This window comes from Desulfosarcina variabilis str. Montpellier (assembly GCF_048565275.1).
In the GTDB taxonomy this organism is placed as follows: Bacteria; Desulfobacterota; Desulfobacteria; order Desulfobacterales; family Desulfosarcinaceae; genus Desulfosarcina; species Desulfosarcina variabilis.
In genome coordinates, this window is the sequence record NZ_CP159846.1 from 1,902,490 (window position 1) to 1,950,000 (window position 47,511).

51 protein-coding genes, 1 tRNA gene and 1 other RNA gene (2 of these 53 cut by a window edge) are annotated in these 47,511 nt (G+C 54.1%); 45 read left to right on the top strand and 8 right to left on the bottom strand.

All coding sequences use genetic code 11. The features are described from left to right. The 11 genes from dsrP to Dvar_RS08440 all read left to right on the top strand — a co-directional run. Positions 1-1,062, top strand: partial view of a sulfate reduction electron transfer complex DsrMKJOP subunit DsrP gene (gene dsrP, locus Dvar_RS08390; RefSeq protein WP_419661241.1) — the 3' portion only. Its footprint begins 96 nt before the window's first position; only the last 1,062 of its 1,158 coding nucleotides appear in the window; the start codon falls outside the window, past its left edge; it ends in the stop codon at positions 1,060-1,062. Between the two features lie 88 nt (positions 1,063-1,150). Then, positions 1,151-2,185, top strand: a complete 1,035-nt coding sequence (locus Dvar_RS08395) for a glyceraldehyde 3-phosphate dehydrogenase NAD-binding domain-containing protein (protein WP_419661242.1) — start codon at positions 1,151-1,153, stop codon at positions 2,183-2,185. Between the two features lie 209 nt (positions 2,186-2,394). Continuing rightward, positions 2,395-3,153 carry an acyl-CoA dehydratase activase gene (locus Dvar_RS08400; RefSeq protein ID WP_419664090.1) on the top strand — a complete coding sequence of 253 codons (759 nt, stop codon included), beginning with the start codon at positions 2,395-2,397 and terminating at the stop codon, positions 3,151-3,153. A gap of 15 nt (positions 3,154-3,168) precedes the next feature. Next, complete coding sequence (locus tag Dvar_RS08405; RefSeq protein ID WP_419661243.1) at positions 3,169-4,329, top strand: double-cubane-cluster-containing anaerobic reductase; 1,161 nt, start codon at positions 3,169-3,171, stop codon at positions 4,327-4,329. 46 nt (positions 4,330-4,375) lie between these two features. Continuing rightward, on the top strand, positions 4,376-5,143 hold the full coding sequence (locus Dvar_RS08410) for an ABC transporter ATP-binding protein (RefSeq protein WP_419661244.1): 768 nt from the start codon (positions 4,376-4,378) through the stop codon (positions 5,141-5,143). Further along, a complete protein-coding gene (locus tag Dvar_RS08415) occupies positions 5,144-5,920 on the top strand; it encodes an ABC transporter permease (RefSeq protein WP_419661245.1) in 777 nt (258 codons plus the stop codon). It abuts the gene before it with no gap. A gap of 27 nt (positions 5,921-5,947) precedes the next feature. Next, positions 5,948-6,550: an ABC transporter substrate-binding protein gene (locus Dvar_RS08420; RefSeq protein ID WP_419661246.1), complete on the top strand. Its 603-nt coding sequence runs from the start codon at positions 5,948-5,950 to the stop codon at positions 6,548-6,550. 15 nt (positions 6,551-6,565) lie between these two features. After that, on the top strand, positions 6,566-6,958 hold the full coding sequence (locus tag Dvar_RS08425) for an ABC transporter substrate-binding protein (protein ID WP_419661247.1): 393 nt from the start codon (positions 6,566-6,568) through the stop codon (positions 6,956-6,958). A gap of 58 nt (positions 6,959-7,016) precedes the next feature. Further along, positions 7,017-7,475: a hypothetical protein gene (locus tag Dvar_RS08430; protein ID WP_419661248.1), complete on the top strand. Its 459-nt coding sequence runs from the start codon at positions 7,017-7,019 to the stop codon at positions 7,473-7,475. 337 nt (positions 7,476-7,812) lie between these two features. Continuing rightward, positions 7,813-8,271 (top strand): universal stress protein, encoded by a 459-nt coding sequence (locus tag Dvar_RS08435; protein ID WP_419661249.1) that lies wholly within the window; start codon positions 7,813-7,815, stop codon positions 8,269-8,271. A gap of 12 nt (positions 8,272-8,283) precedes the next feature. Next, positions 8,284-8,859: a GAF domain-containing protein gene (locus Dvar_RS08440; protein WP_419661250.1), complete on the top strand. Its 576-nt coding sequence runs from the start codon at positions 8,284-8,286 to the stop codon at positions 8,857-8,859. 124 nt (positions 8,860-8,983) lie between these two features. Here the strand turns inward: Dvar_RS08440 and Dvar_RS08445 are convergent, their stop codons facing one another. From Dvar_RS08445 to Dvar_RS08455, 3 genes are read right to left on the bottom strand one after another with little or no spacing between them, the layout of a single operon-like run. Further along, positions 8,984-11,254, bottom strand: a complete 2,271-nt coding sequence (locus Dvar_RS08445) for a xanthine dehydrogenase family protein molybdopterin-binding subunit (RefSeq protein WP_419661251.1) — start codon at positions 11,252-11,254, stop codon at positions 8,984-8,986. Positions 11,255-11,314: 60 nt separating this feature from the next. Further along, positions 11,315-12,193, bottom strand: a complete 879-nt coding sequence (locus Dvar_RS08450; protein WP_419661252.1) for an FAD binding domain-containing protein — start codon at positions 12,191-12,193, stop codon at positions 11,315-11,317. Positions 12,194-12,198: 5 nt separating this feature from the next. Then, on the bottom strand, positions 12,199-12,690 hold the full coding sequence (locus Dvar_RS08455) for a (2Fe-2S)-binding protein (RefSeq protein ID WP_419661253.1): 492 nt from the start codon (positions 12,688-12,690) through the stop codon (positions 12,199-12,201). Between the two features lie 488 nt (positions 12,691-13,178). Here Dvar_RS08455 and Dvar_RS08460 point away from each other — a divergent pair, with 488 nt between their 5' ends. Continuing rightward, positions 13,179-14,171, top strand: a complete 993-nt coding sequence (locus Dvar_RS08460; protein ID WP_419661254.1) for a tRNA 4-thiouridine(8) synthase ThiI — start codon at positions 13,179-13,181, stop codon at positions 14,169-14,171. A 134-nt stretch (positions 14,172-14,305) separates the two neighbouring features. Here the strand turns inward: Dvar_RS08460 and rlmN are convergent, their stop codons facing one another. Continuing rightward, a complete protein-coding gene (rlmN, locus tag Dvar_RS08465) occupies positions 14,306-15,379 on the bottom strand; it encodes a 23S rRNA (adenine(2503)-C(2))-methyltransferase RlmN (RefSeq protein WP_419661255.1) in 1,074 nt (357 codons plus the stop codon). 198 nt (positions 15,380-15,577) lie between these two features. On the opposite strand from rlmN, the gene ffh reads away from it, so the two are divergent. From ffh to Dvar_RS08525, 12 genes are all read left to right on the top strand, one after another. After that, entirely contained in the window at positions 15,578-16,909 is a 1,332-nt protein-coding gene (ffh, locus tag Dvar_RS08470; protein WP_419661256.1) for a signal recognition particle protein, read from the top strand. Between the two features lie 12 nt (positions 16,910-16,921). Further along, positions 16,922-17,179 carry a 30S ribosomal protein S16 gene (rpsP, locus tag Dvar_RS08475; RefSeq protein ID WP_419661257.1) on the top strand — a complete coding sequence of 86 codons (258 nt, stop codon included), beginning with the start codon at positions 16,922-16,924 and terminating at the stop codon, positions 17,177-17,179. Between the two features lie 60 nt (positions 17,180-17,239). Then, positions 17,240-17,470, top strand: coding sequence for a KH domain-containing protein (locus Dvar_RS08480; protein ID WP_419661258.1), 231 nt, complete (start codon positions 17,240-17,242; stop codon positions 17,468-17,470). Continuing rightward, positions 17,454-17,996 (top strand): ribosome maturation factor RimM, encoded by a 543-nt coding sequence (gene rimM / locus Dvar_RS08485; protein ID WP_419661259.1) that lies wholly within the window; start codon positions 17,454-17,456, stop codon positions 17,994-17,996. The genes Dvar_RS08480 and rimM overlap by 17 nt, the downstream gene beginning before the upstream one ends. 19 nt (positions 17,997-18,015) lie before the next feature. Then, on the top strand, positions 18,016-18,762 hold the full coding sequence (gene trmD / locus Dvar_RS08490; protein ID WP_419661260.1) for a tRNA (guanosine(37)-N1)-methyltransferase TrmD: 747 nt from the start codon (positions 18,016-18,018) through the stop codon (positions 18,760-18,762). Continuing rightward, positions 18,743-19,318 (top strand): RNA methyltransferase, encoded by a 576-nt coding sequence (locus Dvar_RS08495; protein ID WP_419661261.1) that lies wholly within the window; start codon positions 18,743-18,745, stop codon positions 19,316-19,318. The genes trmD and Dvar_RS08495 overlap by 20 nt, the downstream gene beginning before the upstream one ends. Before the next feature lie 71 nt (positions 19,319-19,389). Continuing rightward, on the top strand, positions 19,390-19,740 hold the full coding sequence (gene rplS, locus Dvar_RS08500; protein WP_419664091.1) for a 50S ribosomal protein L19: 351 nt from the start codon (positions 19,390-19,392) through the stop codon (positions 19,738-19,740). Between the two features lie 15 nt (positions 19,741-19,755). Next, positions 19,756-20,388, top strand: a complete 633-nt coding sequence (locus Dvar_RS08505; protein ID WP_419661262.1) for a ribonuclease HII — start codon at positions 19,756-19,758, stop codon at positions 20,386-20,388. Between the two features lie 39 nt (positions 20,389-20,427). Next, positions 20,428-20,799: a YraN family protein gene (locus Dvar_RS08510; protein WP_419661263.1), complete on the top strand. Its 372-nt coding sequence runs from the start codon at positions 20,428-20,430 to the stop codon at positions 20,797-20,799. After that, the gene (gene rsmI, locus Dvar_RS08515) at positions 20,774-21,673 is read left to right on the top strand and encodes a 16S rRNA (cytidine(1402)-2'-O)-methyltransferase (RefSeq protein ID WP_419661264.1); all 900 of its coding nucleotides are present in this window, start codon (positions 20,774-20,776) and stop codon (positions 21,671-21,673) included. Before Dvar_RS08510 ends, rsmI begins: the two co-directional genes overlap by 26 nt. Beyond that, positions 21,673-22,266, top strand: a complete 594-nt coding sequence (locus tag Dvar_RS08520) for a 4'-phosphopantetheinyl transferase family protein (RefSeq protein ID WP_419661265.1) — start codon at positions 21,673-21,675, stop codon at positions 22,264-22,266. The genes rsmI and Dvar_RS08520 overlap by 1 nt, the downstream gene beginning before the upstream one ends. Next, complete coding sequence (locus Dvar_RS08525) at positions 22,263-22,394, top strand: hypothetical protein (RefSeq protein ID WP_419661266.1); 132 nt, start codon at positions 22,263-22,265, stop codon at positions 22,392-22,394. Before Dvar_RS08520 ends, Dvar_RS08525 begins: the two co-directional genes overlap by 4 nt. Before the next feature lie 95 nt (positions 22,395-22,489). On the opposite strand, the gene Dvar_RS08530 is transcribed toward Dvar_RS08525, so the two are convergent. The 3 genes from Dvar_RS08530 to Dvar_RS08540 all read right to left on the bottom strand — a co-directional run bounded on the left by Dvar_RS08530 (position 22,490) and on the right by Dvar_RS08540 (position 26,601). Then, on the bottom strand, positions 22,490-25,261 hold the full coding sequence (locus Dvar_RS08530; RefSeq protein WP_419661267.1) for an amino acid permease: 2,772 nt from the start codon (positions 25,259-25,261) through the stop codon (positions 22,490-22,492). Then, positions 25,236-25,544: a DUF2062 domain-containing protein gene (locus tag Dvar_RS08535; protein ID WP_419661268.1), complete on the bottom strand. Its 309-nt coding sequence runs from the start codon at positions 25,542-25,544 to the stop codon at positions 25,236-25,238. The genes Dvar_RS08530 and Dvar_RS08535 overlap by 26 nt, the downstream gene beginning before the upstream one ends. Before the next feature lie 91 nt (positions 25,545-25,635). Continuing rightward, positions 25,636-26,601: a calcium/sodium antiporter gene (locus Dvar_RS08540; RefSeq protein ID WP_419661269.1), complete on the bottom strand. Its 966-nt coding sequence runs from the start codon at positions 26,599-26,601 to the stop codon at positions 25,636-25,638. 408 nt (positions 26,602-27,009) lie between these two features. Here Dvar_RS08540 and Dvar_RS08545 point away from each other — a divergent pair, with 408 nt between their 5' ends. After that, positions 27,010-29,685, top strand: a complete 2,676-nt coding sequence (locus tag Dvar_RS08545) for a GNAT family N-acetyltransferase (RefSeq protein ID WP_419661270.1) — start codon at positions 27,010-27,012, stop codon at positions 29,683-29,685. 327 nt (positions 29,686-30,012) lie between these two features. Here the strand turns inward: Dvar_RS08545 and Dvar_RS08550 are convergent. Then, positions 30,013-30,089: transfer RNA gene (locus tag Dvar_RS08550), tRNA-Pro, on the bottom strand. A 60-nt stretch (positions 30,090-30,149) separates the two neighbouring features. On the opposite strand from Dvar_RS08550, the gene Dvar_RS08555 reads away from it, so the two are divergent. From Dvar_RS08555 to tyrS, 20 genes are all read left to right on the top strand, one after another. Next, positions 30,150-31,070 carry a S66 peptidase family protein gene (locus Dvar_RS08555; RefSeq protein ID WP_419661271.1) on the top strand — a complete coding sequence of 307 codons (921 nt, stop codon included), beginning with the start codon at positions 30,150-30,152 and terminating at the stop codon, positions 31,068-31,070. Positions 31,071-31,084: 14 nt separating this feature from the next. Continuing rightward, positions 31,085-32,173, top strand: a complete 1,089-nt coding sequence (locus Dvar_RS08560; RefSeq protein WP_419661272.1) for a serine hydrolase domain-containing protein — start codon at positions 31,085-31,087, stop codon at positions 32,171-32,173. Positions 32,174-32,324: 151 nt separating this feature from the next. Next, on the top strand, positions 32,325-33,365 hold the full coding sequence (locus Dvar_RS08565; RefSeq protein ID WP_419661273.1) for a rod shape-determining protein: 1,041 nt from the start codon (positions 32,325-32,327) through the stop codon (positions 33,363-33,365). Between the two features lie 20 nt (positions 33,366-33,385). After that, positions 33,386-34,207, top strand: a complete 822-nt coding sequence (mreC, locus tag Dvar_RS08570) for a rod shape-determining protein MreC (RefSeq protein WP_419661274.1) — start codon at positions 33,386-33,388, stop codon at positions 34,205-34,207. Positions 34,208-34,359: 152 nt separating this feature from the next. Then, on the top strand, positions 34,360-34,887 hold the full coding sequence (locus Dvar_RS08575; RefSeq protein WP_419661275.1) for a hypothetical protein: 528 nt from the start codon (positions 34,360-34,362) through the stop codon (positions 34,885-34,887). Further along, complete coding sequence (mrdA, locus tag Dvar_RS08580) at positions 34,884-36,761, top strand: penicillin-binding protein 2 (RefSeq protein ID WP_419661276.1); 1,878 nt, start codon at positions 34,884-34,886, stop codon at positions 36,759-36,761. Before Dvar_RS08575 ends, mrdA begins: the two co-directional genes overlap by 4 nt. A gap of 3 nt (positions 36,762-36,764) precedes the next feature. Beyond that, positions 36,765-37,868: a rod shape-determining protein RodA gene (gene rodA / locus Dvar_RS08585; RefSeq protein WP_419661277.1), complete on the top strand. Its 1,104-nt coding sequence runs from the start codon at positions 36,765-36,767 to the stop codon at positions 37,866-37,868. A gap of 71 nt (positions 37,869-37,939) precedes the next feature. Next, positions 37,940-38,353, top strand: coding sequence for a bactofilin family protein (locus Dvar_RS08590; protein ID WP_419661278.1), 414 nt, complete (start codon positions 37,940-37,942; stop codon positions 38,351-38,353). 137 nt (positions 38,354-38,490) lie between these two features. Beyond that, on the top strand, positions 38,491-38,916 hold the full coding sequence (locus tag Dvar_RS08595) for an ATP synthase F0 subunit B (protein WP_419661279.1): 426 nt from the start codon (positions 38,491-38,493) through the stop codon (positions 38,914-38,916). Beyond that, positions 38,916-39,533 (top strand): hypothetical protein, encoded by a 618-nt coding sequence (locus tag Dvar_RS08600; RefSeq protein WP_419661280.1) that lies wholly within the window; start codon positions 38,916-38,918, stop codon positions 39,531-39,533. Before Dvar_RS08595 ends, Dvar_RS08600 begins: the two co-directional genes overlap by 1 nt. Next, a complete protein-coding gene (atpH, locus tag Dvar_RS08605; protein WP_419661281.1) occupies positions 39,533-40,084 on the top strand; it encodes an ATP synthase F1 subunit delta in 552 nt (183 codons plus the stop codon). The genes Dvar_RS08600 and atpH overlap by 1 nt, the downstream gene beginning before the upstream one ends. Further along, complete coding sequence (gene atpA / locus Dvar_RS08610) at positions 40,084-41,601, top strand: F0F1 ATP synthase subunit alpha (RefSeq protein ID WP_419661282.1); 1,518 nt, start codon at positions 40,084-40,086, stop codon at positions 41,599-41,601. Before atpH ends, atpA begins: the two co-directional genes overlap by 1 nt. A 52-nt stretch (positions 41,602-41,653) precedes the next feature. After that, a complete protein-coding gene (gene atpG / locus Dvar_RS08615; protein ID WP_419661283.1) occupies positions 41,654-42,544 on the top strand; it encodes an ATP synthase F1 subunit gamma in 891 nt (296 codons plus the stop codon). A gap of 21 nt (positions 42,545-42,565) precedes the next feature. Further along, entirely contained in the window at positions 42,566-43,981 is a 1,416-nt protein-coding gene (gene atpD / locus Dvar_RS08620; RefSeq protein WP_419661284.1) for a F0F1 ATP synthase subunit beta, read from the top strand. 16 nt (positions 43,982-43,997) lie between these two features. Continuing rightward, entirely contained in the window at positions 43,998-44,411 is a 414-nt protein-coding gene (locus Dvar_RS08625; RefSeq protein WP_419661285.1) for a F0F1 ATP synthase subunit epsilon, read from the top strand. 258 nt (positions 44,412-44,669) lie between these two features. Continuing rightward, the gene (locus tag Dvar_RS08630) at positions 44,670-44,936 is read left to right on the top strand and encodes a hypothetical protein (RefSeq protein ID WP_419661286.1); all 267 of its coding nucleotides are present in this window, start codon (positions 44,670-44,672) and stop codon (positions 44,934-44,936) included. A gap of 12 nt (positions 44,937-44,948) precedes the next feature. Then, a complete protein-coding gene (locus Dvar_RS08635; protein WP_419661287.1) occupies positions 44,949-45,242 on the top strand; it encodes a cell division protein ZapA in 294 nt (97 codons plus the stop codon). A gap of 108 nt (positions 45,243-45,350) precedes the next feature. After that, positions 45,351-45,530: non-coding RNA, 6S RNA (ssrS, locus tag Dvar_RS08640), on the top strand. 150 nt (positions 45,531-45,680) lie between these two features. Beyond that, a complete protein-coding gene (gene rny, locus Dvar_RS08645; protein ID WP_419661288.1) occupies positions 45,681-47,243 on the top strand; it encodes a ribonuclease Y in 1,563 nt (520 codons plus the stop codon). A gap of 66 nt (positions 47,244-47,309) precedes the next feature. Next, positions 47,310-47,511 carry the 5' portion of a tyrosine--tRNA ligase gene (gene tyrS / locus Dvar_RS08650; protein ID WP_419661289.1) on the top strand. It continues 1,088 nt past the right edge of the window, so 202 of the gene's 1,290 nt are visible here — the first part of the coding sequence; it begins with the start codon at positions 47,310-47,312; its stop codon lies off the right edge, out of view.

Genomic DNA, 47,511 nt, shown 5'->3' on the forward strand with positions numbered 1-47,511 from the left:
CAGCTCAAGTTCGGTCTCGGTATCACCGGCATGAGCCGGGATGTCTCCTGGGGATTTTATATCGCCAATTTTACCTATCTGGTTGGTGTGGCCGCCGGAGGCGTGATGGTGGTCTTGCCCTATTACTTGCATGACTATAAGGCTTACGGAAAAATTACCATTTTAGGGGAATTTCTGGCCATCGCCTCCATCGTCATGTGTCTGCTTTTCATCATTATCGACCTTGGGCAGCCCATGCGCGCACTGAACGTGCTCCTTTATCCGACGCCCAACAGTGTGCTGTTTTACGATGCCATCGTGCTCAATGGCTACCTCTTCCTCAACCTGGTCATTGGTTGGAACGTGCTGGAATCCGAGCGTAACGGTGTTCACTACCAGGGGTGGCTGAAACCGCTGATCTACATTTCCATCCCCTGGGCTGTGAGTATTCATACGGTAACGGCCTACCTGTACTGTGGTCTGCCCGGACGTCACTTTTGGCTGACCGCCATCCTGGCCCCCCGGTTTCTGTCCTCCGCCTTTGCCGCGGGTCCGGCCTTGTTGATTCTGCTGTGCCTGTTCATCCGGCGCTACACCAATTTCGACCCAGGCAGGGAACAGATCCAATCGCTGGCCAAAACCGTGGCCTACGCCATCTCCATCAATGTCTTCTTTTTCCTGTGTGAAGTCTTTGTGGCGTTCTACAGCAACATTCCCGGCCATACCACGCATCTTAAATATCTGTTTGCCGGCGTGCACGGCCATGGCGCCCTGGTGCCGTGGATGTGGGCCTCCATGATCCTGATGGCAGCGGGGATTGTGCTGACGGTTACACCGGCCACGCGCAAGAACGAAAGCTCGCTGATGATCGCCTGCATCGTGATTATCCTGGGAACCTGGATCGACAAGGGCCTGGGCATGATCTCGGGTGGGTTCGTGCCCAACCCCATGCACGAGGTCACCGAGTACGCCCCCACCACCCCGGAAATCGGCATCACCATTGGGGTTTACGCCATTGGTGCCCTGGTGCTGACCGTGCTGTATAAAATGGCCGTGGGCGTTAAAGAAGAAGTGCATGGCTAAACGCCAGCGCTAAATAAAAATAAATGAATTCAGATGGCGGGGAGACTTCTTCCCGCCATTTTTTTACCACGATTGGAAATGAGTCGCCGTGTCAACATCGACTGCCTATATTCGCTGCGCGATTAATGGATATGGTCGCATCGGCAGAAGCATCGCCCGCGCGCTTTACGAATATCGCCGCTGGCCGATCAAGATCGTTGCCATCAACGATCTGGCCGCACCGGAAACGATTGCCCATCTGACCCGTTTTGATTCCACCCACGGCCGGTTTCCAATGCCCGTCAAGCGGGAAGACGCCTGCCTGAGCATTGCCGGGGACCGGATTCAGCTGTTGCGGCAGGCACGGCCGTCACGGCTGGTATGGAAAGAACTGTCCGTTGATATCGTGCTTGAATGCACCGGCCGGATGAATAGCCGAAACGAAGTTGGGAGCCACCTGGATGCCGGCGCCGGCAAAGTCCTGATCTCCAACCCGGCCGATGATCAAGTGGACGCCACGGTGGTCTACGGCGTGAATCATCATCTGATCAGCGGAAAAGAAACCGTCGTTTCCAATGCCTCCTGCACCTCCAACTGCATCATCCCGGCGATTGTCACCCTGGACGAGGCCTTTGGCATTGTTTGTGGCAACATTACGACCATTCACTCGGCCATGAACGATCAGCCGGTGATCGACTCCTGCCATCCGGATTTGCGCCTCTGCCGTGCCGCCGGTCCATCCATCGTTCCTGTGACCACCCATTTGGACAAGGGTATTGAACGGATTCTGCCCCACCTGAAAGGCTGCTTTACCACCACGGCCGTGCGGGTGCCCACGCAAAACGTGACCGCCATGGACGTGAATGTGCGCCTGGCCCGGCCGGTGACCGTCGATGCACTCAACCAGGCGCTAACGTCGGCTTCAGCCCAGCGATTCCACGGCGTCCTGGAGTATTGCGATATTCCTTTGGCCTCCATTGACTTTAACCATGACCCGCATTCATGCATTGTCGATGGGACCCAGACCCGGGTCAGCGGCGGCGACCTGGCCAAGGTGCTGCTGTGGTGCGACAATGAATGGGGCTTTGCCAACCGCATGCTGGACACGACCTGTGCGCTGTTTGCCGTTGATAGCCTTGATTAAGCCGTATAAGCCGTTAACGCGATGACTTAAAAAAGCAATCCAAACTCTCCCCGTCATAGAAAGAATCGATTTTTTTTATTCCTATCTTTTATGCTATTCAGGCGGCCGTACGTCTCGGATACAGACTGTTTTTGTGCCGAACACGGGCTGTCCGTTTTGTGATTTCATTTCCCAACCCCAAAATAAAAAAATGACCTATATTTGCCGGAATTGATGTTGGTTCGCGAACCACCAAAGTAGTCCTTATGAGCGATCAGCAAATGATTGCCAGTGGCGTGATTCCAACCGGCGCGAATTCAGCCGGGGCGGCCCAAAAGACGCTTCATTTGGCCTGCGAGCGGGCTGGGTGTCCCCGCAAGAAGATTCAGCGCATCGTCGGAACCGGATATGGACGGGTGTCACTGGACTTCGTTGATAAAACCATCACCGAGCTGACCTGCCATGCCAAGGGATGCCATTTCATTAACACTGCCGTTCGCACCGTACTGGACATCGGCGGACAGGATAGCAAGGTGATCCGTGTCGATGACGCCGGAAACATGACCGACTTTATTATGAACGACAAATGCGCGGCCGGAACCGGTCGGTTTCTCGAGGTGGTCGCTCAGGCGCTTGAAATCGATCTTGATGCTCTGGGCGACTTGTCCCTTGAAGCCGGGCGGCCATGCAAGATCAATAGCACCTGCTCGGTGTTTGCCGAGTCCGAGGTGGTTTCGCTTTTGGCCAAGGGAGAACATCGCGCCAATATTGTTGCCGGTATCAACCGGTCCTTTGCCACGCGCATCGGCAACATGGTCAAGCGATTAGGCATTTCAGGGGAGATGGTTTTCGTGGGCGGGGTGGCCAAAAACCACGGACTCGTTGATGCCTTGTCCGATTTTATGCAGACCCATTTTCTTAAGTTAGATGTTGATCCGCAGATTATGGGGGCGTTAGGGGCGGCCGTAATGGCCCGGCAACTTGCCTAACAGCAGGAGAATCGCATGACATTTAAAGTCAGCCAGACCATCCAGGATGTCCATACCAATCTGGCCCTCTCGCTGGAGATGGCCAAGGACGAGGGCACCAAGGTGGTGGGGTGTCTGTGCTCATACAGCCCCACCGAACTGATCCTGGCCGCGGGTGCCGTACCCGTGGGCCTGTGTGGCTCTACCCAGGATCCCATTGCCAAGGCGGAAGAGATTCTCTCGCCCGACCAGTGCCCCAAGGTCAAAGCCACCTTTGGCCGGGCCATTTCCGGTACTTGTCCGCTTTTCCCGCTGGCGGACTGCATCATTGCTGAAACCACCTGCGATGGGCGCAAGAAAATGTATGAACTGCTGGCCCGTCATGTTCCTTTGCAGGTGATGGACCTGCCCCAGAAACCCGATCGCCCGGCGGCGCTTGAGCATTGGATTGCCGAAGTGCGCGAGGCCAAGGCTTTTCTCGAAGCCCAGCTGGGGGTGACCATCACCGATGATGACCTGCGGCGGGCGATCGTGATGGGCAACCGGCAGCGCCAGTTGATTACCGAGCTTTACTACTTGCGGCAGCATGATCCGTCGCCGATCATGGGCCTGGATTTCATCAATATCATGACCCAGCTGCGCTATTATGTGGACTTTGAGCGCTACATCCGGACCCTGGCGGAATTTCGCGACGAACTGGCCCAGCGTGTTCAAGACCGGCAGTTTGCCTATACGGAGCCGCGGCCGCGAATCCTGTGGACCGGCCTGGGCAACAGCCTGGGATGCAGCAAACTGCTCGAGCTGATCGAGGATAGCGGCGGTGTCGTGGTCTGCCAGGAGGGCTGCGGCGGGGTGACGCGCACCGAGGATCAAATCACCCTGGCCGATGATGAAGACCCCATCGTGGCCATTGCCCGGCGCTACCTGCGGGTCACTTGCGCCTGTATGACGCCCAATGGACAGCGCTTTGATGATCTGGAACGGTTGATCGATGAATTTCGCATCGACGGTGTGGTTGACCTGGCTTGGCAGTTCTGCCAGCCTTTTGAAATCGAGTCCTACCGGGTGCGCGAACTGGTCAAGGGCAAGCTGGGCCTGCCGTTTTTGCACGTGGTCACGGATTACTCCCAGTCGGACACGGAACAGCTGCGCGTGCGCGTCGAAGGGTTCATGGAACAGATCGCCGTCAGGAACTAGGATGGACGAATCCGTCTGAAATGCGACTTTTTACGAGTTGATCAAGATGACTTTTATCAGTGCCCGCAATATAAAAAAGGTGTTCAACGGCAAGAAAAACGGCAACGCCACGCTGGCCGTCAGCGGGCTTAATTTGACGATCCGCAAAAAGGAATTTGTCACCATCATTGGTCCCAGCGGGTGCGGCAAGTCCACTTTTTTGCTGATGGTTGCCGGTCTCGAGAAGCCTACCGCCGGTGCGCTGACCATCGACGGGAAAGCCGTCAACGGGCCGGACGGACAGCGGGCCATTGTTTTTCAGGAGTATCTGCTTTTTCCCTGGAAAACGGTCAAGGGCAATATCGAATTCGGACCGGAACTGAAAAACATTCCCAAATCCGAATACCAGGATATCAGCCGGCAGCTGATCCGGCTCGTGGGGCTGGAAGGCTTTGAAAACCGCTACCCCCATGAGCTGTCCGGCGGCATGCAACAGCGTGTGGCCATTGCCCGGGCCCTGGCCAACCGGCCCAACGTGCTGCTCATGGATGAACCCTTTGGGTCATTGGACCTGTTGACCCGGGAAAGCCTGCAATTGGAGTTGCAGAACATCTGGGAAGAAGCCCGCTGCACGGTTCTGTTCGTGACCCATAGCATCACCGAGGCCATTTTTCTGGCCGATCGGGTAGTGGTGATGAGCAAGCGGCCGGGAACGATCAAAAGCGTTTTTCCCATCGATCTTGCACGTCCCCGGACACGGGATGTTTATACCACCCGGCGTTTCCGCGACTATGAAGCCGCCATCAAAGCCAGTGTCTGGGAAGAGGTGCGGTAGATGGTGATCAACGAGCGAACCAAACGGCTGCTGTCCCCCATGCTTGTGCTGATCGTCTGGGAAGTCATTACCAGTGCCGGATGGGTCGAAAGCTGGTTTCTACCCGTGCCCACCGAGGTGCTGAAAACCCTTTATCAGATGACCATTTCCGGTGAACTGCTCGAGCATACGGCTATCAGCATGGGCCGGGCCATTACCGGCTATGCGCTGGCCGCCGTCGTGGGCATCAGCCTGGGGCTGCTCATCGCCTGGTCCACGATCATCGAGGATTTCTTCGACCCGTTGATCGAACTGTTGCGACCCCTGTCGACCTTTGCCCTGATTCCCATTGTTTTTCTCTGGTTCGGGATCGGCAATGTGTCCAAGGTCATTATCATTTTCAAATCCTGCTTTTTCCCCATTGTGCTCAACACCATTGCCGGGATCAAGGGGGTCGACCAGAAGCTGATTCGGGCGGCCCGTTCCCTGGGCGCTTCCGGCCATCAATTGTGGACCCGGGTGCTGATTCCATCGGCGCTGCCCACGATCATCACCGGCTTGCGTATTTCAACGGCGATTTCCATGATGGCCCTGGTGGGGGTGGAGATGCTGGCCAGTGATTCGGGCCTCGGATTTTTAGTGATCGATGCCCAGCGCACCTTTGATACTGAACGTGTTTTTGCCGGGATCATTGTGCTTTCCCTGCTGGGATTTTCGCTGGACCGCCTGGCGCGCTACCTGCAATCCCGGATGCTCAGTTGGCACGATGAAACCTCTTTAGGCGGCCATAGTGCCTGATATGAGAATCGTTGAAAGGAGAATTTCATGCAGCGACAAGTGAAACGGACGCTATTCAGTCGATGCCTGTTGTTATCCATTGTCGTGCTGCTGGTCGCTGGTTCGCCGGTTGGGGCCAAGGCTGACGGCGGCGGCGACCTGCCGGTGGTCAAAGTCGTGTACTGGCGCAGCATCGACGATCTGCCCCTTTATGCGGGGGTCGAGAAGGGCTATTTTGAGGCCGCCGGCATCAAGGTTAAGCTGGAATTCATCAAGGGCGAAGAAAACGCCCTGGCCGGGGTGATTCGCGGGGATGTGGATGCCGGGTATATCTCGCTTGCCTCGCTGATCAAACTGGCCGAGCGCAAGGCGCCCATCAAGGTCGTGATGTGGATGGGGCACGCGCATCCCGGCACCAAATGCGGTATTCATGTCGGCGCTCAGACGGGTTACCAGAGCCTGGCCGATGTCAAGGGCATGCGCCTGGCCTCTTCAGGCAGCATCAATTCAAAGACCATGTTGACGCACGCCCTGGCCAAGGGCGGGCACACCATGAAGGACATCAGGGCCCTGTGGGGCGGTACCCCGGACAATCCCATGCAGTACGAGGCAGCGCTCCGTTCCGGCGGGATCGACGGGTTCATCGTCTGAGATCCCCTGGCAGCCATGCTGGAGTCGCATGGAGCAAGTCGTATCCTGGCATCGTTTCACGATATCGTTCCCAACTGGATTTTTGCCGGTCTTTACTTTTCGCAGAAATATATCGATCAGCACCCGGATAACATCCGCAAAATTGCAGACGGCCTGGTCAAGGCCTATGATTTTATCGCCACCCATGAGACCGAGGCTCGGCGCTTTTTGCCCAAGTACACCAATGTAGAGGAAGGCTTGTGCATGATCGCCGCCTTGCGTGAATACGCCCCTATCGAACCCATGGAGCGCATCAACCAGCAGCGCGACCTCATGGTTGAGTATGGATACATAAAATCCAAGATTTCCATCGATCACATGCTCGATTACCGTTTTGTTCCCCATGCGCTGAGGCAGGAGACGAATTGAGAGGCAATTGTTTTTAGGTGCGGGGCAAATTCGATACCCCATAAGGGAGATGATGGTGATGAGAAAAAGCAAATGGATGTGGATCGGGGTGATGGTCAGCCTGTTGACGGTGCCGGCTTTCGCCCAGGCCGGCTCCCGGTATACGGATGGGTTCCGCGGCATTGCGTGGGGGACCCACAAAGATCAACTGCCGGATCTGGGCCTCAGCAAAAAGGCCCTGGGAAGAATATACAAATCCGGGCCATCGGCGGTCATGTTTATGGAAGGCCAGGGAAATCTGGCCATGGATTTTAGCGGCGTTGCGCTCAAATCCATTTTTTTGCGATTCGAGGACCAGCGCTTTAGCGGGGCGGATTTGATTTTCAGCCCGGCCGACCGAGCTAAAATTCATTCGGTCCTGGCGGTGGAAATGGGCAGCCAGGGCAAGTCGCGCGATGGTGCGGTTCAGTGGACTGCGGCAGGACTGGTAATTGAGTTGACCGAGCGTGAATTGCTCGTTGCCCATCACCCCCGCTGACTGCCTATTGCCCATCCAGAAACGACGGCTCTCACCTGATTTCAAGGCGGGCGAGATTCACCATTTTTTGGACGGATACTAACAATACCGTCCGATCGCGTCGCTTCCCTTTTTTATTTGACAGGCCTTTCCGGCCATTTTAGCATAGAATATATAGCCGCAGACATCGGTTTGGTTATTTTGTCGCTTCCGATGCGAGCGTTCCCAACCCCTGACTGAGCCACTGCGAGGCTAGTTTCCTTGTTCCTTTTTCAATCTGAAACCGCTTTTTGAGCCCTGTCTTGTTGTTCGGTGTGCGGCGAATCCGTTAACCGTTTTAACAGGAAAGGAGGGCGCCATGGCAATGTTTCGGATACTTTTGCCATACAACTACTCCCCTAACGATCAAAAGGCCATTCGTTTCGCCATTGAGACCTTTGCCGGCCAAAAGGATGTCCAGCTCACGCTCTTCCATGTTTATACGCCACTGCCGGCCATTGACGTGAAGGCCAATCCCGAAAATTTGAAATTGAGAAGCGGTATGCATTTTCTGGCATCGGAACTCAAAGAGAGGGAAGCGGCCCTGGAGACGGTACGGGAGATGCTGGTGGAGAGCGGATTCGACAGCGCTAATGTGACCTGTGTGTTTAAAAAGCGAAAAAAGAGTGCGGCCGAAGAGATCATCGATGCCGCAGAGGGCTGCAATGTGCTGGTGCTGAGCCGGGGGGCGGGCAAAGTAACCCATTTTTTTACGCGCAGCATTTACGCTCGTGTTATCGGCGCCATGAGCGGAGTCACCATCTGTGTCGCCACCTGAAAGGAGGAACCCATGGCATCTGAAACCAAGATCAACATCGACATCTTTAAATCCGTGACCCGGGCCATCGCCTACAGTGAAGACCTTGACATCATGAGCAATCACCTGTCCCAAATGCTTACCGCCGGGTTGGATATCAAGGGCTGTGCGATTTTCGTGCTCAATGCGGTGACCGAGGAGCTAGAAATTTTGGCCAGCTTCGGCCTGTCGGCCAAATATCTGACCAAGGGACCGCTCAATATGCCCAAAAGCATCACCGAGACCTTTCAGGGCAAGCCGGTGGTCATTCCCGATTTAAGTGAAAAAATCACCAGCCTGCAATATCCTGAGGAAGCACGCAAAGAAGGCATCGCCTCCATTGTTTCCTTGCCCATCGTCCATCTGTCGGAGGTAATCGGCGTTTTGCGGTTGTATCATTTCGAACCGTGGACGGTATCGGATCAGGACCTGGAGTCACTGCAGATTCTGGCCGGGATCGTTGGGCTGGCCATGACCTATACGCGATTTCACAACGCGGTGCATGCCATCGCCGAGGTGGTGGGGCATACCTTTCAGGTGGAGTTGACGGCCAAACTGGGCAGACGTTAAAGCGCCTGCCTAAAAACCCTGTTCCAGGCCTTTTTGATCAGGCGCGGTCCAGCGTTTTTAAACAGGCGCTTTGGGGGTGGGGTGGGGGGTGGCTTTAATGGCGGCCACCCACCTTTAGGGTTTTCTATAGTTTACCGGTTCCCTTGAGTACTTTTTCAGGGGTAATGGGAAGGTCCGTGCACCGGAATCCCGTAGCATGGTACACGGCGTCGGCAATGGCCGGTGCCGTTGGGGAAACCAGACCTTCGCCGGCTTCCTTGGCGCCCATGGGGCCTTCCTCTTCGTAGGTATCGATGCACACCGAATTGCTTGGTGGCATATCCATGGCATGGGGCATTTTGTAGTCCAGGAAGTTCGTGTTGAGGGTCTTGCCACCGTCCATGACGAAATTCTCGGACAGGGCGTATCCCAGTCCCATCTGGATGGAACCTTCCAGCTGACCTTCCACAGACATATGGTTGATCACCGTCCCGCAGTCGTGGGCCGTGTTCATCTGTTTGACCTGGATCTGGCCGGTTTCCTGATCCACGTTGATCTCGGCCACCTGGGCACCGAAACTGAAGGCCGGGCTGACCAGGCCCTTGTCCCTGGGGGTGTAGTAGCCCCGGGCGACCACCGGCTCGCCGCGCTGCATTTTCTGCACAAAGGCCACTGCTTCGCCAATGCTCATGCCACGATCCGGCTTACCTTTGGCAAATACCCGACCGCCTTCGAATTCAATCGCAAAGATCGTGTTGAGGTTGAATTTGGCCGCGACTGCGCCGGCCAGTTTTTCCTTGATTTTATTGGCCGCATCCAGGACTGCATTGCCGTTGAACAGGGTCAAGCGGCTACCCCAGGCGCCAAGGTCGGCTTGGGGGGTGATGGCCGTATCGGCGGCGGTGATACGGATATCCTTCATCTCCAGACCCAGTGCTTCGGCCAGGATCTGGGTCATGACCGTTTCCACGCCCTGTCCGATATCGGCAGCCATAGTGAGCAGATGGGCGGTGCCGTCTTCGAACACTTTCACTTCGGCGGCCGAGAAGTTGTACTGGGTATTGAACCAGTTGAACACACCACCGGAGATGAAGCTGTAGCAGCCCACACCAATACCCTGTCCGGGTTTGGGATTATTGCGAATTTCGTCCCAGTTGCTCATTTTACGGACTTCTTCGAGGGATTCGATGAATCCGCAGCTGCTGATGGTGGCCACGCCGGGCAGGACGTCGCCGGTGACCTGGGCGTTTTTCAGGCGCAGGTCGATGGGATCGATACCCAATTCCACAGCCGCCATATTCATCTGGGTCTCGGCGGCAAACAGGGTCTGAGGTGCGCCGAATCCGCGCATGGCGGAAGCCGGCGGCTTGTTGGTGTACACATGCTCGCCCAGGTAACGGTAGTTGGGGTAGCGATAGAGCATGGCGCCGAAGTTACCGGCCAAAAAGCAGGCGGTGGGGCCCATGGCATTGTAAGCACCGCCGTCCAGGTAGATGTGCAGATCCTTGGCCACCAGGGTACCGTCTTTTTTAAAGCCCACTTTGGAGCGGATGGTCATGGGGTGACGCCGGCGGCCGGTGGCCAGTTCTTCTTCACGGGTCAGGGTGAATCTGACCGGACGACCGGTTTTCTGGGCCATGAAGGCCGAGCAGACTTCCCAGGAACGCAGCTCCATCTTGCCGCCGAACCCACCGCCCACGGTGGGTTTGATGACGCGCACGTCGTTTTCGCGCAGGCCTAACGCCGAGGCCAGCAGGCATTGGACGATATAGGGCGTCTGGGTGGAGGTCCAGATGGTGACCCGACCTTCCTGGTCCGCCTGTGAAATACAGGAGCAGGGTTCCATGTAGGCGTGGCTTTGGGCCTGGACGGTGAAGGTGTCCTCGCGGACATAATCACATTCGGTGAATGCTTTTTCCAGATCGCCGTATTCGATTTTGCGATCGATGCTGATGTTGGTCTTGTATCCGTCGTGAAGCAGCGGCGCGTCGTCTTTCAGGGCGCTTTCGATGTCGTAAACGCCGGGCAGTTCTTCGTATTCAACCTCGATCAGTTCGAGGGCCGCCTCGGCAATGTCCGGATCCGTGGCGGCCACGGCGGCTACTTCATCACCGATATAGCGTACCTTGTCGATGGCCAGGGCGTATTCATCCTGGGTTTTGGGAAACAGCCGCCAGTTGCCGGTGGTCACCTTGGGCAGATCTTCGCCGGTGATGACCAGGCGTACGCCGGGCAGGGCTGCGGCTTTACTGGTGTCGATGTTGACGATACGGGCGTGGGCCAGGGGGCTCCGGAGCAGTTTGCCGTGGAGCATGCCGGGAAGTTTGATATCGTCGGCATAAACGGCTTGTCCGGTCGCTTTGGCCTTTCCGTCGGTTCGTGGAATGTCTTTTCCGATGATATTGAACGCTTTCATAGGCAATCCTTTTATGGCTGTCGGTGCATGTGCCAACAGCGGTATGCTAACGATAGGGAATTATTGCTTCCGTTGCGCCATTTTGCGGGCATCGGTTAATGCACGGATCGTTATTACGGTAGTGACTTTATAGCGATACGCGGCAGTGGCTCTGACATCGTCGATGGGAGAGGTCTCTTCCGATGCCTTTTGGGCCGCATTGCGGATCACATCGTCGGTCAGTTCCTGGCCGATGAGCATTTTTTCAGCATCTTTGGTCCTCAGCGGTACCGGTGCACAGGCACCGACCACGATGCGGGCATCGGTGCAGCGATTACCGTCCATGGTGACTTTGGCACCCAGGCCGATGGCCGAGCAATCCAGTTGGCCGCGCTGGGAGACACTGATGTAGGCTGTTCCCGTACCCGCCGGAGGCGTGGGCACGAAAACCGAGGTGACGATTTCGCCGTCTTTAAGGGCGGTCATGCCCGGACCGCTGAAGAATTCGTCCAGGGGCATGCTGCGGGTTCCGGACGGGCCGGTGATATTGACCGTAGCGCCTAAAGCGATCAAGGTCGGGGCGTTATCCGCCGATGGCGACGCATTGCACAGGTTGCCGACCACGGTGCCCATATTGCGCACCTGGACGTTGGCGGTGGATTCAGCGGCTTCGGCAACGGTGGGATAGTGCTCGCGAATCATCGGGTCGCTGGCCACGTCGGCAAGCAGCGCGGTGGCCCCGATGGTCAATCCGCTTTTTTCGTCGAAGGTGATGGCATCCAGACCGTCAATCTTTTTCAGACTGATGATCTGCTTGGGAAACAACGCCCGGTGGCGAATTTTAACCATCAGGTCGGTGCCGCCGGCCATGACGCGTGCGTCCTTGCCGCCTTTGACCAGTGCGGCAACCGCCTCGTCTATAGTTGTTGGGGCGAGATAGTCGAAATGGGGTGCTGGCATTACCGTTATCTCCTGTCTTTTGGTTGGGATTTCATTCGTTGGCCGGCATCGGCGATCGCGTCCACGATCTTGTTATATCCGGTACAGCGGCAAAGGTTGCCGGAAATGGCCAACCGGATCTCTTTTTCATTGGGGTCGAGGTTTTTGTTGAGCAGGTTCAGGGCGGACAGTTCCATGCCGGGCGTACAGAATCCGCACTGGATGGCACCTTTCTCGATGAAGGCTTCCTGGATGGGGTGAAGTTCTTCCCCTGAGGGCGCCAGGCCTTCGACGGTGACAATTTCTTTTCCGTCAACCGCCACGGCCAGGGTCAGGCAGGAACTGATGCTTTTGCCTTCCACCATGACCGTGCAGGCGCCGCAGTCCCCAGAACCGCAGCCCAGTTTGGTTCCCGTCAGATTCAGGTCTTCGCGAAGCACCTCGTTGAGGGTTCGCCAAGGCTCAATGAAAAGGTTGTACGTGTCGCCGTTAACCTTCAGGCTGATCTCTTGTTTCATAAGTGGCTCCTACTGTGGATAAGGCTTTATGGGGTTGATAGGGGCGTTTTCCTTTGCGTGTCCGGTTTAAACGTACAGACACGTCCTTGGAGCTCCTATGGGTGAACATCCACCATCGATGTGACTATCGATAACTATTCACCACGTTGAATTTTAACATCTTAAATATCATCGTGTTGAATATTGTCAAGATAATTTTCAGTCCTGTGAAATAATCTTGATTATCTTCTAAAATCAACAGATTCTTCTTGACCACAGCGCTTTGTCAGGTAGCCCGATCGGGAATATGGACCGGTGCGGGTTTCGTTCACTATGATGAATATTTCTTTTATCATTAACTAAATGCTGAAAAGCCTTGGTAATCGTCACCAACCGGTGAGACGGGACTGCTTGACAGGAGTCGGGAGGATCTTTACCCTACCTGACAACTCGAATACTAAAATTATTGCATCAATGATGTCAACAGTCTGTAAAATTGAAGGAATCCCATGTCTGTATATAGAACCACACGTGCCCTTGGACTCTGTTCCGGAGGGCTGGACAGCATATTGAGCGCCCTTTTGCTGCGCAAGCAGGGCGTGGATGTTCAATGGGTCACGTTTGAGACCCCTTTTTTTTCAGCGGATAAGGCCCGCAAGGCCGCGGCGGCCAACGGTGTACCGTTGACGGTGAAAAAAATCACCCCCATCTACATGGAAATGATGCGCTCTCCATCGGTCCGATTTGGCAAGCACATGAATCCCTGCATGGACTGTCATGCGCTGATGTTTCGCCTGGCCGGGGAGATCATGACCGAGAAAAAAATGGATTTTCTTTTTTCCGGAGAGGTGTTGGGGCAGCGGCCCATGAGCCAGAACCGTACCTCATTGCGGTATGTGGAAAAGCATTCCGGCTATGACGGGTACATCCTGCGTCCGCTGTCTGCCCTGTGTCTGCCGGAAACTGTTATGGAGCAACGCGGGTTGGTGGACCGCCAGCAACTACTGGGTATTTCCGGTCGATCCCGTAAACAGCAGATGGAACTGGCCGGTGATTTGGGTGTGACGGATTTTCCGGCACCGGCCGGCGGATGTCTCCTTACCGATAAGATCTTCAGCCGTCGTCTCAGGGATCTGTTGAATCACCAGGCCGACTGCCCGGAAAAGGATCTTGAGTTGCTTAAATTCGGCCGCCATCTGCGCTTGAGCCCGGCAACCAAGATTGTGGTCGGGCGCACGCGCCAGGACAACGAACAGATCAGCCGCTGCCTTGACCCGCAGACCGATATGGTGCTCAAGGTAAAGGAATTCCCCGGTCCCCTGGTGGTGATTCCAGGGGGCGGTGACGAGGCCATGGTGTCCCTGGCCGCTGGGATTTGCGCAGGCTATAGCAAGGCGCCGAATTCGTCGCCGACCCTGGTCACCGTGCAGGGGGGGGGCGATCAGCGTCAGGTGACGGTGTTGGGGATTGCGGCCGGTGAGTGCAAACGCTACATGATTTAAAAACCGTTTTAAAGCCCCGTCCAACGCCGGTAGCGGGCCTGATCCAGGGCTTTAAAACGGTTTTTGTGAGGCTAAGTTGAAGGCTGAAGGGGGATGATCGATTATCGTTAACAGTTGATCGGAATCGGCGTGGTTTACTCGCCCCTCGTCCCTCGTCCTTCATCCCTCGCTCCGCGAAGTTGTCCGCACGCCGCGCCGATGTCTTGACCTTTGCTGTGCCGTACCATAACCGTGTAGTGATGACCGGCCACAAATTCCTGGAACCGGCTGATCTGCCCCGCGTCCGGTCGTTTGAAATCGCTGCCCGGGTGCTCGTTAAATGGAATCAGGTTGATTTTGGCCTTTACGCCGTGGAGCAGTTTTACCAATTGCCGGGCATCGTCCAGACCATCGTTTACGCCTTGCATGAGGATATATTCAAAGGTGATTTTCCGCCGGGGAGGCAGGGGATAGCGGCGACAGGCGGTGATCAGTTGGTCCAGGGGGTACTTGCGGTTGATGGGCATCAGCCGGGAGCGGGTTTCGTCATTGGCCGCATTGAGCGAAACGGCCAGGTTGACTTGGCTGTCGCGTCCCAGATCGGCCATTTTGGGGACCAGACCGGCCGTGGACAGCGTTACCCGGCGGGTGGAAAACTTAAGGCCGAAATTGCCGTCGGTGATTATATCCAAGGCCTGGACAACATTGTTATAGTTGGCCAGGGGTTCACCCATGCCCATCAGAACGATGTTGGTCAGCGGCATATCGCCCTTTTCATGGACCCGTCGTTGAAAATCGCGCACCTGCGAGATGATTTCACCGGCCGACAGATTGCGCACGAATCCGCCCCGGGCTGTCATACAGAACCGGCATCCCTGGGCGCATCCCACCTGGCTGGAAATGCAAAGCGTATAATGCTCCTTTTCGGGAATCAGTACCGTTTCAATATGGTGCCCGTCATGGAGCCTGAACAACAGTTTTAGTGAACCGTCCGCGGATACGCGTTCATCATCCACCTGCAGGCGGGGGTTGACGAAGGATTCCGTTAGATCGGCCCGCAGGGTTTTTCCCAAATTGGTCATGGTGTCAAAATCATCGGCCTGCTGAAGGTATATCCAGCGCATGATTTGATCGGTGCGGAAACTGCGCATGCCGCGATCGCCCAGCCAATCGGTCAATTGTTGTCGGGAGAGATCTTTGATGTCGATTTTACTTGATATTGTGCTCATGATGTGGGATCCACGGTCCGGTATGTTGGTTTAATGATTGGTTTTTATCGTGCCCTGGAAGAGAAAACCCCCAACAAGGGTCCTAACCGATTGGATTCCCCTGTGATCCAGAGCCATTTGGCCTCTTTTTTTATATCTTGACATACCATTTAAAAAAATCTACTTTCAAGGTTTTAGTTAAACCGGTGGTGGATAATTATGTTTGACACATTAAGCGATAAGCTCAATTCGGTTTTCAAGCAGCTCAAGGGGCATGGTAAGCTTTCTGAAAAGAATATTGCCGACGGTCTGCGCGAGGTGCGCATGGCGCTTCTGGAGGCCGATGTCCACTATCAGGTCGTCAAACGGCTGGTGGCCGATATAAAGGAACGCGCCCTCGGTCAGGAGGTCATGGGCAGCCTGACGCCTGGTCAACAGGTGGTCAAGATTGTCAACGAGTCCCTCACTCAGCTGATGGGCGAGACCCACGAGGGGCTGAACCTGGCTGGTGAAAAGCCGGTTGCCGTCATGTTGGTGGGGCTCCAGGGGTCCGGTAAAACCACAACGGCGGGCAAACTGTCGGTGATGTTGCGCAAAACCGGCAAAAAGCCCTATCTGGTACCGGCGGACGTGTACCGTCCGGCGGCCATTGATCAGCTCAAAAAACTGGGCGGCCAGTTGGATGTTCCGGTTTTCGACTCGCATGCAGACATGGATCCGGTGGTGATCTGTGAACAGGCGCGCGTGGCAGCCCAAAAGGCGGGGTGTGATACCTTATTATTGGATACCGCCGGACGGCTGCACGTCGATGAAGAATTAATGGATGAACTGTCGCGTATCCGCAGCAAGGTGCAGCCCACTGATATCCTGCTGGTGGCCGATGCCATGACCGGTCAGGATGCGGTCAACATTGCCAAATCCTTTGACGAGCGGCTGGATATCGGCGGCGTGGTATTGACCAAAATGGACGGTGATGCCAGGGGTGGTGCGGCCCTGTCCATCCGATCGATTACCGGCAAGCCCATTAAATTTATCGGTGTGGGGGAAAAGCTCAGCGAACTGGAGGCTTTTCATCCGGATCGCATGGCATCGCGAATCCTGGGCATGGGGGATGTCCTGACCATCATCGAGAAGGCCCAGGAGGTGGTGGACGAAAAAAAGGCCGTGGAACTGGAAAGAAAGCTGCGAAAAAACCAGTTCACCCTTGAAGATTTCCGCGACCAGATGCGCCAGATTCGCAAGATGGGGTCGCTGACCGATATTATCGGCATGATCCCCGGTATGGGAAAACTCAAACAAATGAAAAACCTTGAAGTGGACGAGAAGGAACTGGTTCACATCGAGGCCATTATCAATTCGATGACGCCCCAGGAACGGCGCCAATATACGATTATCAACGGCAGTCGCCGTAAACGCATTGCCGCCGGCAGTGGCACCCGCGTACAGGATGTCAATCGCCTGCTCAAAAACTATGCGCAGGTGATGAAGATGATGAAGAAAATCAATAAAAGCGGTATGCGCGGGTTGGGCCGCGGCATGCTGCCCTTTTAAAGGAGAACAACCATGGCAGTAAAAATCAGACTGGCCCGGCATGGGGCAAAAAAAAGACCCTTTTACCGGATCGTCGCCGCCGATAGCGAAAGCCCCAGGGACGGTCGTTTTCTGGAAAAACTCGGTACCTACAATCCCCTTCAGAATCCGGTTCAGGTGAGCCTGGACACGGAGCGGGTTAAATATTGGATCGGCCAGGGGGCCAAACCGACCGACACGGTAAAATCGATCCTCAAACGTGAAGGAGTTTTCAACGCCGCCACAGAATAACAAGCATGGGTACCGAGCCGAACCTGATTCTCAAGCCGCCACCCAAAAGGAGATGTCGCTATGAAAGAGCTGATCAAGTTCATCGCGCAGGAGCTGGTTGATTTACCCGAACAGGTCACTGTTGAAGAGATCGAAGGGAACCAGACCGCTGTGATTGAACTGAAAGTGGCCAAAGAGGATTTAGGGAAAATCATCGGTAAACAGGGGCGGACGGCCAGGGCGATGCGTACACTTTTGAGCGCGGCCTCCGCCAAAATAAAAAAACGAACGGTCCTTGAAATCATCGAATAAGCCAGCTCCCGAGGAAAAATTTGTTCTGGTCGGCCGGGTGACCGGTGCCCATGGCATCCATGGCGGCCTGCGGGTCCACTCGTATGCTGAATCCATCGAGTTATACCGGATTGGAGAGACGATCCGGGTCTGTCTGCCCAACGGATCCGAGTCAAGCATGATCGTTGAATGGGTGGCTCCCCACGGGCGCGGCCTGCGGATGGGCCTTGAATCGGTGGGGGATCGGAACCAGGCCGAGCATCTGGCCGGGGCGTTGCTGTATGTTGAAAAGTCACGGTTGCCGGCGTTGGAGGAAGATACCTACTACTGGCACGAACTGATCGGGCTGCAGGTTTACGACACCGCTGGAACCCTTTTGGGATCCCTCGACGAGGTCATTCCCACACCGGCCAATGATGTTTACGTGATTCAGGCAGAGGTTGACGGATGCTCGCGGGAGTTGTTGATTCCCGCCATCGGCGCTGTGATTCGCAACATTGATCTGGAGGGCGGAGTGATGGTGGTGGATCCACCCGAAGGGCTATAGCCCTTGCCGGCGCACAACCATGAAAGTCTGCATACTTACTCTTTTCCCGGAATTGTTCACGCCGTTCTGGGACCACGGCATTATTCGGCGGGCGATCCAGGCAGAAAAACTTGATCCTGTGACCATCAATATCCGCGATCATGCCGAGGGGCGCCATCGGGTGACCGATGACCGGCCCTATGGCGGGGGGTGCGGCATGGTCATGAAGCCGGAGCCTTTGACGGCAGCCTTGATGGAAGCCAAGACACGCATGCCACAGGCCACCGTTTTGCTGCTGTCCCCACAGGGACGCCCCTTTGATCAGACGTTGGCTGAGTCTCTGTCTGCCACCGAGGCGATGGTTATGGTGTGTGGCCGGTATGAAGGGGTGGACGAACGGTTTATCGACCGCCACGTGGATGCTGAAATCTCCATTGGCGATTTTGTCCTCACCGGCGGTGAACTGGGGGCCATGGTGATCACCGATGCGGTGACACGACTGATTCCCGGTGTTCTGGGGAACGAGGACTCGGCCCAAAGCGATACGTTCAGCGACGGGCTCGTGGAGTATGCCCATTATACGCGGCCACCGGTTTTTGATGATCAGGATGTTCCCGATGTGCTTTTATCCGGGAATCACCAGAAGATTGACCGATGGCGCCGGGAAAACGCCCTGATTCGTACCGTATTGAAACGGCCGGATCTGCTCGAGCAGCGTGCACTGTCTGCCGAGGAACGGAGAACACTGGAGAAATGGCGCCGGATCATTGACGGGTTACTCGAATAACCAGCTTTATATCGCCTTGGTTCACCACCCGGTGGTGGATAAAAACGGCGCAACGATCGCCTCGGCAGTGACCAACCTGGATTTGCACGATATTGCCAGGGCCTGCCGAACCTATGGGGTCAAGGGGTATTATGTGATTACCCCTTTGGAGGACCAACAGGTGTTGGTAGAACGGATTTTGAGCCACTGGCTGATCGGGCAAGGGGGGACATACAACCCCAAACGGCGCCAGGCGCTGGATCTGATCCGGCTCAAGGCGACCTTCGGTGAGATGCTCGGCGATATCCAAACGGCCCATGGATGTCCCCCCGTAACTGTGGCGACAACGGCCAGGCCGGACATGGGCAATTTGTCTTATACGCGTTTGCGGGCTAAGTTGGCCGGCGATACAGCGCCGGTTGTCCTGGCCTTTGGCACGGCATGGGGATTGTCGCCGGCATTCATGGCAGATGCGGATTACATCCTGGACCCATTGGTGGGATCGGGCAACTACAACCATTTGTCCGTGCGGTCGGCGGTGGCCATCATGCTGGATCGGCTGTTGGGCAAGCGCTAGGCGATTGATACGGATACGGTGATTCAATTACTAAAATAACAAACGTCAACACTTAACAATAATCGGGAGTGATCATGGAAATCATCAAAAACATTGAAAGGGAGCAGATACGTATGGATCTGCCGGACTTCGCACCGGGTGACACGGTTACCGTGCATGTGAAGATCCGCGAAGGCAACAAAGAGCGTCTGCAGGCCTTTCAGGGCGTTGTAATCAGCAAGAAAAAAAATTCGCCCAATGCAAGTTTTACGGTGCGCAAAGTCTCCTACGGTGTCGGGGTGGAAAGGGTTTTCCCCATGAATTCGCCCATCATCGACCGGGTTGAAGTCGTCACCCGCGGGCGCGTTCGCCGGGCGAAGATTTACTATTTGCGCAAGTTGCGCGGTAAAGCAGCCCGCATCCGGGAGAAACGCTTCAATTAAAAAAGGTCCGATTTTATGCCGTCAGACCTTTGGTCATTTGAAAACGAAGCCCGCAGCAAGGGGCATCAGATCGTTGCTGGCATCGATGAGGCCGGCCGGGGCCCCCTGGCTGGCCCTGTTGTTTCTGCTGCCGTGGTTTTACCTGTTGGGGTTGACCTTGCCGGGATCAATGATTCCAAGAAATTGACACCGGCCCAGCGCAATCGGTTGTATGACCGGTTATACGGTGTGGCCCAATCGATTGGTATCGGTGTGGTGGATGCGGCCGAGATTGACCGCATCAATATCCTTCAGGCCACCTTGCAATCCATGACCATGGCCGTGGCCAATCTCCAGCCGCAGCCGGATTACCTGCTCATCGACGGGATTTTTACCCTGGCCGGTTCACCGGTTCAGCAACAAGCCATCAAAAAGGGCGACTCGCTGAGTATTTCCATTGCTGCGGCGTCCATCGTGGCCAAGGTCACCCGAGACCGGATCATGACCCAGGTCGACGCGCTGTTTCCTGAATTCGGTTTCAGCCGGCACAAGGGCTATCCCACCAAAATTCATCGGGAGGCCATTGTCCGCTACGGCTGCTGTCCCATCCACCGAAGAACGTTTAAAGGGGTCCGGGAGTACATAAAAACGGAAGAGAACCATCATTGACCTTCAGCCCTTTTGCCGAACCACTGAAAAGGCTATCCTATGCTTAACCGTCAGCAACAATTCGGTAGAAAAAGTGAACGGCTTGCCGCCGAGTATCTCAAGCTGAAGGGGTATCGGATCATCGAAACCAACTACCGCTGCCCCGTGGGCGAGATCGATATCATTGCCAGGGAAAAGGGGACCCTTGTTTTCGTGGAGGTCAAGGCCAGGCGCTCGAGCCGTTTCGGCAGCCCCAAAGGCGCGGTGACGCCGGCCAAGCAACGCAAAATTTCCATGGCCGCCCTGGATTATCTCAAACGCAGCGGACAGGATGATGCCCGCGCCCGATTTGATGTGGTGGCCATTGATACCGAGATGGGGCGTCCCGATATCGAGGTGGTAAAAAATGCCTTTGAGCTGGCCTATGGATGATCCGTCCACGATCTCCTGTCCGAGCGGGCTTTACGTGGTGGCCACGCCCATCGGCAACCTGGAAGACATCACCCTGCGAGCCATCAATATCCTGGCCAACGTCGATCTGATCGCTGCCGAGGACACCCGTCATACATCCCGGCTGCTGGCCCGCTATTTTATTCAAACGCCCCTGATTTCCTATCACGAACACAATGAACAGCAGCGGGCAGGGCAGCTGATCGACAAGATCCTCGCCGGCAGTGCCGTGGCGCTGGTATCCGACGCCGGCACGCCCTCTGTTTCCGATCCGGGCTACCGCCTGGTGTGCGCCGCCATTGAAAACGACCTGGATATCTTTCCCATTCCCGGGGTGTCGGCGGCGGTCACGGCTCTGTCTGCCTCCGGACTGCCCACTGATACTTTCGTATTCGTGGGGTTTGTTCCCAAAAAGAAAGGCAAGCGCATGGATGTATTGCGCTCTCTGATCGACGAGCCACGGACATTGGTGTTCTATGAATCGCCGCGGCGGGTGATGGCCTTGTTGGAAGATATCCACGTGCTGATGGGAGACCGGCCGACCGTACTGGCCCGGGAAATGACCAAACTGCACGAAGAGTTCATCCGCGGCCGCCTGACCGATGTTCAGGCGGCATTGAAGGACCGGCCGGAGATCAAAGGCGAGTGTACCCTCTTGATCGGGGCTGCGCCCTCAACCAGATCCCTTTCCGACAGCGAACTGGACGTTGTGATCCGGCAGGCCTTATCCACGCCGGGGGCACGGGTTTCCAGCGTATCCAAGGCACTGGCACGGCAACATGGTCTGCCGCGCAAGATCATTTACGAGATGGCCCTTGAAATTGAGAAAAACACAGACACCCCAACCAACGATTGATGACATCACCCCTTATTACCCTCTATCCGGTGATCGCACCGGTCTCCCAGCCCGACCAGGATCTTAAAGGGCGGGAAAAAGTCGTCCGTTTGAGCCAGTTGGCACGCTTGGCCCTTCAGCGATCCTGCCGGATCAGCGGCCTTCGCTTGGACAGCCTGCCCAAGAACGAAGACGGGGTGCCCCTGCCGGTAGACGGCGTCTACTGGTCGATTTCCCATAAGAGTGAAGTCGTGGGCGGTGTGGCTGCGCCGATGCCGGTGGGATTTGATCTGGAAATCCTGCGTCCGATCAATCCGGCGCTGATGGATCGCGTGGCTGATATCGATGAATGGGGGCTGGTCGGCAGTGAACAAACCCAGACAACCTTTTTTCGCTTCTGGACGGCCAAGGAAGCGGTACTAAAGGCCGAGGGCAAGGGGTTTGCCGGACTTTCCCGTTGCCGCATTGCACAGATCATCGACACCACCTGCATGGTGCTCACCTTTGATGATCGGCGCTGGCCGGTCTCCCATTTCTGGTTTGGTGATCAAGTGGCGGCCATTACATCCCACCATTTCGCGGTCGATTGGCAAATCGTTAAAGCGCTTTCATGAGTCAATCTGGCGGGGAACCTGATTTACACCACCCGGCAGGGTATCGACTCCAATGCGCGGTTGTTGTCGGCTACACCGCGTATGAGAAGAATTTGAATAGCGAGCGCAGTGCCATTGCCGATCCTTAGTCATTCGCAATGCGGATTTGCAAAAACAGATCAATGATCAGACCCGGGAAGCAATGGTTCGATCCGGCAATCCATTTACCTTTCAAATTCAAGCATCATGATTTCTTTTTTTCCGTCTCGGTTTTCAGATCGGCATCCACACCTTTTAGCGCCTGTTGTTGCTGTTCGAATAGGACACGGGCCTTTAGCGCCTTGCGTCGTGCTTTTTCAGCGGCCTCCAGAGCCGAATTCAATTGTTCGGTGAGACTTTTGATTTCGTCCGGGTCATGATCCGCTTCGGGACGATGCATGACGTTTTGCAAACGCTTTTCAGCATCCCGGGCCGCCTTGTCTGCGGCTTCAGCCGCCGCTTGAGCGGTCTGGGCAAGTTGCTCCTTTTTTTTGAGCTCGTCCCTTGCTTCGGCGAGCTCGGCGGCCAAGCCTTCTTCTGGTTCAGCGCCCAAATCGATGTCTTCAGCGGCCGATATCATCAACGCTGGCGGCAACGTTTGCAATAGCTCTTCCGCTGGACGGTCAATGGGGAGCTGTATCCGGTTGCCGCGGAATCGAAAAGGCAAAAAGATCAATGTGGATTGGGCCGACGATGTGATTGCCTCACCAGGGTCGCCGGATGCCACCCAAACGATGTCAGCCTCGATTCTTGCATCTTTCAATACCGCCTGAAGATCTCCCTCTTCCCGGCCTTGTTTGCCTGTGCCTTCTTGAAAGGCGAGCACTCGCAGGGTGGCTCCTTGCCATGCTTCCGAGCGGGTCATCAGATAGGCAAACAGCAGCATCAGGCTGCCTGTCGCATCATGGGACCACCACACATCGATTCGGGATTGATCGGCAGCGGTGTCGACCAAACGATCCCATGCATCCGGTTGGGCATGCAATATCCCGATATTGCATCCCAGTGCATGCAGTGTCCGGAGTTGGCGTCCGAATAACAGTTCCCGGAATCCCATCCCGGATTCATTGCTTGGATCGAGCCAGTTGACCAACAGCGTATTGGCGCGCAACGGGCCGATGCCGTGCGCCTGGAGCAAGGCATGGACGGCGACCTCGATGTCTTGTGTGGTCAGTACCAGCGCAAATGCCGATGGGTTATGCGTGTGGATATCAACACGCAACTTTCTTTCCTCTTCGTCCTTTTTCTTGGAAAGCAGCAGATCCTTGCCTTCCATTATTTTTACGATGGTTGTCAGGCCGCTGCCGCCTTCCAGCCAGGCAGCCATTTTCAGAAGCCTTGGCCGTCGCTCGGGATCTTCTGAAAAGGCCAATATTTGAGGCCGCCAATCCCGTGGGTGTTCAGGGGAAATATTGGCCGCCAACAGGTTTTCTCTGACCCGCTGCAGGTGGTGTGCACGGCGGCTGTCGGCCCAGCGGGCAGGATCCGCCGTGCGCCGCAGATATTGAAAGAGGGCGAAAATGATCGATACGGCCACAATTCCCATGGCCGGGTCGATGGCCAGCATGACCCCGACACAGGCCAAACAGCCCAAAAGGCTCAAGCGTTTGTCGAACCATCTGAACGTGGGACGAAACGAAGGGCTGGATGCCCGGGCTTCGTAATAGGTCGCATAGTTGAGCAATCCGTATGAGATCAGAAAAAACATGGACACGACCGGGGCGATCAGGTTCAGGCTGCCCAGGGCAATGGTCAAACTGGCGATGCCGCCTGCCAGGAGGACGGCTCGGCGAGGATTGTCCGCCGGACCGGCGCCCTTGGCGAAAAAATACAAAAACGGAAAGATGCGATCGGCGGAAAGGGATTGCAAAATCCGCGGTGCCCCGAGAAATGACGCCATGGCCGATGAAAGCGTGGCCGCGATGACACCGGCATCGATCAAGACGGGGTAGCGAGCCAGGCGGTGCATGGCTGTGTAATCGGCAGTCAACGCGTGATTGGACAATGCGCCGGAAAACACGACCGCCGTGCTAAAATAAACAGCGATGGAGACGCCGACCGCCAGAAAGGTTCCCAAGGGCAGGCTTTTACCGGGTTCCTTCAGGTCTCCGGACATGCTCACGCCCTGGGTGAATCCGGTCACGGCCGGGAAAAAAAGGGCGAACAGAACCCAAAATGGCAAACCGTCGGCCGGTGCGGCCCAGTTTGCTTGAAACGTCTCGACCTTCCAATGAAAAACACCGCCCGCATAAAAAGACAACAGGCCTGCTGAAAGCAGGGCCATGACGCCATACTGGAATTTAGTCGCCCAATCCGCCCCCATCCAGGCAAAAACAAACAGGAAGCCAACGGCTGCTGCCGCGATCAGCCGCGGGGAAACCGCATGGCCTGAGAAAAGGGCCGATGAGGTCAGCGCCTCACCAAACCCGATACAGTAAAACGCAATGGATACGGCCTGGGCCAAAAAAAGAACGATCCCGATGGCACCGCCAAATTCCAGACCCAGGGTGCGTGAAATAAGGTAATAATCACCACCCCCCTTTACTTTCATATTCGTTGCAATGGCAGATAACGATACCGTGGTCAAGATGGAGATTAGGTTGGCAATCCCAATGATTACCAGCGATTTGGCCATACCGGCGCTGCCCACCACATATCCGGTGCGTAAAAAAAGAATGATGCCGAGGATGGTCAGCACAGAAGGTGTGAACACACCGGCGAAGGTGCCGAGACTGCCCGAGGATTGCTTCTCTTTTTTGTTTGAAGATGTCATGGTTTTGCGGTCCTGCGAAGACGGCCTGGGTGGATGCTCGAAGTCCAGAATGTTGGGAATGATAATCGATGAGCATCCCGTGTGCAGCGCCAGTTCTTCCTGGGCGGCTGAATTGATGACGCCATGTTCCATAAATAGCAAAATACTGAATCGATTGAAAGAATGGATTTCTTCGGCATTAAAGGCAATACCCGGAATCAGCAAAAACGGACTCAGTTGTCCATAGGCCGTATTCCGGGCCTCTTGCGTTTGAGGATTCTTTTCTGGCGTATCTTTTCTTTAAGGTTTTCCTTTGATGGCGGTAATCTTGTTCCGTTTGAACATGGACGCAAAAAACACGACAATCACGATTTGAGCCCCCCATGGTCGGACTGAAACTGATAAAAAGACCGAGGGCAAAGCCGGGAGCGATCTCACGCGGGTTGCCGCGAATGCGAGTAAAGCGCTGATAAAGTTTTTTAAGAAACGCAGATCCTGGTATATTCAATGTCTGTTAATTAACCAATCGCCGCGACCACTGTCGAAAGAACCTCCATGGCAATATAGACTTTGGACAGTCGTTTACTGTCCACGATGAATTAAATGATTAGCAGCATCAGATATAGGGTATAAGCCACGTAACAAACCAGCAGCGCTGCGCCCTCGATACGGTTGATACGTCCGGGGCCTTTGAACCCATACCCGATAATAAACAGAGAAATGGTCAAGCCGGCCATCACTGGAATGTCTCTTTGCACGACTTCTGGTCCGACCGTCATCGGATGTATGGTTCCGGCGATTCCCACCACAGCGAGCGTGTTGAACAGGTTGGAACCGATAATATTGCCGAAGGCGATATCATTTTCCCCCTTGCGGGCGGCGATCAGCGATGAGGCCAGTTCGGGCAGGGACGTTCCAACCGCAACGATGGTCAGGCCGATGATCAGATCGCTGACGCCGAGTTTATGGGCAACGGTCACGGCTCCCCACACCAGAACCCGGGAACTGGCCATTAGCAGGATCAACCCCATGCTCAGCCTGAACATGGCCTGCTTGATCGGCATGGTCTTCAATATTGCCGATTGCTCAATTTCGTTGCCCAGTGCATCGGATTTTTTATGCATTCCCTGCCAGATGGTCCATGATATCAAACCGATGAAAATGATAAGCAGGATTACCGCTTCGCCACGGGAAATTTCCCCGTTCCATACTTGAACGGCAGCGATGACCGTCATGGCACTGAGGATTGGCAGTTCCTTGCGCAGTACCCCGGAATGAACGGCGATGGGTTTGATCAGTGCCGTAAGACCGAGGATCAGCGCGATGTTGGCGATGTTCGAGCCGTAGGCATTTCCCAACGCGATACTGGAATTTCCCTGGAGCGCGGAAAAGGCGGAAACGACCATTTCAGGTGTCGATGTTCCAAAACCGACGATGACCATGCCGATGAGCAATGGCGACATGCCGAAATAATGGGCGGCGGCGGCCGATCCTTCAACAAATCGGTCGGCGCTCCACAGCAAAAGCACCAATCCCGAAATAATGCTTAATACCGCAATGGTCATTGAGGTTTCTCCAGACTTATGGAATCTGTATGGCAAAATCTAACAATTAATCAAAATGTTATGTAATGACTGAAAGTAAAATGATGTTTTCTGCCGTCCGTCTGATATCCGATCTCATCGACGTATCGCTTCTGCATTGTGCGTGTTGAAATTTTCATTGACCACAGTGGGTGTTTGGTAGAAAAATTGTTCGTGACAGTCAAGCAAAGACTGTGCTTCCCCAATATTACTGAGGCGATCGAATGAATTGGGAAACAATAATATTAAGTACTCCTTACCCACCCGGCAACGCGGGCGATTGGAAAATGAGGTGACCCGTCGTTATCTCAAGCTGAGAGAGGCGATGAACACCGACAAATAGCCTCCACCAAAAACGGAAACCGAAAGTTTATAAGAGAGAAGGAGACAATGGGAATTTACAATTTGGACCTTTTCTTCAAACCGAACAGTGTCGCCGTGATCGGCGCCAGTGAAAAATCGGGCAGTATTGGTGGCGCGATTTTCAGGAACCTGCAGCGCGGTGGTTTCCCGGGGTCCATATATCCTGTCCACCCGAACTACAGCCGGATCGGGGGTGTTCCCGTTTCTGCATCCGTCCGCGACATCGCCGCGCCAATCGACCTGGCCATCATCGCAACGCCCATTTCCACGGTTCCGGCGTTGATGGATTCACTTGCCGATGCTCACATTGGCGCGGCGGTTGTCATTTCAGCCGGTGGCAGAGAGACCGGTGAAAAGGGACGTGAAATCGAGGCGCAGATCAAGGCAAAGGCGATATCTCATCAAATAAGAATTCTGGGCCCAAACTGTTTGGGACTCATGGTGCCGGGATACCATACCAATGCCAGCTTTGCAGCCGATATGCCCTTGGGCGGAAAGCTGGCATTTGTTTCCCAGAGCGGTGCGATCTGTACCGCCATCCTGGATCTGGCTTTTAAAGAGCGGATCGGTTTTAGCCATTTCGTCAGTCTGGGGTCGATGGCCGACGTGGATTTCGGCGACATGATTGATTATCTGGGCTATCGTAGCAGTGTTGATAGCATCCTGCTTTATGTTGAAAGCCTCACCCATGTCCGCAAATTCATGAGTGCGGCACGATCCGTATCGCATACCAAGCCCATCATTGTTCTAAAAGCCGGAAAAAGCATCGCCGGTGCCAAGGCCGCCGCTTCCCATACCGGCGCATTGGCCGGAGAGGACGATGTCTACGACGCTGCTTTCAAGCGCGCCGGGATCATCCGGGTCGGCAGCATTCAGGACCTTTTTGACTGCGCCGAACTGGTTGCCAAGCAGCCGCTGACCCAGGGTACCCGGTTGGGCATCATCAGCAATGGTGGCGGTCCAGCGGTGATGGCGGCAGATGCTATGGCCCTTAAAGACAGCGAACCCGAGCCGCTGACTGAAAAGACCCGTGAATCATTGGACGGATTGTTGCCTCGGTTTTGGAATCGGAACAACCCCATCGACATCCTCGGCGATGCAACGGCGAAGCGCTATTCCGACGTTATCCAAACCTGCGTCGCTTCAAAAAATTTCGATGGCATTCTGGTCATGTTTGTGCCCCAGGCCGTTGTAACTGCAGAAGCTGTGGCGGATGCAATGATTGAAGCACAAAAAAAGACGAAAATTCCGTTGATCGCCTGCTGGATGGGGGGACGGGATGTGGCGCCCGCCATCCAGCGGTTGAACTTGAGCGGCATTCCAACCTATGACACGCCTGAACGCGCGGTACGCGCCTTTGGGTTCCTGGTGCAATACGTCCGCAATCTTGAATTGCTCCAAGAAGTGCCGGAACGCTTTTTAAGAGAACTTGAGTTCGACACGAAAAAGCTGCGAAAGCTTGTGAATGAAGGGATGACCGATAAAGAAGGATTTCTCACCGAGGTCGCTTCGAAAACGATTTTGGAGACCTATGGAATCAACGTGAGCCGCACCATTGTGGCAAGTCACGCCCGGGATGTTTCGCACCGATCGAGCGAAATCGGCTTTCCCGTTGCGATGAAAATCGTGTCGCCGGACATTACGCACAAGACCGAAGTCAATGGTATCCGGTTGGACATCCGAAGCGAACAGGAAGCACGGCGTGCCTTTGATGAAATTATGGCCACTGTCAAAACCAAACGGCCTGATGCGCGCATTGAAGGGGTGGCCATTCAACCTTATGTCATCAACCCCGACGTTGAACTGCTGCTCGGTGCAAAACGAGACCCGAGTTTCGGGCCGGTCCTGTTATTTGGTCTGGGTGGCATTTATACCGAGGTCATCAGGGACCGCAGCATCGGCCTGCCGCCATTGAACCGGCTATTGATAAAACGGTTGATACAGGAAACCCGTGCCTATAAACTGCTTCAGGGGTATCGCGGCAGACCCGCGGCAGATATGGCGCTGATAGAGGAAATGATTGTCAGGCTCTCGCAGTTGTTGATCGATGTGCCTGAAATAAAAGAGGCGGACCTGAATCCGGTGGTTGTTAAAGATGGCCTGCCCATTGCGGTGGATGCTCGCATATCCTTGAGTATTTCTCCACAACCATCCCCCATGCATCTGGTGATCAGCCCCTATCCAACTCAGTATGAACATCGGGTTGTGACCAAAAGTGGGATTCAATTATTTATTCGACCCATTCGCCCCGAAGATGGTTTCCTGTTCGTGGAATTGTTCAGTCGGATGTCTGCAGCCAGCCTGTACTATCGATTTTGCAGAAGCATCAAGGTGTTGACACCGCAAATGCTATACCGTCTAACCCAGATCGATTACGACCGTGAGTTGGCCCTGGTGGCCATTGCCGATGAAGCCGGAGAAAACCGGATCATTGGCGCCGCAAGAATTATTAATGGCGTTGATGGAACAAAAGCGGAATTTTCCATTATGATTGCGGATGCGTGGCAGGGCAAGGGGGTTGGCGTCAAACTGCTTGAAGACTTGATAAGAAGTGGTCGGGATCGAAGACTTGAAAAAATTTGGGGATATGTTCTACCCGAAAACCGCAATATGCTGAAATTGGGTAAAAAGGTCGGATTCGCATCCAGATACGACAGTGATGTCGGGATGACAGTGCTCACGATCGATTTGCAGATTGTCTAAAAAACCAGAAATGGAGCGGCGCTGCTTTGTTTCTCACGCAAGATTTACTTCATCTTTGATCCTTAAGCTGTGAGGAGGTGTCGCTCTATTCTTCTCAGAGGGAAACTCTGACAGCGCCCAAGGCCATGATGAGGACTTTAAAAATATTTATGTGGACGGATTGCAAAAAAGAAGGTTAGACTGACACATGATGGTGAAAAGAATGATTGGATTGCCAATAATGAAAAACTGACTTTCTACACCTTCAAGGTCCTGTTGGGGCGGTTTTGATGTCTCCAAATAAAAACGGGGCTTGAGTGGCAAGCCCCGTTTATTATTTTTTAATTCTGGTCGGGGCGAGAGGATTTGAACCTCCGACCCCTTGAACCCCATTCAAGTGCGCTACCAGTCTGCGCTACGCCCCGACGAGAAGCCAAGTATTTAGCATTATCAACCGATGGTGTCAAGGAGCGAAAAATAAAATTTTGAGTTTGGCGCGTTCATCTATCGTAAACCTTCCTCGGGCGCTGGCAGCTGGTGATACCCTGGGCATTGTCGCCCCGGCCAGCCCCTTCGACCGCAGTGCATTTGATGCGGGTGTCAAGGTGCTGGAAACCATGGGCTTCAACCTTGTCGTACCGGAGGACATCTATCGGGCCGATGGTTACTTGGCCGGTGCCGACAAGCTGCGGGCCGATCTGATCCACCGCATGTTCGGCGATCCAGCGATCGACGGCATCATCTGTGCGCGTGGGGGGTACGGCGCCATGCGCATTTTGCCCTTGCTGGATGCCGAACACATAAAAAAACACCCCAAGATATTTGTTGGCTTCAGTGACATTACCGTGCTGTTGACGTTCCTGGTGGAGCGCTGTGCCATGGCGGCGTTTCACGGTCCTACGGTGACGACCCTGGGCAGCGCGGATGCTGTGACCCAAAAACAGTTTGGCGAAGTACTTACCCATAGGGCGATCATTACGATCGATGCCAGTCAAGGACAGGTGATTCGGCCAGGCCAGGCCAGCGGACCGTTTTATTGTGGTAACCTGACCTTGTTTTCCCACCTGATCGGTACGCCCTGGGCCCCTGATTTTGACGGCGCGGTGCTACTGATCGAAGATCACGGCGAGGCGCCGTATCGGATCGATCGGATGTTGACCCAGCTGCGTCTGGCCGGTTGTGTTGATCGTCTTGCCGGCCTGGCCTTGGGAGATTTTAATTATTGCGGATCTGCCGAGCAGGTCCACCAGATTGTCGCTGATCTTTTGGGAGATTTGAACATCCCCATTCTGGCCGGTTTTGCCGTTGGCCACTGGGGCGTTAATCAAACATTGCCGGTGGGCGTTCCTGTGCATCTGAATACGGAGACGGGCCGGCTGACTTTTACCGCACCAGCGCTCAGTTGATTCGATCGTCAACCATGAACCATCATCCCATCGACGAAATGATGCAAAATGGTCTTCGGGAGCATGTCTTTCCCGGGGCTGTTCTTCTGGTGGGACGCGGTGAGGATACGTTATTTTTTGAAGCGTATGGACAGGCCAACCGGTTCAATGCCCAGGCCATGACCCGGCAGACTGTGTTCGATTTGGCGTCCCTGACCAAGCCGCTGGCCACGACGCTGGCCGTGGCCAGCTTGGTGGACACGCGCCAGATTGATCTGGACCGGCCGGTGGCAACCTGGTTGCCAGGCCTGGCCCAAACGGACAAAGCGGGCATTACGCCCCGACAATTGCTTTGCCACCGCAGCGGACTGCCGGCCCATCGGCTTTTTTACATGACTCTCAAGTCATTGCCGCTGGTTTTGCGCAAGCAAACGGTGTTGGATCTTCTTTTAGCCGTGCCCCTGGCCAGTCCACCCGGGCAGGTGACCCTTTACAGTGATTTGGGATTCATGTTGCTTTGCAGACTCGTCGAACGGGTCGCCGGTACCTCCCTGGATCGCTTTTTAGCCGACCAGGTTTACGATCCCATGGGAATCGGTGATTTGTTCTTTGTTGATCTTCATTCCGAAAGGCGATCCAAGCGCTGTTTTGCCGCCACCGAACTGTGCCCGCTGCGAGGCCGATTGCTGATCGGTGAGGTCCATGATGACAATGCCTGGTATGCCGGGGGGGTCGAGGGGCATGCCGGGCTGTTTGGCACGGCTGAAGCGGTCTTTCGATTGTTGCGACATCTGGTGAAGGCGCAGCGCAACCCTTCGGCTGCGGCACTCTTCTCACCGTCCATCGTCGATGAAATGTTGTATGGTAACCCTGGCCATCATTTTTCTCTTGGGTTTGACCGGCCAGCGGCCGAAAACTCCAGTGCAGGGCACTATTTCTCAACACAGACGGTAGGCCATCTTGGGTTTACCGGGGTATCATTCTGGATGGATCTGAAAAAGGATATGACGGTTATTCTGCTGACCAATCGTGTGCATCCGTTTCGGTGGACCAATCGGTTGATTGATTTCCGTCCCCGAATCCATGACAGGGTTATGGAACATTTTGGAATTCATCGAGATTAAAGCTGATTTCAACAAATTAAGTCTTGAAATGGACCTCAGTTTCTGGTACCCGTTTTAGTAGCCCTCCACTGCGAAAAAGGCCGGTCCGGTTGCCTTTGCCCCAGTGACTACACATTCGCCAGCATTGAGAATAACTTCAACAAGAGGCCGTATGAACTTTATAGATTCCATTTTAGGTGTCTTTTCCAGTGATTTGGCCATTGATTTGGGCACGGCCAATACCCTGGTGTACGTTAAAGGCAAAGGTATTGTTCTCAGTGAGCCTTCAGTGGTGGCCGTTCGCACGGACAACCGCACAAAGAGTCGTGTCTTGGCTGTGGGGCTTGAAGCCAAAAACATGCTGGGCCGCACACCGGGCAACATCGTGGCCATCAGGCCGATGCGGGATGGTGTGATTGCCGACTTTGAAGTGACCGAGGCCATGTTGCGCCATTTTATCCATAAGGTGCATAACCGCAAAACCTTGGTTCGTCCACGCATCATCATTGCGGTGCCTTCGGGAATCACTCAGGTCGAAAAACGTGCCGTCCGGGAATCCGCCGAATCCGCCGGTGCACGGGAAGTCTTTCTCATTGAAGAGCCCATGGCGGCTGCCATTGGCGCGGAGTTGCCCATTACCGAGCCGACCTGTAACATGGTTGTGGATATTGGTGGCGGGACCACCGAGGTGGCGGTGATTTCTTTGGCCGGTATCGTCTACAGCCGTTCCTTGCGCGTTGCCGGCGACAAGATGGACGAGGCCATCATTCAGTATGTCAAGCGCAAGTATAATCTACTGATCGGTGAGCGTACCGCCGAAATCATCAAAACCACCATCGGTAACGCCTACCCCGATCCCAACAAGGTGGAAACAATCGAGGTCAAGGGGCGCGACCTGGTGACCGGCATCCCCAAAATCCTGGCCATTGATTCCGAAGAGATCCGCGAAGCAATTTCCGAACAGATTGAAGCCATCGTCGAAACCGTGAAGATTGCCCTGGAACAGACACCCCCCGAGTTGGCCGCCGACATTGTTGATCGTGGAATCGTTCTCACCGGTGGCGGTGCGCTGCTTAAAAACCTGGACAAGTTGCTCCGTGAAGCCAGCGGCCTGCCCATCACCGTTACCGAAGATCCCTTGTCAACGGTTGCCTTAGGTTCGGGCAAGGCCCTGGACAGCTTGGAAATCCTTAAACAGGTGATCATTCTCTAAGGCCCATGTTTTCCAAAAGGATGCTACTGGTTGCTGCCGTGATCGTTCTGGTGGCGGTAAATGTCATCCTCCTTACCATTACCGGCAAACATGCCCAGGCCCCTGCCGGTGTCGGCCGGGGGGTGATTGCCGTCGTATCGCCATTTCAAAAGCAACTCACGGCTTTCGTACAGTCCATTAAAAACATCTGGAACCAGTATTTTTTTCTGGTGGGCACGGCGCAGGAAAACGAGCGGCTGAAAAAGGCCCTGGGGCAAAGCCTGGAAAAGCTCAACCATTGCAGCGAAACCGAGTTGGCCAACGGCCGCTTGCGTCACCTGTTGGGGTTTGAGAAAGAAGTTCCCCGCCCCATGGTGCCGGCCCAGGTGGTGGGCAGGGATCCGTCCCCTTGGTCAAAAACGGTCATTATCGATAAAGGCAACCGGGATGGTGTCCTCCAGGGTGCCCCGGTGGTGGTGCCTGAAGGCATTGTCGGCATTGTAATCGAAGCATCCCAGCACTATGCCAAGGTGCTATTATTGATCGACCCCAACAGTGCTGTGGATGCCCTGGTGCAAAAGACCCGGGCGCGAGGAATTGTCAAGGGCAGGGGAGACGATTACTGCGTGTTTGATTATGTTTTGCGCAAACATTCCATCAGTGTGGGCGATGCGGTCGTGTCGTCCGGACTGGACGGGGTGTTTCCCAAAGGGCTTCGCGTGGGCCGCATTTCCGAAATTGTCCGTCTGAACGCCGGTATTTTTCAGAAGGTATCGGTAACGCCTTATGTGGATTTTGAAATCCTGGAAGAGGTGTTTGTCATCGGGCGGCGGGCAGTCGATGATTTTTCCGGTGAACCATGACGGATTCGTAAAAAGTCCGATATCGGCGTTACGCTAATCCTTCGTCACTGCGGAGTACGATCAGTACGCCTCATTCCTCAGGATTCGCAAGCCTTGATCTCGGACTTCTTACGAATCCGTCAGAACGGGGACTTTTTACGAGTTTATCAACCATGATTCATGGCTATCATCTGATCGTTTGTCTTTTTCTGATTATTTTCCAGACAACCCTGTTGGTGGGGAGCAGTTTGGCCTATCTGTTTGATCTGCTCGCACCATTTGTGGTGTACCTCGGCGTCTACCGCCTGCCGCGCGAGGCCATGCCCATCTTATTGCTTGGCGGATTGACCATGGATGGCATCTCCGGCGGTGTGTTCGGTGTTCACCTGACCGCCTACTTGTGGATGTATATCGGGGTGCGCTGGGCCATTCAGTTTCTGCACGTGGGCAATTTGATTTTACTGCCCTTGCTGGTCAGTATTGCCGTGGCCTTTGAGAGCATGGTAACGGCTTTCACCGCCGTTGTGCTGGCCTCAAAGGCCTGGCCGGTCGAGTCCATGTTTTCCGTTGTTACCAGGCAGGTGGCATGGGGCGCCGTGACCGGTCCTTTCCTGGTATTGCTTCTGGTCAAGGGGCAGAACGTCATCCAGCGCGTGAGCCGATCCTTCCTTGTGGAAAAAGATAGCCTGAGGACTCCGTGACCAACTATCTCGACAATGTGGATAACGAGTGGTTCAGTGGACGGCTTAGCTTCACGTTGACTGTGGTGGTTGCGGCGTTCGTAGTGCTGATTGCCCGCCTTTTTTACCTCCAGGTGATCATCGGCAAGGATTTGCGCCATCAATCGGAGATCAACAGCATCCGCATAAAAAGCGTGGATGCACCGCGTGGGTTGATTTATGACACCCAGCATCGATTGCTTGCCGATAACCGGCCCGCTTACAATTTAAGCATTATCGTCAAGGATGCCCGGCCGCTCGAACAAACCATCGGTAAATTGGCCGCTTATACGGGACTTGATGAGACCCTTTTCTGGGATCGTCTGAAGGCGGCCAAAGGCACCCGGGCGTATAAACCCGTGTTGCTCAAAGCGGATATCGGCCGGGAGGCGTTGGCGTCCATTGAGGTCAATCGATGGGATCTGCCCGGCATTGTGGTCAGTGTGTCTCCTCGGCGCGATTATGTCTTCAGCCCCAGCGCGGCCCATATTTTGGGCTATATGGGTGAAATCAGCGTTGAAGAATTGAAAAACGAACGTTTTGGCGATTGCAAGACCGGCGATTTCGTTGGCAAGTACGGAATCGAACGGGCCCGGGAGCATTGGTTGCGTGGACAGCGTGGCGGTCAACAGGTGGAGGTCAATGCCACAGGGCAGGTGGTGCGGGTGCTCAACACTGTGGATGCCATTCCCGGTCATAATGTGGTGTTGTCCATCGATCAGTCGTTGCAATTGCGGGGTGAACAGTTGCTGGCCGGTCAGGCTGGCGCGGCCGTGGCCGTGGATCCTAATACGGGGCAGATTCTGGCCATGGTGTCCAGCCCTTCATTCGATCAGAACGCATTTATTTCAGGATTGTCCCATGATGCCTGGAACACACTTGTTTCCGATCCCAAAAGACCGCTTGAAAACAAGGCCATCCAGGCTGAATATCCGCCGGCGTCCACCTACAAAATCATTGCTGCCGCCGCAGGCCTTGAAGAGGGACTGATCGATGTGCATACCACGGCCTATTGTCCCGGGTTCCTTAAATTCGGTAACCGCACATACCGCTGCTGGAAGCGGTGGGGGCATGGCGAGGTGGATGTCCTGAAAGCACTGAAGGAATCCTGCGATGTCTATTTTTACAAACTCGGCCAGGAATTGGGGGTGGACCGGCTGGCCTGGTACGCCAGCGCATTCGGACTGGGTGAGCCTACCGGCGTGGACCTGGATCATGAAGCCGGGGGGCTGGTTCCCACGGCAGCGTGGAAAAAAAAACGCATCGGGGTGTCCTGGCAAAAAGGCGAGACCCTGTCGATTGTCATCGGTCAGGGGTTTAATCTGACAACGCCTTTGCAGATGGCCATGGTAGCGGCCGCTGTGGGTAATGGCGGTACCCGTTACCGGCCCAAAATCGTTAAAACCATCCGTACGGCGGACGGTAAAACCGTTTATGAAAGCCAGCCCGAGGTGGTGGGCCGGTTGCCGGTCAGCCAGGAGAACCTGAATCTGGTACGCGAAGGCCTTTTTAAGGTTGTCAATGAAATCCACGGCACCGCATGGCGCAGCCGTTTGAAATCCGTGGCCATGTGTGGAAAAACCGGCACCGCGCAAGTTGTGGGGCGGCGTGAAGATTCCGATGGGGACGGTGAAGTTGAACCGATCAAGGATCACGCCTGGTTCGTTGCCTATGCGCCCAGGGAAAATCCCAGCATTGCTGTGGCGGTAATCGTGGAGCACGGTGAACATGGCTCCAGTGCCGCCGCGCCGGTGGCTGCGGAAATGATCCGGTTTTACCTGTTCGGCGGGCCGATTCCGAAAAATTCTCCTGTCTTGAAAGCCCATGGCGGTGTCGCGCCCGGCGAAGGGGATTGAGCCATGTTTGATCGTCGTCTGCTTGAATATTTCGACTGGGGCCTGCTGCTTTTGACCCTGTCCATTGGTGGCGCCGGGTTGGTGGCCTTGTACAGTGCGGTATCGGCCGGTGCCATTGAACCCAATATTACCCTGTTTAAACGACAACTGGTTTGGTATGGCGCCGGCCTGGCGGTCATGGTCGGTTGTTTTCTTTTCGATTACAAACAGTTTGAGCGCTTTGCCAATGTCATTTACCTGGCCTCGATCGCATCGTTGACCGCTGTATTGTTTTTCGGCAAATATATCAGTGGTTCACGGCGATGGTTGCCGCTGGGTCCATTCTCCCTCCAGCCCTCCGAAATGGCAAAGGTGGCGGTGATTATCGTCCTGGCACGGTATTATGCCAAAATGATCCATACCGACGGGCTTAGCTTGAGGGACTTGATCATGCCGGCGTTGTTGACAGCGCTGCCCTTTGGCCTGATCGTACGCCAGCCGGATCTGGGCACGGCCATGGTCGTTGCCTTGATTGCCAGCGTGATGACCCTGTTTGCCAAAATCGAACGTCGAACCCTGGCCTGGTTGGCGGCGACATTGGTACTAACGGTTCCATTGGTTTGGTTTTTTTTACATGACTACCAAAAACAACGCATCCTGACTTTTCTGAACCCGGATCGTGATCCCTTGGGGGCAGGCTACCATATTATTCAATCCAAGATCGCCATTGGTTCGGGCATGATCACCGGTAAAGGGTTTTTAAAAGGAACCCAAAACGCACTATCCTTTTTACCAGAGCAACACACGGATTTTATTTTTTGCGTGCTGGCCGAAGAATGGGGGCTGATGGGATCGATGACCTTGATTGCGCTTTTCCTGATCATCATCGCCTGGGGCCTGAGCATCGCCGGGCGCTGCCGTGATCCTTTCGGCACCATCTTGTCCGTCGGCGTAACCGCCATGATTGCCTGGCAGGTGTTTATCAACATCGGCATGGTGATGGGACTGTTGCCTGTGGTCGGCGTGACCTTGCCATTTGTCAGCTATGGTGGCTCGTCGATTATCACCATGATGATGGGCGTCGGCCTGCTCATGAATGTGAGCATGCGCCGCTTCAAATTCGAATAGTCGTTTGGGTCGGTCGTACCGGGCGACCCGACCATTTGCTCGCACCACCAATTAAATTAGGGGGGAAGACAATGAAACGAAAAGATGCCACAGACCACATCTCAACGCTATTGGGCATGGGGACGTCCATTGAGGGCACCTTGGTTTTCCAGGACACCATCCGGCTGGACGGCAAGGTGGTGGGGAAGATCCTTTCCGAGAAAGGGACCTTGATTGTTGGCGAACAAGCAATCATCGACGCCGAGATTCAGGTGGGCACGGCAGTTATCAACGGCACGGTCAACGGTCATATCCAGGCTGCTGAACGAATCGACGTTCACGCACCAGCGAAAATCACCGGTGACATCCAGGCCCCGGTGGTATCCATTGAAACCGGCGTGGGCTTCAATGGAAAATGCACCATGACCAAGCCTGCCGGGCAACCCGTTAACCCCCCTCCAATCAAGGATCAGGCGGCGGATAAGAAGCCTGTGAAATCAGATTAATTTTTAAAAAACCTTTGACAATTCTGCAACGCTGATGGTATAGACCGCCGGAGTTCGTACCTTTCATAAGTTACATCATTCACAGACAATATATCGTTTTTTAAAAAATTTTAATCCTACTGAACGGAGGCTCTTAGATGGTAAGCGTCGATGTATCCATAGTTGTGCAAATTGTCAATTTTTTGCTTTTGATTTGGATTTTGAACATGGTGCTTTACAAACCCATCCGCAAGATTCTGCTGGAAAGAAAGGAAAAAATTACGGGGCTTCAGGGTGTGATCGACGGATCGGATCAGGCGGTGATTGAAAAGGAAAACGCCTATGCCGAAGGCGTCCGCCAGGCACGTGCAGAAGGACAGAAAGAAAAAGAAGCACTGATTCAGGCTGCAGCGGAAGAAGAAAAAGTGATCATTGGCAAGATCAACGAAGCCGCCCAAGCCGAACTCAAAGTCGTTAAAGAAAAGCTCGGCCAGGAAGTGGGAACTGTCAAAGCAGCACTGGAACAAGAAATAGACGCATTTGCAGATGCGATTGGACAAAAAATATTGGGGAGGGTTGCTTAATGAAAGTTCCAATTATCAGCCGGAAGCGTAACCGCATCCAGTGGATCCTACAACTGGTTCTGGTCACGCTTCTTTTGTTTGGGAGCACCGTTGTGATGGCTTCCACCGAAGGGGGGGAGCATGAAGGTGATCATGGCGCAAAGGGATGGGTGGCGACGGACACCTACCGGGTCATGAACTTTGCTGTCCTGGCCATCGGCCTCTTTCTGGTTCTTAAAAAACCGGTCGCCCAGGCATTGGGGGGGCGAATCCAGGGAATCAAAGAGCAGCTGCAGGATCTCGAAGAAAAGAAGGCGGCGGCAGAAGCGAAACTGGCCGAGTACAATGCAAAAATGGCCGAGCTGGACAAAGAGGCCGAAGCCCTGTTGGCTCAATATGTAAAACAGGGCGAAGATGCCAAGGCCAGAATACTGCAAGAGGCCGAGGCGGCCGCCGAGAAGCTCAAGGAGCAGGCCAGCAAGAATATCGAATCCGAATTCCTGCAGGCCAAGGAAGAGCTCAAGGCACAAATCGTGGAAAAGGCCCTGGTAAAGGCCGAAGCGATCATCAAGGAAAAGATCAATTCGGAGGACCAGGAAAGACTGGTGGATGAATACTTAGCGAAGGTGGTGGCATAGTGAAGAATCTGGCGATTGCAAGGCGGTATGCCAAAGCGCTCCTTCTGATCGGTAAAGAAGATGGTCAAATTGACACCTACCGTGAAGAACTGGACGCTTTTGCAAAACTGATCGAGCAGGAGAAGAGCCTTCAGCAGGTGCTGGTCAATCCGCTCTATGACGTTGATGGTCGAAAAAAGGTTCTGGCCCGTGTGATGGACCCGTTTAATATGTCCAAAACCATGACCACGTTTCTCCTTTTTCTATTCGATAAGGGGCGGATCGGCTTTTTAAGCAGCATCAATGACTTCTTGCAGAAGTTTGCTGATGAGCTGAAGGGTGTTGCCCGAGCTAGCCTGGTTTCGGCCACGGAACTATCGTCCGAAGCCATTGAAAAAATTCGATCAGCCCTGTCCAAGCGGACAGGCAAGGATATCATTCTGGAGGTTGAGCAGGATCCTGAACTGATTGGGGGCATTGTGACCCGTATTGGGGATTTGGTTCTGGATGGGAGCGTGAAGACGCAGCTGCTCAATATGAGAGAATCTTTAAAAAGGGGTGAGAGTGTCTAATGGAACTAAGAGCTGAAGAAATAAGTCAGATTATCAAAGAACAGATCACGGATTACGACAAGAAGATTGAGCTCAGTGAAACCGGTGTTGTTCTTTCAGTGGGTGACGGCATTGCCCGCGTCTACGGCCTGGAAAAAGCCATGGCACTCGAACTGGTTGAGTTCCCCGGCGGTATCCTTGGGCTGGTATTGAACCTCGAAGAAGACAATGTCGGTATCGCCATCATGGGCGAAGACACGGGCATCAAAGAAGGCGACATGGTCAAACGGACCGGCAAAATCGCCCAGGTACCCGTCGGAGAGCCTGTTCTGGGTCGCGTGGTCTCCGGTGTGGGTGAACCCATTGACGGAAAAGGGGCCATCGACACCAAGGACTACCGACGTGTAGAGATGGTGGCGCCGGGCGTTATCGCCAGAAAATCGGTTCACGAGCCCTGCTACACCGGTCTCAAGGCCATCGACGGCATGACACCGGTTGGAAAAGGTCAGCGTGAGTTGATCATTGGTGACCGTCAGATCGGTAAGACCGCCGTTGCCATTGATGCCATCCTGGCCCAGAAAAACACCGATGTTTACTGCATCTATGTGGCCTGTGGACAGAAAAAATCAACGGTTGCCCAGGTTCACGCGGTGCTGGAACGTGAAGGCGCCATGGAATACACCACCATCGTTTCCGCTTGTGCCTCCGACCCGGCGACCCTGCAGTATCTGGCACCTTACGCCGGATGCGCCATGGGCGAATACTTCCGTGATAAAGGCCAGCATGCCCTGATCATTTACGATGACCTTTCCAAACAGGCCGCCGCCTACCGCCAGGTATCCCTGCTGCTCAGACGTCCGCCGGGACGTGAAGCTTATCCGGGCGACATTTTCTACAACCACTCCCGCTTGTTGGAACGCTCAGCCAAACTGAGCGACGAGCTGGGTGCCGGTTCTCTGACCGCGCTGCCGATCATCGAGACCCAAGCCGGTGACGTTTCCGCTTACATCCCGACCAACGTTATTTCCATCACCGACGGTCAGATTTACCTGGAGCCGAGCCTGTTCTTTGCCGGTGTGCGTCCGGCCATCAACGTCGGTCTGTCGGTTTCCCGCGTTGGTGGTGCCGCCCAGACCAAGGCCATGAAGAAAGTGGCCGGTACCCTGCGTCTGGCCATGGCCCAGTTCCGTGAACTGGAAGCCTTCGCTGCTTTCGGTAGTGACCTGGATAAAGCCACCCAGGCTCAGCTGACCCGTGGTGAGCGTCTGGTGCAGGTGCTGAAGCAGCCCCAGTATCAGCCACTGTCTCACGAAAAACAGGTCACGATTCTTTATGCGGCAACCCGCGGCTACCTGGATACATTCCCGTCCGATACCTGTGCCAAATACGAGGCCGGTCTCTATCCGTTTGTCGAAGAACGCTTCCCTGAAATTTTTTCCAAACTGGAAGCGGCCCAGGACATCACCGATGAGGTCGAAGGCCTGCTCAAGAAAGCGCTCGAGGCCTACGGCGAAGAATTCAAAGACACCATTAAATAGGGTTTGGTAAAACTGCTTAAATTAGAACACATGCGATAAGGACGACAACTTTATGCCATCATTAAAGGATGTCCAGTTAAAAATCCAGGGTGTCAAGAAGACCAAGCAGATCACCAAAGCCATGAACATGGTGGCAACCTCACGGTTGCGTGGTGCGCAAGGGGCGATGGACGGATTTCGCCCCTATGCCGAAAAATTCTCTGAAGTTCTTGGCAGCCTGGCAGAAAAGGCCGGCGATGAAGCCAGCCCTCTTTTGATCCCTAAAGAAGACGTGAAGAAGATTCACATTGTTCTGTGCACGTCTGATCGAGGGCTGTGCGGCGGTTTCAATATCAACCTGACCGACACGGCTAAAAAATTCATCGCCAATAATACAATCGACGGTGCCGAATTCTCCTTTACCTGTTTCGGTAAGCGAGGGCGCGACTGGTGCCGTAAAACAAGCTACACCATGGCCGAGGAACATCTCGGTGTCGTGGGCGGCAAGTTCGGATTCAGTGTCGCTTCGACCGCCGGCAAAAAGCTGGTGGACGGCTTCCTGGAAGGGGAATACGACGAGGTCTACCTCATCTATTCCGAATTCGTGAGCATGGCCAAACAGCTTCCCACGTTGCAGAAGCTGCTCCCCATTCCCCCCATTGAAACGGAAGAGGAAGAGGATAGCGGCGAAAAGGAATACCTGGCTGAACACATCTGCGAACCATCAGCCGAAGAGCTGCTTGGTGATCTGTTGCCACGCAATGTCTATGTCCAGATTTACAAAGGCTTGCTGGAAACATCGACGAGCGAACATGCTGCGCGGATGACCGCTATGGATAACGCCACCAAGGCGTGCAACGACATGATCGAAAATTTGACCCTCGCATACAACAAAGCCCGGCAGGCAGCCATTACTGCGGATCTGATGGACATTGTCGGCGGCGCTGAGGCCCTCAAGGGTTAAAACAATTTAGGAGGCTGTTAAATGGCACAAAATATAGGTAGAATTACGCAGGTTATGGGGCCTGTCGTAGACGTGGAGTTTGAACAGGGACAATTACCGAATATTCTTACCGCACTGCTGATCACCAACCCGGCCATCAACGATGATGAAGACAACCTGGTGGTCGAGGTGGCCCAGCATCTGGGTGACAATGTCGTGCGTACCATCGCCATGGACGTTACCGATGGTCTGGTGCGTGGCATGCCGGTAAAGGACACCGGTGCACCGATCATGATGCCCGTGGGCGAAGCCAGCCTGGGCCGTGTGCTTAACGTTGTGGGACGGCCCGTGGACGGCTTGGGACCGGTCAGCCAGGAAAAGATGATGCCCATTCATCGTCCTGCCCCGCTGTTTACCGAACAGGACACCGAAGTCCGCGTCCTGGAAACCGGCGTTAAAGTGATCGACCTCTTGGTACCCTTTCCCCGTGGTGGGAAAATGGGGTTGTTCGGCGGTGCCGGTGTCGGCAAAACCGTTATCATGATGGAAATGGTAAACAATATCGCCATGCAGCATGGTGGTATTTCCGTGTTCGCCGGCGTGGGTGAGCGTACGCGTGAAGGTAACGACCTGTATCACGAGATGAAGGAAGCCGGCGTACTTCCCAAAGCGGCACTGGTTTACGGTCAGATGACCGAACCGCCGGGAGCCCGTGCCCGTGTTGCTCTTTCCGGTCTGACCTGTGCGGAATATTTCCGTGACAAGGAAGGTCAGGACGTGCTGATCTTCATTGACAACATTTTCCGGTTCACCCAGGCCGGTTCCGAAGTATCGGCCCTTCTCGGTCGTATGCCTTCAGCCGTTGGTTACCAGCCGACACTGGCCGTTGACCTTGGTGGTTTGCAGGAACGGATTACCTCAACAGACAAAGGTTCCATTACCGCTGTTCAGTGTGTGTACGTGCCCGCCGATGACTTGACCGACCCTGCACCGGCAACGACTTTTGCCCACCTTGACGGAACCGTGGTCCTTTCCCGTCAGATCGCAGAGCTCGGCATTTACCCAGCTGTGGATCCCCTGGACTCCACCTCACGTATCCTCGATCCCATGGTCATTGGTGAGGAACACTACCTGGTCGCCCGTCAGGTGCAGACCATGCTCCAGAAATACAAAGAATTGCAGGATATTATCGCTATTCTCGGTATGGACGAGCTTTCTGACGAAGACAAACTCACCGTACAGCGTGCACGTAAGATCCAGCGTTTTCTGTCACAGCCCTTCCACGTGGCTGAAACCTTCACCGGTACACCCGGTAAATATGTAAAGGTCGAAGATACCGTACGTGCATTCAAAGAAATTTGTGAAGGCGTCCATGACAGTATCCCCGAGCAGGCCTTCTACATGAAGGGTGGCATCGAAGAGGTTCTCGAATCTGCCCAGGAAATGGCCGAGGCATAATAAAGAGAGGCGATAAATGGCTGAAAACATAAGACTCGAAGTGGTTACCCCTGAAAAGTCTGTTGTCAGTGTAAGCACGCAGATCGTCATGGCTCCAGGGTCTCTGGGTGAATTTGGCGTACTATCCGGTCATACACCGTTTTTGACCACGCTGAAGACCGGCTCCCTGAAGTACAAAGACGAAAATGGCACCGAGCGATACGTCTTCGTCAGCAGCGGTTTTGCCGAAGCGCTCCCTGATCGGGTAACGGTTCTGGCGGAATCTGCAGAACGGCGCAAGGATATCGATATCGAGAGAGCCAAGGCTGCCCTTGAGAGAGCTGAAAGGCGCCTGCAGGAGCAGAACAGGGAAGCCGATATCGACTTTACACGTGCAAAAGCGGCACTGTTGCGGGCCATCAGTCGAATCCAACTCGCTGAAATGCGTTAGCATGATGTAGACAATACACCGCGATTACCAGCTCCAAGTATTTATTGCGACTTGGCTGGCAACACCAACAGTGAACAACGGGGCAGACCTTTACGGTCTGCCCTTTTTTTTTAAAGTTAGTGATTTCTATTTGTCACGATGACGTATCAAAATAACGAGAAACATAACGCCTGATTGATGGGTTGGAATGCACATGGTGAATTAGCTTGACTTAAAAACCATTGGCTGCTTATATTAGTTATCAAGGATAAAGATAAAATGCTGGATATAGAGGCAATTCTCCAACAATTCGAACTTATCGAACAAAAGGTGGAACACGTTGTTCAGGCACGGAAAAAGCTTGAAAAGGAAAACGAAGACCTGAACAACAGAATTAGACAACTCGAAAACCTGATACAGGAAAAAATAGAAGCCGAAAAGAAAAACGAGGAACTGATTGTTCTTGTTAGAGAGAGAATCGATAGATTGATCGGCAGATTAGAAGGGACCACAGAGGAACAGAACACCGACCTGCAGGATTTATAAAACGGACGCTAATTGGATAATACGGTTACACTGCAAATCTTAGGTCGAAAATTTACCTTCCAAACGGTTTCGGACATGCCCGATGTTGAAATAATTGTGGCTAACTTCGAAGATGCTGTCAGGAAGGTTAAGTCCAAGTTCGCGGATAAGCAGGTAAATGTCGATAAAGAAACGATTTTAGTGCTTACTGGATTGAATATCGCGAGTGAACAGTATAAACTTCAAAAAAAGGTTCAAGACGCGTTAAACCGTATGACCGAGAAATCTGCAGTGGTTCTCAGCGAACTAGAAAAAGCGATCACCTAACGTTGGGCTAACATGATGATTGAAAAATGAAAGCATGCGATGACTGCTGATGAGCGAACCGACGTTGGTCACAATTTCTATAATCGTGATTGAAAATGCGTAACGGCTCAGCCCCTGCCGTGTTCGTGATTGGATGGTGAACTTTGACCCAACACTCACAACTCGGGAGCCCTCACTAGTTTTGGTGAGCAAGTTCTGCGCGTACAGAAAAGCCTAAAGAAACTACAGGGCGCCCACCTGATCCTAAGGATCAAAGGCCTGCCAACACGGCACAATGGTGGGGGTTCCACCACTGCTTTTCACGACTCCCTCCCTCTTTTCTGCGCGGGCACATTTCGCCCAAAAAAAACAAAAATGACAATGAGGCCAACGGGTTTTGCCTGATCGTCGGGCAACAACCCTTATTATATAGGTAACGTTTAACACTCGGAGAGTCACATGGATATATATACTTTTCTGATCGCTGTTGTGTCGATTGGTATCGGCTGGGGTGCAGCGGTTTTTATCAAGGGCGCACTGGGCACCCAAAAAATAAAAGATGCTGAAAACGAAGCCGTACAGATTTTAAAAGCGGCTCGAACCAAAGCGGATGGGTTGATCAAGGAGGCTGGCGTAGAGGCCAAAGATCTACTGTTTAAAATGAAAAGCGAATTCGAGGCAGAGGCCAAAGAGACGCGTTACGAGCTTAAAAAGCTCGAAAGGCGGTTGATCCAAAAAGAAGAGAACATAGACCGAAAAGCCGAGAACCTCGAGCAACGTGAAAGTGAAATTAGCAAAAAAGAACAAAGCCTCACTGACAGAGGCAAAACGCTTTCCGAAAATGAGGAAAAATACAATGCGCTGATTGATGAACAGAAAATCCAACTTGAAAAGATTTCATCCTTGACCGCGGAGCAGGCTAAGGAACTTCTGATCCGTGCCATGGAGAACGAGGCGCGTTACGAAGGTGCCAAGCTGATCAAACGGATTGAAAATGAAGCCAAAGAGGAGGCCGACAAAAAAGCCAAAAAAATTATGGCGACAGCAATTCAGCGGTATGCCGGCGATTTTGTGGCCGAGCGCACGGTTTCCGTTGTTCAATTGCCAGGCGATGAAATGAAAGGGCGTATTATCGGTCGCGAAGGGCGAAATATCAGAGCCATTGAAGCTGCCACGGGAATTGATTTGATCATCGACGATACACCGGAAGCGGTTATTTTATCAGGGTTTAATCCGGTCCGTCGTGAGATCGCCAGATTGTCCTTGATCAAACTGATTTCAGATGGCCGAATCCATCCGGCGCGTATCGAAGATGTGGTAAAAAAGGTTGGCCAGGAGGTGGACACGGCCATCAAGGAAGCCGGTGAACAAGCCGCCTTTGATCTCGGTGTGCATGGGATCCATGGAGAGCTGATCAAGTACCTGGGACGCCTGAAATACCGCACCAGCTATGCCCAAAATGTGCTCCAACATTCGGTGGAAGTGGGGGTACTGTGTGGGATCATGGCTGCCGAATTGGGGTTAAAAGAGAAACTGGCCCGCAGAATGGGATTGCTTCATGATATCGGTAAGGCCATCGATCATGAAGTGGAGGGCCCCCATGCGGTGATCGGATCAAAACTTGCTAAAAAATTCGGTGAGTCCGCTGGGGTTGTTCACGCCATCGCGGCTCACCATGAAGACGTTCCTCCCTCATCGGTTTACGCCTTGCTGGTTCAGGCTGCGGACGGGTTGTCCGGAGCCAGGCCGGGAGCAAGAAAGGAACTGCTTGAAAATTATATTAAACGGATTGAGGAGCTGGAAGGCATCGCCAACAGTTTTAAAGGTGTCGCCAACACGTATGCCATTCAGGCCGGTCGAGAGATACGGGTAATTGTTGAAGGTGAAAAAGTGTCGGATGAAGAGGCGGTTTTACTGAGCCGAGATATCGCCAAAAAAATCGAAGAATCATTGACTTTTCCCGGCCAGATTAAGGTGACGGTCATACGCGAGACGCGAGCCGTTGAATATGCCAACAAATAACCAAGAAAAGCATGCGGATTTATTAACCAACTTAGAAATAATGGGCTTTGAAAGGTTGCCGGTATAATGACAAATGTGATTGATATTCTCACGGAACGCGGATTCATTGAACAGACGACCCATGATAAGGAATTGCGTGACTACCTGAGTGCTGAAAAAGTGACTTGCTATATTGGATTTGACCCCACGGCATCGAGCTTACATGTGGGCAGTTTGGTGCCCATCATGTCGCTTGCTCATATGCAGCGGTGCGGGCATCGTCCGATCG

Bases quoted from the DNA above. Each gene is read 5' to 3' on its own strand.
- Dvar_RS08405 (WP_419661243.1), top strand. From the start codon at position 3,169: ATGACATTTAAAGTCAGCCAGACCATCCAGGATGTCCATACCAATCTG.
- Dvar_RS08410 (WP_419661244.1), top strand. From the start codon at position 4,376: ATGACTTTTATCAGTGCCCGCAATATAAAAAAGGTGTTCAACGGCAAG.
- Dvar_RS08415 (WP_419661245.1), top strand. From the start codon at position 5,144: ATGGTGATCAACGAGCGAACCAAACGGCTGCTGTCCCCCATGCTTGTG.
- Dvar_RS08420 (WP_419661246.1), top strand. From the start codon at position 5,948: ATGCAGCGACAAGTGAAACGGACGCTATTCAGTCGATGCCTGTTGTTA.
- Dvar_RS08425 (WP_419661247.1), top strand. From the start codon at position 6,566: ATGCTGGAGTCGCATGGAGCAAGTCGTATCCTGGCATCGTTTCACGAT.
- Dvar_RS08430 (WP_419661248.1), top strand. From the start codon at position 7,017: ATGAGAAAAAGCAAATGGATGTGGATCGGGGTGATGGTCAGCCTGTTG.
- Dvar_RS08435 (WP_419661249.1), top strand. From the start codon at position 7,813: ATGGCAATGTTTCGGATACTTTTGCCATACAACTACTCCCCTAACGAT.
- Dvar_RS08440 (WP_419661250.1), top strand. From the start codon at position 8,284: ATGGCATCTGAAACCAAGATCAACATCGACATCTTTAAATCCGTGACC.
- Dvar_RS08445 (WP_419661251.1), bottom strand. From the start codon at position 11,254: ATGAAAGCGTTCAATATCATCGGAAAAGACATTCCACGAACCGACGGA.
- Dvar_RS08450 (WP_419661252.1), bottom strand. From the start codon at position 12,193: ATGCCAGCACCCCATTTCGACTATCTCGCCCCAACAACTATAGACGAG.
- Dvar_RS08455 (WP_419661253.1), bottom strand. From the start codon at position 12,690: ATGAAACAAGAGATCAGCCTGAAGGTTAACGGCGACACGTACAACCTT.
- Dvar_RS08460 (WP_419661254.1), top strand. From the start codon at position 13,179: ATGTCTGTATATAGAACCACACGTGCCCTTGGACTCTGTTCCGGAGGG.
- rlmN (WP_419661255.1), bottom strand. From the start codon at position 15,379: ATGAGCACAATATCAAGTAAAATCGACATCAAAGATCTCTCCCGACAA.
- ffh (WP_419661256.1), top strand. From the start codon at position 15,578: ATGTTTGACACATTAAGCGATAAGCTCAATTCGGTTTTCAAGCAGCTC.
- rpsP (WP_419661257.1), top strand. From the start codon at position 16,922: ATGGCAGTAAAAATCAGACTGGCCCGGCATGGGGCAAAAAAAAGACCC.
- Dvar_RS08480 (WP_419661258.1), top strand. From the start codon at position 17,240: ATGAAAGAGCTGATCAAGTTCATCGCGCAGGAGCTGGTTGATTTACCC.
- trmD (WP_419661260.1), top strand. From the start codon at position 18,016: ATGAAAGTCTGCATACTTACTCTTTTCCCGGAATTGTTCACGCCGTTC.
- Dvar_RS08505 (WP_419661262.1), top strand. From the start codon at position 19,756: ATGCCGTCAGACCTTTGGTCATTTGAAAACGAAGCCCGCAGCAAGGGG.
- Dvar_RS08510 (WP_419661263.1), top strand. From the start codon at position 20,428: ATGCTTAACCGTCAGCAACAATTCGGTAGAAAAAGTGAACGGCTTGCC.
- rsmI (WP_419661264.1), top strand. From the start codon at position 20,774: ATGCCTTTGAGCTGGCCTATGGATGATCCGTCCACGATCTCCTGTCCG.
- Dvar_RS08520 (WP_419661265.1), top strand. From the start codon at position 21,673: ATGACATCACCCCTTATTACCCTCTATCCGGTGATCGCACCGGTCTCC.
- Dvar_RS08525 (WP_419661266.1), top strand. From the start codon at position 22,263: ATGAGTCAATCTGGCGGGGAACCTGATTTACACCACCCGGCAGGGTAT.
- Dvar_RS08540 (WP_419661269.1), bottom strand. From the start codon at position 26,601: ATGACCATTGCGGTATTAAGCATTATTTCGGGATTGGTGCTTTTGCTG.
- Dvar_RS08545 (WP_419661270.1), top strand. From the start codon at position 27,010: ATGGGAATTTACAATTTGGACCTTTTCTTCAAACCGAACAGTGTCGCC.
- Dvar_RS08560 (WP_419661272.1), top strand. From the start codon at position 31,085: ATGAACCATCATCCCATCGACGAAATGATGCAAAATGGTCTTCGGGAG.
- Dvar_RS08565 (WP_419661273.1), top strand. From the start codon at position 32,325: ATGAACTTTATAGATTCCATTTTAGGTGTCTTTTCCAGTGATTTGGCC.
- mreC (WP_419661274.1), top strand. From the start codon at position 33,386: ATGCTACTGGTTGCTGCCGTGATCGTTCTGGTGGCGGTAAATGTCATC.
- Dvar_RS08575 (WP_419661275.1), top strand. From the start codon at position 34,360: ATGATTCATGGCTATCATCTGATCGTTTGTCTTTTTCTGATTATTTTC.
- rodA (WP_419661277.1), top strand. From the start codon at position 36,765: ATGTTTGATCGTCGTCTGCTTGAATATTTCGACTGGGGCCTGCTGCTT.
- Dvar_RS08590 (WP_419661278.1), top strand. From the start codon at position 37,940: ATGAAACGAAAAGATGCCACAGACCACATCTCAACGCTATTGGGCATG.
- Dvar_RS08595 (WP_419661279.1), top strand. From the start codon at position 38,491: ATGGTAAGCGTCGATGTATCCATAGTTGTGCAAATTGTCAATTTTTTG.
- Dvar_RS08600 (WP_419661280.1), top strand. From the start codon at position 38,916: ATGAAAGTTCCAATTATCAGCCGGAAGCGTAACCGCATCCAGTGGATC.
- atpA (WP_419661282.1), top strand. From the start codon at position 40,084: ATGGAACTAAGAGCTGAAGAAATAAGTCAGATTATCAAAGAACAGATC.
- atpG (WP_419661283.1), top strand. From the start codon at position 41,654: ATGCCATCATTAAAGGATGTCCAGTTAAAAATCCAGGGTGTCAAGAAG.
- atpD (WP_419661284.1), top strand. From the start codon at position 42,566: ATGGCACAAAATATAGGTAGAATTACGCAGGTTATGGGGCCTGTCGTA.
- Dvar_RS08625 (WP_419661285.1), top strand. From the start codon at position 43,998: ATGGCTGAAAACATAAGACTCGAAGTGGTTACCCCTGAAAAGTCTGTT.
- Dvar_RS08630 (WP_419661286.1), top strand. From the start codon at position 44,670: ATGCTGGATATAGAGGCAATTCTCCAACAATTCGAACTTATCGAACAA.
- rny (WP_419661288.1), top strand. From the start codon at position 45,681: ATGGATATATATACTTTTCTGATCGCTGTTGTGTCGATTGGTATCGGC.